Origin of the sequence: Pantoea sp. XY16 (genome assembly GCF_025153065.1) — a bacterium.
Classification (GTDB): domain Bacteria; phylum Pseudomonadota; class Gammaproteobacteria; order Enterobacterales; family Enterobacteriaceae; genus Pantoea; species Pantoea alfalfae.
Window position 1 is genome coordinate 1 of sequence record NZ_JANZNP010000012.1, and the last position, 56,224, is coordinate 56,224.

The 56,224-nt window shown below is 54.1% G+C and carries 53 protein-coding genes, 1 rRNA gene and 1 other RNA gene (1 of these 55 cut by a window edge); 17 read left to right on the forward strand and 38 right to left on the reverse strand.

Annotated features, from left to right (window positions below):
- Positions 1–235 precede the first annotated feature (235 nt).
- Both rrf and N1689_RS16630 read left to right on the forward strand, forming a co-directional pair.
- A 5S ribosomal RNA gene (rrf, locus tag N1689_RS16625) occupies positions 236–351 on the forward strand.
- Positions 352–626: 275 nt separating this feature from the next.
- Complete coding sequence (locus N1689_RS16630; RefSeq protein ID WP_161735812.1) at positions 627–1,916, forward strand: MFS family transporter; 1,290 nt, start codon at positions 627–629, stop codon at positions 1,914–1,916.
- 194 nt (positions 1,917–2,110) lie between these two features.
- Here the strand turns inward: N1689_RS16630 and pssA are convergent, their stop codons facing one another.
- The 4 genes from pssA to trxC form a co-directional block, all read right to left on the reverse strand.
- Positions 2,111–3,466, reverse strand: a complete 1,356-nt coding sequence (pssA, locus tag N1689_RS16640) for a CDP-diacylglycerol--serine O-phosphatidyltransferase (RefSeq protein WP_161735810.1) — start codon at positions 3,464–3,466, stop codon at positions 2,111–2,113.
- A gap of 117 nt (positions 3,467–3,583) precedes the next feature.
- Complete coding sequence (locus N1689_RS16650) at positions 3,584–6,241, reverse strand: bifunctional acetate--CoA ligase family protein/GNAT family N-acetyltransferase (protein ID WP_260059458.1); 2,658 nt, start codon at positions 6,239–6,241, stop codon at positions 3,584–3,586.
- 139 nt (positions 6,242–6,380) lie between these two features.
- Positions 6,381–7,058 carry a tRNA-uridine aminocarboxypropyltransferase gene (locus N1689_RS16655; RefSeq protein WP_222925100.1) on the reverse strand — a complete coding sequence of 226 codons (678 nt, stop codon included), beginning with the start codon at positions 7,056–7,058 and terminating at the stop codon, positions 6,381–6,383.
- Between the two features lie 81 nt (positions 7,059–7,139).
- The gene (gene trxC / locus N1689_RS16660; protein WP_161735804.1) at positions 7,140–7,559 is read right to left on the reverse strand and encodes a thioredoxin TrxC; all 420 of its coding nucleotides are present in this window, start codon (positions 7,557–7,559) and stop codon (positions 7,140–7,142) included.
- 159 nt (positions 7,560–7,718) lie between these two features.
- Here trxC and N1689_RS16665 point away from each other — a divergent pair, with 159 nt between their 5' ends.
- Positions 7,719–8,903: a tRNA/rRNA methyltransferase gene (locus N1689_RS16665; protein WP_161735802.1), complete on the forward strand. Its 1,185-nt coding sequence runs from the start codon at positions 7,719–7,721 to the stop codon at positions 8,901–8,903.
- A gap of 36 nt (positions 8,904–8,939) precedes the next feature.
- On the opposite strand, the gene emrB is transcribed toward N1689_RS16665, so the two are convergent.
- The 9 genes from emrB to N1689_RS16710 form a co-directional block, all read right to left on the reverse strand.
- Positions 8,940–10,481: a multidrug efflux MFS transporter permease subunit EmrB gene (gene emrB, locus N1689_RS16670; RefSeq protein WP_161735801.1), complete on the reverse strand. Its 1,542-nt coding sequence runs from the start codon at positions 10,479–10,481 to the stop codon at positions 8,940–8,942.
- A gap of 16 nt (positions 10,482–10,497) precedes the next feature.
- Positions 10,498–11,670, reverse strand: coding sequence for a multidrug efflux MFS transporter periplasmic adaptor subunit EmrA (gene emrA, locus N1689_RS16675; RefSeq protein ID WP_161735799.1), 1,173 nt, complete (start codon positions 11,668–11,670; stop codon positions 10,498–10,500).
- 150 nt (positions 11,671–11,820) lie between these two features.
- Positions 11,821–12,351 (reverse strand): transcriptional repressor MprA, encoded by a 531-nt coding sequence (mprA, locus tag N1689_RS16680; protein WP_003850381.1) that lies wholly within the window; start codon positions 12,349–12,351, stop codon positions 11,821–11,823.
- A gap of 303 nt (positions 12,352–12,654) precedes the next feature.
- On the reverse strand, positions 12,655–13,842 hold the full coding sequence (locus tag N1689_RS16685; protein WP_260059463.1) for an MFS transporter: 1,188 nt from the start codon (positions 13,840–13,842) through the stop codon (positions 12,655–12,657).
- A 427-nt stretch (positions 13,843–14,269) separates the two neighbouring features.
- The gene (gene nrdF / locus N1689_RS16690) at positions 14,270–15,229 is read right to left on the reverse strand and encodes a class 1b ribonucleoside-diphosphate reductase subunit beta (protein ID WP_222925104.1); all 960 of its coding nucleotides are present in this window, start codon (positions 15,227–15,229) and stop codon (positions 14,270–14,272) included.
- A gap of 8 nt (positions 15,230–15,237) precedes the next feature.
- Positions 15,238–17,376, reverse strand: coding sequence for a class 1b ribonucleoside-diphosphate reductase subunit alpha (gene nrdE, locus N1689_RS16695; RefSeq protein ID WP_222925105.1), 2,139 nt, complete (start codon positions 17,374–17,376; stop codon positions 15,238–15,240).
- Complete coding sequence (gene nrdI, locus N1689_RS16700) at positions 17,346–17,759, reverse strand: class Ib ribonucleoside-diphosphate reductase assembly flavoprotein NrdI (RefSeq protein ID WP_161735791.1); 414 nt, start codon at positions 17,757–17,759, stop codon at positions 17,346–17,348. Before nrdI ends, nrdE begins: the two co-directional genes overlap by 31 nt.
- A 4-nt stretch (positions 17,760–17,763) precedes the next feature.
- Positions 17,764–18,006 carry a glutaredoxin-like protein NrdH gene (gene nrdH / locus N1689_RS16705; RefSeq protein WP_010257769.1) on the reverse strand — a complete coding sequence of 81 codons (243 nt, stop codon included), beginning with the start codon at positions 18,004–18,006 and terminating at the stop codon, positions 17,764–17,766.
- Between the two features lie 297 nt (positions 18,007–18,303).
- On the reverse strand, positions 18,304–18,621 hold the full coding sequence (locus N1689_RS16710) for a DUF883 family protein (RefSeq protein WP_033733577.1): 318 nt from the start codon (positions 18,619–18,621) through the stop codon (positions 18,304–18,306).
- A gap of 153 nt (positions 18,622–18,774) precedes the next feature.
- Here N1689_RS16710 and N1689_RS16715 point away from each other — a divergent pair, with 153 nt between their 5' ends.
- From N1689_RS16715 to N1689_RS16730, 4 genes are all read left to right on the forward strand, one after another.
- A complete protein-coding gene (locus N1689_RS16715) occupies positions 18,775–19,110 on the forward strand; it encodes a DUF2002 family protein (protein WP_003850360.1) in 336 nt (111 codons plus the stop codon).
- 136 nt (positions 19,111–19,246) lie between these two features.
- Complete coding sequence (gene mmuP / locus N1689_RS16720; protein ID WP_161735789.1) at positions 19,247–20,656, forward strand: S-methylmethionine permease; 1,410 nt, start codon at positions 19,247–19,249, stop codon at positions 20,654–20,656.
- Complete coding sequence (gene mmuM / locus N1689_RS16725; protein WP_161735787.1) at positions 20,646–21,581, forward strand: homocysteine S-methyltransferase; 936 nt, start codon at positions 20,646–20,648, stop codon at positions 21,579–21,581. Before mmuP ends, mmuM begins: the two co-directional genes overlap by 11 nt.
- Positions 21,582–21,666: 85 nt before the next feature.
- Positions 21,667–22,086, forward strand: a complete 420-nt coding sequence (locus N1689_RS16730) for a hypothetical protein (RefSeq protein ID WP_010257757.1) — start codon at positions 21,667–21,669, stop codon at positions 22,084–22,086.
- On the opposite strand, the gene speG is transcribed toward N1689_RS16730, so the two are convergent.
- The 6 genes from speG to N1689_RS16760 all read right to left on the reverse strand — a co-directional run bounded on the left by speG (position 22,087) and on the right by N1689_RS16760 (position 27,797).
- Complete coding sequence (speG, locus tag N1689_RS16735; protein ID WP_003850356.1) at positions 22,087–22,632, reverse strand: spermidine N1-acetyltransferase; 546 nt, start codon at positions 22,630–22,632, stop codon at positions 22,087–22,089.
- 200 nt (positions 22,633–22,832) lie between these two features.
- Complete coding sequence (locus N1689_RS16740) at positions 22,833–23,510, reverse strand: ABC transporter ATP-binding protein (RefSeq protein WP_260059473.1); 678 nt, start codon at positions 23,508–23,510, stop codon at positions 22,833–22,835.
- Positions 23,503–24,333: an ABC transporter ATP-binding protein gene (locus N1689_RS16745; RefSeq protein WP_253419697.1), complete on the reverse strand. Its 831-nt coding sequence runs from the start codon at positions 24,331–24,333 to the stop codon at positions 23,503–23,505. The genes N1689_RS16740 and N1689_RS16745 overlap by 8 nt, the downstream gene beginning before the upstream one ends.
- Positions 24,323–25,180, reverse strand: coding sequence for an ABC transporter permease (locus tag N1689_RS16750; protein ID WP_033733571.1), 858 nt, complete (start codon positions 25,178–25,180; stop codon positions 24,323–24,325). Before N1689_RS16750 ends, N1689_RS16745 begins: the two co-directional genes overlap by 11 nt.
- Complete coding sequence (locus N1689_RS16755; protein WP_033733570.1) at positions 25,177–26,229, reverse strand: ABC transporter permease; 1,053 nt, start codon at positions 26,227–26,229, stop codon at positions 25,177–25,179. Before N1689_RS16755 ends, N1689_RS16750 begins: the two co-directional genes overlap by 4 nt.
- On the reverse strand, positions 26,229–27,797 hold the full coding sequence (locus tag N1689_RS16760) for an ABC transporter substrate-binding protein (protein ID WP_161735782.1): 1,569 nt from the start codon (positions 27,795–27,797) through the stop codon (positions 26,229–26,231). Before N1689_RS16760 ends, N1689_RS16755 begins: the two co-directional genes overlap by 1 nt.
- 658 nt (positions 27,798–28,455) lie before the next feature.
- Between N1689_RS16760 and mgtA the strand changes: the two genes are divergently transcribed.
- Together mgtA and mgtU are read left to right on the forward strand one after the other, a co-directional pair.
- The gene (mgtA, locus tag N1689_RS16765) at positions 28,456–31,158 is read left to right on the forward strand and encodes a magnesium-translocating P-type ATPase (RefSeq protein WP_260059478.1); all 2,703 of its coding nucleotides are present in this window, start codon (positions 28,456–28,458) and stop codon (positions 31,156–31,158) included.
- Between the two features lie 10 nt (positions 31,159–31,168).
- Positions 31,169–31,255, forward strand: coding sequence for a magnesium transporter protection protein MgtU (mgtU, locus tag N1689_RS22145; protein ID WP_371876303.1), 87 nt, complete (start codon positions 31,169–31,171; stop codon positions 31,253–31,255).
- A 65-nt stretch (positions 31,256–31,320) separates the two neighbouring features.
- Here the strand turns inward: mgtU and N1689_RS16770 are convergent, their stop codons facing one another.
- From N1689_RS16770 to N1689_RS16780, 3 genes are all read right to left on the reverse strand, one after another.
- Positions 31,321–32,175, reverse strand: a complete 855-nt coding sequence (locus N1689_RS16770; RefSeq protein ID WP_260059480.1) for a PA4780 family RIO1-like protein kinase — start codon at positions 32,173–32,175, stop codon at positions 31,321–31,323.
- 316 nt (positions 32,176–32,491) lie between these two features.
- Positions 32,492–32,980, reverse strand: a complete 489-nt coding sequence (locus tag N1689_RS16775; protein WP_135907825.1) for a cold-shock protein — start codon at positions 32,978–32,980, stop codon at positions 32,492–32,494.
- 196 nt (positions 32,981–33,176) lie between these two features.
- Positions 33,177–33,422 (reverse strand): YmjA family protein, encoded by a 246-nt coding sequence (locus N1689_RS16780; protein WP_161735776.1) that lies wholly within the window; start codon positions 33,420–33,422, stop codon positions 33,177–33,179.
- Between the two features lie 933 nt (positions 33,423–34,355).
- Here N1689_RS16780 and N1689_RS16785 point away from each other — a divergent pair.
- A complete protein-coding gene (locus N1689_RS16785) occupies positions 34,356–35,777 on the forward strand; it encodes a hypothetical protein (RefSeq protein ID WP_260059483.1) in 1,422 nt (473 codons plus the stop codon).
- 517 nt (positions 35,778–36,294) lie between these two features.
- Here N1689_RS16785 and N1689_RS16790 read toward each other — a convergent pair.
- From N1689_RS16790 to N1689_RS16810, 5 genes are read right to left on the reverse strand one after another with little or no spacing between them, the layout of a single operon-like run.
- Positions 36,295–38,625 carry a phage/plasmid primase, P4 family gene (locus tag N1689_RS16790; protein WP_260059486.1) on the reverse strand — a complete coding sequence of 777 codons (2,331 nt, stop codon included), beginning with the start codon at positions 38,623–38,625 and terminating at the stop codon, positions 36,295–36,297.
- A 14-nt stretch (positions 38,626–38,639) separates the two neighbouring features.
- On the reverse strand, positions 38,640–38,963 hold the full coding sequence (locus N1689_RS16795; protein ID WP_207091590.1) for a DUF5375 domain-containing protein: 324 nt from the start codon (positions 38,961–38,963) through the stop codon (positions 38,640–38,642).
- Positions 38,960–39,184, reverse strand: coding sequence for a hypothetical protein (locus N1689_RS16800; protein ID WP_260059491.1), 225 nt, complete (start codon positions 39,182–39,184; stop codon positions 38,960–38,962). The genes N1689_RS16795 and N1689_RS16800 overlap by 4 nt, the downstream gene beginning before the upstream one ends.
- Positions 39,181–39,720: a host cell division inhibitor Icd-like protein gene (locus tag N1689_RS16805; protein WP_260059578.1), complete on the reverse strand. Its 540-nt coding sequence runs from the start codon at positions 39,718–39,720 to the stop codon at positions 39,181–39,183. The genes N1689_RS16800 and N1689_RS16805 overlap by 4 nt, the downstream gene beginning before the upstream one ends.
- 28 nt (positions 39,721–39,748) lie before the next feature.
- Positions 39,749–40,015, reverse strand: coding sequence for an AlpA family transcriptional regulator (locus tag N1689_RS16810; RefSeq protein WP_260059492.1), 267 nt, complete (start codon positions 40,013–40,015; stop codon positions 39,749–39,751).
- 532 nt (positions 40,016–40,547) lie between these two features.
- Between N1689_RS16810 and N1689_RS16815 the strand changes: the two genes are divergently transcribed.
- Positions 40,548–40,823 carry an ogr/Delta-like zinc finger family protein gene (locus N1689_RS16815; protein ID WP_010671763.1) on the forward strand — a complete coding sequence of 92 codons (276 nt, stop codon included), beginning with the start codon at positions 40,548–40,550 and terminating at the stop codon, positions 40,821–40,823.
- Positions 40,824–40,840: 17 nt separating this feature from the next.
- A complete protein-coding gene (locus N1689_RS16820) occupies positions 40,841–41,653 on the forward strand; it encodes a hypothetical protein (RefSeq protein WP_260059494.1) in 813 nt (270 codons plus the stop codon).
- A gap of 449 nt (positions 41,654–42,102) precedes the next feature.
- Here the strand turns inward: N1689_RS16820 and N1689_RS16825 are convergent, their stop codons facing one another.
- The 5 genes from N1689_RS16825 to smpB all read right to left on the reverse strand — a co-directional run bounded on the left by N1689_RS16825 (position 42,103) and on the right by smpB (position 46,128).
- Positions 42,103–42,747, reverse strand: a complete 645-nt coding sequence (locus N1689_RS16825; protein WP_260059496.1) for an MAE_28990/MAE_18760 family HEPN-like nuclease — start codon at positions 42,745–42,747, stop codon at positions 42,103–42,105.
- A complete protein-coding gene (locus N1689_RS16830; protein WP_260059498.1) occupies positions 42,744–43,856 on the reverse strand; it encodes a DUF262 domain-containing protein in 1,113 nt (370 codons plus the stop codon). Before N1689_RS16830 ends, N1689_RS16825 begins: the two co-directional genes overlap by 4 nt.
- Before the next feature lie 8 nt (positions 43,857–43,864).
- A complete protein-coding gene (locus N1689_RS16835) occupies positions 43,865–45,058 on the reverse strand; it encodes an integrase domain-containing protein (protein ID WP_260059499.1) in 1,194 nt (397 codons plus the stop codon).
- A gap of 182 nt (positions 45,059–45,240) precedes the next feature.
- Positions 45,241–45,602, reverse strand: a transfer-messenger RNA (tmRNA) gene (gene ssrA, locus N1689_RS16840).
- Positions 45,603–45,645: 43 nt separating this feature from the next.
- Complete coding sequence (gene smpB, locus N1689_RS16845) at positions 45,646–46,128, reverse strand: SsrA-binding protein SmpB (RefSeq protein ID WP_033733561.1); 483 nt, start codon at positions 46,126–46,128, stop codon at positions 45,646–45,648.
- A gap of 158 nt (positions 46,129–46,286) precedes the next feature.
- Here smpB and N1689_RS16850 point away from each other — a divergent pair, with 158 nt between their 5' ends.
- Positions 46,287–46,721 (forward strand): type II toxin-antitoxin system RatA family toxin, encoded by a 435-nt coding sequence (locus tag N1689_RS16850; protein WP_222925111.1) that lies wholly within the window; start codon positions 46,287–46,289, stop codon positions 46,719–46,721.
- Complete coding sequence (locus N1689_RS16855; RefSeq protein WP_260059501.1) at positions 46,714–47,007, forward strand: RnfH family protein; 294 nt, start codon at positions 46,714–46,716, stop codon at positions 47,005–47,007. The genes N1689_RS16850 and N1689_RS16855 overlap by 8 nt, the downstream gene beginning before the upstream one ends.
- 92 nt (positions 47,008–47,099) lie before the next feature.
- Here N1689_RS16855 and bamE read toward each other — a convergent pair whose 3' ends face one another.
- The 3 genes from bamE to nadK all read right to left on the reverse strand — a co-directional run bounded on the left by bamE (position 47,100) and on the right by nadK (position 50,258).
- Positions 47,100–47,447, reverse strand: a complete 348-nt coding sequence (bamE, locus tag N1689_RS16860) for an outer membrane protein assembly factor BamE (RefSeq protein WP_161735770.1) — start codon at positions 47,445–47,447, stop codon at positions 47,100–47,102.
- Positions 47,448–47,633: 186 nt separating this feature from the next.
- Entirely contained in the window at positions 47,634–49,295 is a 1,662-nt protein-coding gene (recN, locus tag N1689_RS16865; RefSeq protein ID WP_260059504.1) for a DNA repair protein RecN, read from the reverse strand.
- Between the two features lie 84 nt (positions 49,296–49,379).
- On the reverse strand, positions 49,380–50,258 hold the full coding sequence (nadK, locus tag N1689_RS16870; protein ID WP_260059506.1) for an NAD(+) kinase: 879 nt from the start codon (positions 50,256–50,258) through the stop codon (positions 49,380–49,382).
- Between the two features lie 122 nt (positions 50,259–50,380).
- On the opposite strand from nadK, the gene grpE reads away from it, so the two are divergent.
- Positions 50,381–50,962, forward strand: a complete 582-nt coding sequence (grpE, locus tag N1689_RS16875; RefSeq protein ID WP_003848585.1) for a nucleotide exchange factor GrpE — start codon at positions 50,381–50,383, stop codon at positions 50,960–50,962.
- Positions 50,963–51,021: 59 nt separating this feature from the next.
- On the opposite strand, the gene ung is transcribed toward grpE, so the two are convergent.
- Positions 51,022–51,702, reverse strand: a complete 681-nt coding sequence (gene ung, locus N1689_RS16880; RefSeq protein WP_260059509.1) for a uracil-DNA glycosylase — start codon at positions 51,700–51,702, stop codon at positions 51,022–51,024.
- Between the two features lie 242 nt (positions 51,703–51,944).
- Between ung and grcA the strand changes: the two genes are divergently transcribed.
- Positions 51,945–52,328, forward strand: a complete 384-nt coding sequence (gene grcA / locus N1689_RS16885) for an autonomous glycyl radical cofactor GrcA (protein ID WP_013358769.1) — start codon at positions 51,945–51,947, stop codon at positions 52,326–52,328.
- A gap of 217 nt (positions 52,329–52,545) precedes the next feature.
- Here grcA and srmB read toward each other — a convergent pair whose 3' ends face one another.
- Entirely contained in the window at positions 52,546–53,874 is a 1,329-nt protein-coding gene (srmB, locus tag N1689_RS16890) for an ATP-dependent RNA helicase SrmB (protein WP_161736175.1), read from the reverse strand.
- A gap of 165 nt (positions 53,875–54,039) precedes the next feature.
- Between srmB and N1689_RS16895 the strand changes: the two genes are divergently transcribed.
- On the forward strand, positions 54,040–54,789 hold the full coding sequence (locus tag N1689_RS16895; protein ID WP_260059510.1) for a tRNA(1)(Val) (adenine(37)-N(6))-methyltransferase TrmN: 750 nt from the start codon (positions 54,040–54,042) through the stop codon (positions 54,787–54,789).
- Here the strand turns inward: N1689_RS16895 and nadB are convergent.
- Positions 54,774–56,224: the 3' portion of an L-aspartate oxidase gene (gene nadB / locus N1689_RS16900; RefSeq protein ID WP_260059580.1), read on the reverse strand. The gene runs 169 nt beyond the window's last position; 1,451 of the gene's 1,620 nt are visible here — the last part of the coding sequence; the start codon falls outside the window, past its right edge; the stop codon is at positions 54,774–54,776. The two genes, N1689_RS16895 and nadB, sit on opposite strands and share 16 nt — an antisense overlap.

Genomic DNA, 56,224 nt, shown 5'->3' on the forward strand with positions numbered 1-56,224 from the left:
GAGCTAACCGGTACTAATGACCCGTGAGGCTTAACCTTACAACGCCAGAGGCGTTTTTGAGAGACACGATTTTCAGCTTATTCCGGATAAAATTAGCGGAAACGAAAGATTTTGCGGCGTGACAAGGCGCAGAGCGAAGACATCAGCGGGAGCATACTGAGGTATGTGACCGGTGTGGCTGAGCGATGGCAACGCGGTCATGGCGTAAAAGATTCGTTTCGTGCACCAAGATTTGCCTGGCGGCTGTAGCGCGGTGGTCCCACCTGACCCCATGCCGAACTCAGAAGTGAAACGCCGTAGCGCCGATGGTAGTGTGGGGCCTCCCCATGCGAGAGTAGGGAACTGCCAGGCATTAAATAAGTGAAGAAGCCCCGCACGCAGTGCGGGGCTTTTTTACGTCTGAATTTTGCTCTTTTGAGCAGAAACATTGACCACAAACCCACTTTCTGCAACCCTCATCACCTCATATGGTCTTACGGCATCGCCAGCAACCCGCTGATTTTTCGATAATTGGCGATATGGCTCACAATATTCATCTCAGATTACCCCGCCTTTACCTCTGGTAGACTTAAATGCTTTACTCAATCCTTTAAACGCTGTTGATCAGCAAGGAACAGAGGTAAGGCATGACAACAACAAATAATAAAATTCAGCCGGATGATACCAGGAAACGCATCTGGGCTATTGTTGGCGCGTCATCGGGCAACCTGGTCGAGTGGTTCGACTTCTATGTCTATTCATTCTTCTCGCTCTACTTTGCGCACATATTCTTCCCGCAGGGAGATACCACCACGCAGTTGTTGCAGACGGCGGGCGTTTTTGCGGCCGGATTTTTGATGCGTCCGATTGGTGGCTGGCTGTTCGGCTATATCGGTGACAAACATGGCCGAAAAAATTCGATGCTGGTTTCGGTCTGCATGATGTGTTTCGGGTCACTGGTCATCGCCTGCCTGCCGGGTTACGCAACGATCGGCGTGGCGGCTCCCGTCATTCTGCTGCTGGCGCGTATGTTTCAGGGATTATCGGTAGGTGGGGAATATGGGACCAGCGCAACCTACATGAGCGAAGTGGCTTTGGAAGGACGCAAAGGATTCTACGCCTCATTCCAGTATGTCACGCTGATTGGTGGTCAGTTAGCGGCGGTACTGACCGTAGTGGTGCTACAATTCCTGCTTACTGATGCAGAACTGCGCAGCTGGGGCTGGCGAATTCCGTTCTTCCTCGGCGCACTGCTCGCGGTTGTAGCATTGTGGCTACGGCGCTCTCTGGAAGAAACGTCAGACAAGACCAGCCGGGAACATCGCGATGCGGGAAGCGTAATCGGATTGCTGCGCAATCATACCCGTCCTTTCCTGATGGTGCTGGGTTTTACCGCGGGCGGTTCCCTGAGTTTTTACACCTTCACCACCTACATGCAGAAGTATCTGGTTAACACGTCGGGTATGGATCCTAAAACAGCCAGCGGGCTGATGACCGGTGCGCTGCTGGTCTTTATGCTGATTCAGCCAATTATCGGTGCGCTGTCAGATAAAATTGGTCGTCGCACTTCGATGATGATCTTTGGCGCAGCTGCGGCGATCTGTACGGTGCCAATTCTGACCCTGCTGCAAAACGTGCAAAGTCCCGGCGTGGCTTTCCTGTTGATTATGCTGGCCTTGCTGATCACCAGCTTCTACACGGCCATCAGCGGCATTCTTAAAGCCGAAATGTTCCCGCCACAGGTGCGTGCACTGGGTGTCGGGCTCTCCTACGCCGTCGCGAATGCGATCTTCGGGGGTTCGGCAGAGTATGTAGCGTTGCTGATGAAGAAGCAGGGGATCGAGACTACCTTCTTCTGGTATGTCTCTGCGATGGGCGCGGTGGCGTTTCTGGTGTCGCTGTTGCTGCACAAGCGTGGTAAGGGGATTAAGCTTTAAAATAGCTACTGGCTCAGATTCCAGAGAGCAATGCCGCTGGCTGCACCGGCGGCATCCCAGCGAAATCTTTCCAGCTCCAGCCGCTGCCATTCGGGCGGCTGTCATACAGCTCTTTTCCCGCCCCAGAACTTAACGAAACAACAGCACAGCAAGCAGCACACTTCGCATAATGGATGCCTTATTGACCGCAGTGATTAAAGAATCCGGCTGATCAGGCGATCGATACGTATCCGGCGCAGACGGCGAATGAGCTTGCGCACCTTGGCCGGGTAATCAGCAATACTCTCTAGCTCACGGAAATGCGTCACTACCGTCGTGTTCTGCCGGATTAACGTCAATTCCTTCTCACGCTGAGCCGCTAACTCCTGATGAGGATCGTGGATCAGCACGGCATTTTCCAGATCGAGCCGCCAGGCACGTGGATTGAGGTTATTACCGGTAATCAGCTGCCATTCGTCATCAACCCACATTCCTTTAAGGTGATAACTGTTCTCGCCATCCTTCCACAGTCTCACGACCAGCTGATCGGTCGTAACGTAGTAGTGCAAACGGCTCATAAAGCGACGCAGATTGATTTCATACAGGTAAGGCAGCGCGCCTATGATTTTGAACGGCTGATCAGGCGCAATATAGAAGTCATTGGCTGTTTTATCGCCGACGATGATCTCAACCTGCTTTCCCTGGCGCAGAAGATGAATGATATTACGTACCAGCAAGGCGGGCATGTTGAAGTAGGGGGTACAGATAATCAGCTTCTGTTCTGCACACGGCATCAGATGGAAAATGGTTTTATTGAGCAGGCTATGCTTACCCAGACCGACCAGCGGTGTAACTGCCAGTTCATCGTTGCCGGCATTCCCTTCAAACTGATAATTGAAGCCACGCAGATCCTGACGGAACTGGCGCGTCTCATTTTTAATTTCGGGGCTGGAAGGGCGCTCAGCGAAATCGAGCCGGTTAACCGCTTCTGCTGGCTTCAGATTGAGCGTGATCCAGTCATACATGGTATCGGTCAGCTGCGAATTGCGGATAACCTGGTAGCGATCATAACGATACTTGTCATGCTGATGCAGGTAAACATCATTGATGCTGGCGCCGCTGTAGAGCAGCGTATCATCTATGATGAAACCTTTAAGATGGAGTACACCCAGGGCTTCACGGGTATTGACCGGGATACCATAAACCGGGATGGCAATATCGGCATAACGCGTCGCCATTTCGCAATACCAGTCGGCATTGGTTACGCCTCGTGCTGCGCCAATTCGGCCACGCTGCGCACGATGCCAGTCTACCAGAATCGAGATATCCAGCTCCGGTCTCGCCTGCTTCGCATGATAAAGCGCATCCATAACGGCACGCCCGGCGTCATCGTTTTCCAGATAGAGCGCAACGATACAGATGCGGGTCTGCGCTGCCGCAATCTTCTCCAGCAACGTCTGACGAAATTCGGCAGGCGAGTAAAGTGTCGACATATCCGCAACGGATTGTGACAGTTTCGGCAGCTCTGCGAGGTGTTGTTGGTGTTTATTACGTTTAAATTTAGACAACATCACAGTGCACTTCTTCTCTGTTCATTGCATGGCCTTTTGCCATCAAATCAGGGTTATAACCATAAATAATAACATCAACTCCGTCGATTCGAACGTTTTTTACCTTTCTGTACAAGGTTAGTTGATCTCGTTCTGTAAAGACAATTTCAGGCTGACGATACCGTCATCCAGTTGAATATCAACATGAAAATTGAGTTTTCGGGCCAGGGTAATCATGCCGCGGTTATGGGGCATGGTGATACCGTTCAATTGTTGCAAGCCGTGATGTCGGGTGTAGCGGATCATCTTTTCCAGCAGACGACGGCCCATGCCTAACCCTTTCAGGTCAGAACGGACCAGCACTGAAAACTCCGCATCGATGTTATCGGCGTCAGAGATCGCGCGAGTGACACCAATGATCTCATGACGTTCCTGATCCTGACGGACCGCCACAATCGCCATCTCGCGGTCATAATCGATCTGAGTCATATTGGCGAGGTCATCATGCGTGAACTCATTGATCTCACTGAAGTAGCGGTAGTAAAGATCCTCTTTGGTCACCTGGCTGATAAAATCGCGCAATAATGGTTCATCCTCTGGCAGGATTGGACGGAACAGGCAGAATTGCCCATCTTTTAACTCTACCTGTTCTTCCAGATGCTGCGGATAAGGGCGAATGGCCAGCCTTGCTTCGTTATCGCCGTGGAACGGAGCCAGCGTCAGGGTGACATCCAGCAGGGTAAAATCATTGCCTGCCGCCAGCAGCGGATGAATATCCAGTCGCTGGATCTCCGGGCAATCCACTACCAGATCAGAGACCTGCACCAGCAGCTGGCTTAAACCAGAGATATCCAGCGGATTCAGGGCGCTGCGGCTGCGGATTTTTCCGCTCTTAATAGCCTGAATGACCAGATAGCGTGCCAGCGTCATATTCAGTGGGGGCAGGGCAACGGCAGCCTGTTTATCAGCCTGCCATTCCACCCCGCCTTCACCCAGCATAATGATTGGGCCAAACAGTGCATCCTGTTCGACCACGACCCGCAATTCCTGCGCGCCCGCCCGGCTGGCCATGCTCTGAACCAGCAGTCCCTCTATACGCGCCTGCGGCAGCGTCTGCTTTACCCGATCAAAAATGGCTTCGGCGGCATGCTCCACTTCACTGGCATTACGCAGGTAGAGCATCACACCCTGAACCTCTGATTTATGGGCGATATCGGGTGAACGCAGCTTTAGCGCCACCGGATAGCCAATCTGGCCGGCAATGGTTACCGCTGCCGCGCTGTCACTGGCGATCCAGGTTGGCAGCGTGGCCAGCCCATAAGCCTGCAGCACCGGCTGCACTTCGTGAGTATCCAGTGAGGTAATGCCACGCGCCAGCGCCTGTGACAGCAGCTGGTGAGCATGTGCACTATCCTGGTTCAGTGTAGCGGGCAGGGCAGGCGTCTCGCGCAGCTGCTTCTGATTACGTCGGTACTCAACCTGATGCATAAAGGCGGTTACGGTGCCTTCCGGCGTGCGCCAGGTGGGTATACCCGCCTGCGTAAAGGCACGACGTGCAGCCTGTGAAGAGAACTCGCCGCTCCAGTTGGTCAGCAGCGTCACCAGCTTACCGCGCGGGTGGCGGGCCACAGTATCGATCAGATGTGCGGCCGTTTCAGTCGCAGGCGCGACCGCGCTTGGCGCATGAATGATCATTAAGGCATCAAGTTCATGGCTGTCGAGCAGGATCTCTGTGCAGGCAGCGTAGCGCTCAGCGGTGGCGTCATCTTTTAAATCCAGCGGATTACCGCGACCCGCACCGGCAGGCAAAATAGCCTCAAGCTGCTGACGCGTTTCATCGCTGAGCTGCGCCAGTTTCCCATTGCGGGCGTAAAGCTCATCCAGCGCCAGCGCGGCGGGCGCCGCACCATTACTGATGATCATCAGCCTGTCGCCGCGCAGTGGCCGCATATGGCTTAGCGATTCAACAGCGGAGAACAGCTCATGGGTATCCTGTACCCGCAGCAATCCGGCACGCTGAATGGCCGCATCCCAGGCAGCATCCAGACCACTGTGGGTGCCCAGCAGCGCCTGCGCTTCACGGCTGCGACCACTCTTGATCACCAGAATCGGTTTATTACGGGAAGCGCTGCGTGAGGCAGAAACAAAGCGACGTGCGTCACTGAGGTGCTCCAGATAAAGGAGGATGGCACTTGTTTTACCGTCGCGGGCCAGGAAGTCGAGCAGGTCATCAACATCGGTATCCAGGCTGTCACCCAGCGCGATAAACCACGAAAAACCGAGGTTACGCTGCTGCGCCCAGTCGAGAATGGTATTCGATACGGCGGCAGACTGGGAGATAAATGCGATACGGCCTTTCTCTATCGGCACCGGCGAGAAGCTGGCATTGAGACCCTGCCAGGGCGCCAGCAGGCCAAGACTGTTCGGCCCCAGCAGACGTATCTGCCACTGGCTGGCGCAGGCTTTGAGTTCAGCCGACTGGCTGGCAGGTGCAGAGAGAATAATACAGGCCTTGCAACCTTTCTCGCCGAGCTGTTGCAGCAATTCGAGGTTACGTTTTGAGTGGGTGCAGATCACCGCCAGGTCAGGCGCGAAAGGTAAGCTGTCGATGGTGGGCCAGGCGAGTACGCCGCTGACCGCTTTATATTTTGGCGTGACCGGCAGTACAGGCCCGCTAAAACCGCCTGCCAGCAGGTTACGCATCATAAAGTAGCCGGCACGCCCGGGCGTGACCGAGGCACCTATCACCGCAATTGACTTAGGTCGTAACAGCGCTTCCAGTCCGCGTTGGCTCATCTCGCCCTCCAGAGATCGGGATTTGCGTGATTGTAAACGCTTTTTGCTGGCCGCGCTTCCGGGCAGATCGCAGGCTGAACATCCGGATCCTGAAAACTGTCAGAGCAGGCTCACGCCTGCCAGCCGGAGAGGGACACGGTTAAGCCTGTCCGGGGTGATGCGGTTTTCCTGCCAGATAGGCCGCGCGGAACTGATCGAAATGGTGAGATAACGCTTCTGCCGCCTGCCGATCGCCCGCCTGTGCCAGTAGCGCCGCCGCCACTTCAGCGGTGCAATGCTGACCTTCGCCGTGCGCCTCACGCAGCGTATAACGCGAAGGCGTGCTGACATCCAGCGACATTACCGGCAGGGCGTCGAGCCAGGGACTTTTGCGAAACATCTTGCGCGCTTCGGTCCAGGTGCCATCCAGCATAATAAACAGCGGCGGCTTGCCGCTGGCGGGCGGCGTTGTCAGCACTTCGCGACCGGGATCGGCATAGGCGGCCGGGAAGACCACCAGCGGCTGATATTCAGGGTTGCGCACAGCCGCAAGCAGCAGCGGATCCGGCTCGGTGCGTGACCAGCCAAATGCCTGGGTATGCGGCAGAATATCGGCAATCAGACGGCCAGTGTTACTCGGCTTCATTGGCTCGGTATCAAACATCACCAGGCAGAAGCGACTACGGGCAGACTGCGGCACAATCTGATTGCAGAGACAGTTGGCCTCTGGCAGCAGGCAGCCCTGGCAGCGAATGACCCGATTTCCGCGCGCCAGGAAAGGACGGGTGGCGCGGGCCAGGCGTTGGGTGCGCAAGCGCAAAACAGCATTATCAGACATGAGTATTCAGGGCAGGAAAAACGTCAGTGTAATCGAAGCGCAGATGAAAAGGAAAAGGCCAGACTGGCTGGCCGTTGAAGTTTAAAGTGATTCGTCGAGCCATTCGTTAAATGGCGCTTTGGGCATAGCGCCGTTCAGCATGTCGACCCGCTCGCCATTTTTAAACAGCATGATGGTCGGGATACTGCGAATATTGAAACGGGCGCTCAGGGCTGGTTCCGCTTCGGTGTTCACTTTAATAAAGCGGACCTTGCCGCTGCGTTCACTGGCGACATCTTTAAACACTGGCGCAAAATTGACGCAGGGGCTGCACCAGGGCGCCCAGAAATCGATCACCACCGGCAAATCATCCTGCAGATATTTGTCAAAGTTGGCGCTGGTGGCATTCACTACTTCGCCATCGAACAGCTCATTTCCACAGCGACCACATTTCGCCACGTCGGCAAGGCGTTCGTCAGGAACGCGATTGGTTGCCTGACAGGAAGCGCATACCGTATTCATAGGAACCTCTGATGTTGAAAAGTGTCAGTCTGGTAATCGTTGTCCATTATGAAAGGGGGCGGATTTTCGCTCAATCTGGATTGCTCTATAGGTTCAATAGTTGATAGCTAAGCGCCAGCACATCAGGTAATCTGCGCGCTCTAAATGCGGGAGGAAGAGATGAACGACGAATATAAAGGCAAGAGCGGCAAAGTTAAGGTGATGTACGTGCGTGGCGAGGACGATAAAAGCGCGCGCGCGCCGAATCCTCGCACAGGCAAAGGTGGTCACTCTGCTGCCCGCCAGGATGATAATCGTCGTTCATCTGGCCCGCGCACTGAACGCACTCAGGAAGGCGGTCGCTCCGCTGGTCGTCGTAGTGACGACACCGGTCGCAGCAGTTCACCGCGTCGTGATGAAGGCGGACGTGGCGCACCACGCCGTTCAGACGATGGCGCAGGTCGCCGCAACGATCGTGGTGATGACAGCCGTGGCGCTTATGGCAGCAGCGACTCCCCGTGGCGCACCGTGTCACGCGCGCCTTCTGCCGATCGTGCGTCATCGCCTGAGAACGATAAGCCGGATCACGGCGGTATCAGCGGCAAGAGCTTCGTCGATCCTGAGCAGATCCGTCGTCAGCGTAATGAAGAGACCCGCGTCTATGGCGAGAACGCCTGTCAGGCGCTGTTCCAGAGCCGTCCGGAAGCGATTGTTCGCGCCTGGTTCGTGCAGGAAGTTACACCGCGTTTTCGCGAAGCGCTGCGCTGGCTGGCGGCTAACCGCAAAGCCTATCACGTGGTAGAAGATGCTGAGATCACCAAAGCGTCAGGTACTGAGCATCATGGCGGCGTCTGCTTCCTGATCAAAAAGCGTATGGGCATGGCGGTGTCTGAATGGCTGAGCCAGGCGAATACGAAAGATTGCGTACTGGCACTGGAAGATGTCAGCAACCCGCATAACCTCGGCGCGATTATGCGCAGCTGCGCGCACTTTGGCGTAAAAGGTTTGCTGGTCAATGATGCTTCTCTGCTGGAGTCAGGTGCAGCGGTGCGTACTGCAGAAGGCGGCGCTGAGCATGTGCAGGCCATCAGCGGTGCAACCTTCAGCGAAGGTCTGGAAGCGTTTCGTAAAGCGGGTTACACCATCGTGACCACCTCCAGCCATCAGGGCACGCCGCTGGCGCAGGCTCAGCTGCCGGAGAAAATGGTGCTGGTGTTAGGTCAGGAGCGTGAAGGTCTTTCTGACACCGCGTTCAGGCAGGGCGACATGAGCCTGTCAATTGGCGGTACCGGCAACGTGGAAAGCCTCAATGTCTCGGTCGCAACCGGCGTACTGCTCGCCGAATGGTGGCGTCAGAACGCATAAAAAAACGGGCCGAAAGGCCCGTTTTGCTGTGTGACATCAGTGCGCGCCACCGCCACCGCCACCACCGCCTGCGCCAAACGGCGGGCGGGCAAACCAGATCAGCACCAGCAGAATCAAAAAGACCCCCGCCGACGCCCAGAAGATTTCATTCGCTGAAATAATCAGTCCCTGATTGGTAATCTGCTGCGCGATATAAGCTGACGCCTGCTGCTGTGTCATCCCCAGGCTCTCCAGCTGGCTATACATCTGTTGCGAATTGGTGTTGTAAGGGGTAATCGACTCCGTCAGGTAGCTATGATGCATCGACTCGCGATTCGTCCACATGGTGGTGGTAATCGACGTTCCCACTGAGCCGGCAAAGGTACGCATAAAGTTCGACAGGCTGGAGGCAGCCGCCATGCGCTCCGGCGGCAGTCCCGACAGCGTAATGGTGGTCAGCGGCATAAAGAAGCAGGCCACGGCAAAGCCCTGAATAAACTGTGGCCAGGCTGAGGCACCAAAGTCCATCCCCGGTTCAAACGTATAAGCACGCCAGTAAAAGCAGACGGCATACATAATGAAGCTGAACGTAACCAGTCGCCGCATGTCGAGCTTATGGGCGAAGCGACCAATGATCGGCGACAGGATCACCGGCAAAATCCCTACCGGCGCAGACGCCAGCCCTGCCCAGGTTGCGGTATACCCGTAAACCTCCTGCAGCAGCTGCGGCAACAGAACTATTGAGCCGAAGTAGAGCATATAAGCCAGGCTGATCGACAGGCAGCCGATGGTGAAGTTGCGCGACTTAAACAGCGACAGGTCAATGATCGGGTGATCGTCCGTCAGCTCCCACACCAGCAGGACGGACAGCGCAATTACAGCCACGACCCCCAACACGATAATTTCGGACGAGTTAAACCAGTCGAGCTCCTTCCCGCGGTCCAGCATCACCTGCAGACAGCCGATCCCCACGACCAGCAGCACCAGCCCGACCATATCGATCCGCCGGATTTCGGTTTTGGTTTCCCGACCACGCAGGGTTTGCAGCGTCAGTATCACCACTGCCACACCAATCGGCACGTTGATAAAGAAGATCCAGCCCCAGTGATAGTTATCGCTGATCCAGCCGCCCAATATCGGGCCGCAGATCGGTGCCACGATCACCGTCATCGCCCATAGCGACAGTGCAACACTGCGCTTAGCGGGCGGATAGTTGTTGAGCAGCAGGCTTTGCGACAGCGGGATCAATGGACCTGCGACTATCCCCTGAATGACGCGGAAGAAAATCAGCATCTCCAGGCTGTCTGACATGCCACACGCCCAGGAGGCGATAGCAAACAGAATGGTCGACCAGGTAAACAGCTTCACTTCACCGATGCGTTTTGCCAGCCAGCCGGTCAGGGGGATCGAAATCGCATTGGCGACGCCAAACGAGGTGATCACCCAGGTGCCCTGCGAGTTCGACGCTCCCAGGTTACCGGCAATGGTGGGGATAGCCACGTTGGCGATGGTCGAATCCAGCACCTGCATGAACGTCGCCAGCGACAGCGCAATGGTCATCAGGACCAGCGGCATCCCTTCAAGCGGTTTTTGTGCCATTACAGCCTCCGCGTCATCATCCGGCGTTGGCGCGGACGATATCGGTGATCAGCTGATTGACCGGCGTAAGGTCAATCGCCAGAGCATTACTACTGTAAGCGGCCTGCTGACGGGCGCTGGTGGCAAGCGCGCTACCCTCTTTGCTGGTGGTATCGATTTTGACCAGCGTGGAGAGGCCGATGCGCAGTGGATGTCTGGCGATATCGTCCTGATTCAGTTCGATACGGACCGGCAGACGCTGAACCACTTTAATCCAGTTACCAGTGGCGTTCTGTGCTGGCAGCAAAGAGAAGGCGCTGCCGGTGCCCATATCCAGACCCACCACTTTACCCTGATAAACCACTTCGTCACCGTAGATATCGGCGACCACGGTGGCAGGCTGACCAATACGGACACCAGCCAGCTGCGTCTCTTTGAAGTTCGCATCGACCCACAGATTGGTGGCAGGTACGACAGCGAGCAGCGGGGTGCTGGTAGAAATTTGCGAACCGACCTGTACGCTGCGACGGGAGACAAAGCCATCCATCGGGCTGCGGATTTCGGTGCGCTGCAGCGCCAGCCAGGCGTCACGCAGTTCAGCCGCGCTCTGTTGCACGGCAGGCTGATTTTCCAGCGAGGTGTTGAGGATCATCGCCTGATTGGCATTGTATTGCTGAATGGCCACGTCCAGCTGCGCTTTAGCCGTTGCAACGGCGTCACGGGCGTGCTGCAACTCTTCACGGCCAATCAGGTTGGCTGCGCCTAACGGTTCACGGCGTTTCAGGTCCGCCTCTGCCTGTGCCAGTGCGGTCTGCTGCAGCGTGATGCTGGCCTGATACTGTTTGCCATTGATCATCAGCTGATGCGTCTGACGCACGCTGGTAGCCAGAGCCGTCTGGGCTTTTTCAAACGCCTGCTCGGCATCGGTCTTATCAAGTGAAACCAGTACATCGCCTTTTTTGACGAAATCGGTATCTTCAAACCAGACCTTATTCACGCTACCGGAGACCTGTGCCATCACCTGCACCTGATTGCCCGCAACGTAGGCGTCATCAGTCTCCTGAAAATGGCGCAGGACCAGGAACCAGTAGGCGCCCCAGGCAATACCAATCAGCACAAAGATAAGCGCCAGCACAATGAGCACACTTTTGCGCTTTCTTTTCTTACTGGCTGACGGTTGCGGGCTTTGTGCTTCTGCCGTTGCACTCATGACTTTCTCCACGTTTTCCATTTAGTCGGGCAGCAGTAATCCTTTTCTGCCAGCGCCCGAGTCGAAAAAGCCAGCGACTGAGCGCTGGCCAGATTAAAAAGGAAATTAAGATAACGATTTCGACAGGTGATTGTGTCGCACTTGTTGCTATTAGCGGGACAGCGAGGCGATCAGCTGATCTTCATCCATTTTATCAAGACGATTAAGCAACTTACGGGTAATGCCTTCCAGCTGAGACTTCTCATCGACTGACAGCGACGACCAGAGATACTGCAGGCTCTGATGCTGAGGTGGCAGCAGCTGACGCAGGAATTCCATGCCTTTATCGGTCAGATGCAGGTGCAGGCAGCGACGGTCGTGATCGCTTTCGCGACGCTCAATCCAGCCGCGCTTCTCCAGCTCATCAGCAATGCGCGTAGCATTGGTGCGTGAAGAGCCAAGGGCAGAACTGAGCTCAGAGGGCTGAATGCTGTGATTTTCCTGTGCATCCAGCGTAATCAACGCCATAAACAGGGTCTCATTAATACCCTGTGCTTTCAGCATCTTATTGCGGTTGTCCAGCAGTTTACCCTGCATATGCATACAGAGACGCGTCAGAATAATTTCCTGTAACGGAAAATCCTTATGGCGATTGGCACGGATGTTTAGCATCTGCTCAATGGGAGTAAACGAACTTTCCATTAAAAAAAACCTCACTAATTGCAACTTGTATAATAACTATGGTGACAGGCTAAGCGTAGTCACTTTTCAGCAAGTGATCGCTGACAGACTCGCACGCTGCACCATCAAAGGTATTCCAGGCCAGTCCCTGGCCCTGGGTCAAAAACCCGTACGCCCGGCGGCAGCCGCAGTGCCAGGACGTTATCAAAAAGGGGGCAAATTTATTAATATCGCGAGGAAAAATAACTGAAGTGAATAGGTTTGTTACTAACCATAACAAACCTAACCATTTGTGACCAGACCAATGCGTTGTCCGGACAGCCTTCAGTTGATTTTTTCCGGCTCAAAGCGCGATCCCCCTGCCCAAATCAGCAGATTAATCAGCGTCAGTAGCGCGCCAGCTCCACAGACGCCATACCAGCCCCAAAGATGGTAAGCGGTAGCGGAGAGCAGCGAGCCCGCCGCGCCGCCGATAAAGTAGCTGGTCATGTAACCGGCATTCAGACGGTTTCGCGCCTCCGGCATCTGCGCATAAATCACGCTCTGGTTGGTGATATGCACGGCCTGCACCGCCAGATCCAGTAGCAGGATACCGACGATCAGCGGCACAAGCTGCTCCGCACCCCACGCAATGGCGGCCCAGGAGAGCAGCATAAGCAGCAGGCCCAGTCGGGTGGTCAGCTTCGCTTTGCCTTTGTCGGCCAGTGAACCCGCCTGACGTGCGGCCAGCGCACCCGCAGCACCCACTAATCCCAGCAAACCAATCCTGCCCTCAGAAAAATGATAAGGCGCGCCGGAGAGCAGAAATGCCATTGAGGTCCAGAGCAGGCTGAAATTGGCAAAGGAGAGACAGCCGGTCCAGGCGCGTGTGCGGATCACCCGATTGCCTGCATACAGACGAAAGATGGAAGCCAGCAGTTGCGGATAGCTCATGACCATTGACTGCTTTACGCGTGGCAACGATCGCCAAAGCGCCAGCGCCATAACCACCATCAGCAGACTGGCGGTCCAGTAAACCGTGCGCCAGCCGCCGAGCTGCGCCAGGCCACCTGCCACGGTGCGTGCCAGCAGAATCCCCAGCAGCAGACCGCTCATGACCGTCCCAACGATTTTGCCGCGCCGCTCTGGCTCGGCCAGCGTGGCGGCCAGCGGCACCAGAATTTGTGCGGCGACCGAAAACAGGCCGGTCATGATCGTGCCCAGCAGTAAAAAGAGGAACGTGTGCGACAGGGCGATAATTACCATGCCCGCCGCAGCCAGCAGGATCATCGTCACAATCAGGCTGCGTCGTTCAAAGCGATCGCCCAGCGGCACCAGCAACAGAAGACCGCAGGCGTAGCCGAGTTGCGCCGTGGTGACAATAAACCCGGCGAGGCTAACAGAGAGATCAAACTGTTGGGCGATAGTATTAAGCAGTGGCTGAACGTAATAGTTACTGGCTACGCAGAGGCCGGTTGCTACCGACATCAGGACCACTAAAGCAGGCGTCAGACCCTGGCGAGTCGCATTCATAAACAGCATCGGTCGCTAATAATCATTTGAGGTTAATAATAACTCAAAAAACTATTTCACACGCATGTTTATTAACAGGCCATACCAGTCATAACGAGAGGTTTAAACAACGGTAGAGGAGGTGCGCCCTAAGAAGGGGGCAACTTACGGCTCAGGGCTTAACGTCTTCAGAAGTTTAAAGGGATGGGAGCATACGCCTGTAGCAAAGCATAGCGGGCCATGGACAAAAACGCCGGGAGCGTTTTGAACAACTCAACGCGTTGGCCCGGTACGGGCGCACTTCAGGCATGTGGTGCGTAATCGCCCGCGCTGAGCCACGCCTTAGAGGGCATGTTTTGCGCCTTTGCGGAAGGCGTATGCTCCCTGAGCCGGCCTCTTTATCCTCTGTCGCAGGCCATCCTGACAATCAGAATGACCTGCCCGACCATCAGAAATTCCAGTCTTCGTCTTCAGTTTCGACCGCTTTACCCATCACATAGGAGGAGCCTGAGCCGGAGAAGAAGTCGTGGTTCTCGTCAGCGTTGGGTGACAGTGCCGACAGAATGGCCGGATTGACGGCCGTCAGCTCTGCCGGGAAGAGCGCCTCGTAGCCCAGATTCATCAGTGCTTTATTGGCGTTGTAGTGCAGGAAGGTTTTCACTTCGTCCACCCAGCCGACATCGGCGTAGAGCGCCTCGGTGTAAGCCACTTCATTTTCATACAGCGCCAGCAGCAGATCATAGGCGAACTGCTGCAGTTCTTCACGACGCAGATCGTCAGCGCTGGCCAGCGCCTGCTGATATTTATAGCCGATGTAGTAACCGTGCACTGCTTCATCGCGGATAATCAGGCGAATCAGGTCTGCGGTATTGGTCAGCTTACCCCGGCTTGACCAGTACATCGGCAGCCAGAAGCCGGAATAGAACAGAAACGACTCCAGGAAGACGCTGGCGATCTTCTTCTTCAGCGGATCGTCTGCCCGGTAGTGCTCCAGGATGATGCGCGCCTTGTTCTGCAACGGCGCATTCTCTTCGCTCCACTGGTAGGCGGCATCCACATCCTGCGTGTTGCACAGGGTCGAGAAGATCGAACTGTAGGAGCGGGCATGTACCGCTTCCATAAAGCTGATATTCGACAGCACTGCTTCTTCGTGTGGGGTAATCGCATCCTCCATTAGCCCCGGCGCGCCGATCACGTTCTGGATGGTGTCGAGCAGCGTCAGGCCGGTAAAGACCCGGATGGTCAGCTGCTGCTGCTGTTTATCCAGCGTCTGCCAGCCGGGCAGATCGTTGGAGAGCGGCACCTTTTCCGGCAGCCAGAAGTTGCTGGTAAGACGGTTCCACACCTCAAGATCTTTATCATCCTGAATGCGGTTCCAGTTAATGGCCTGAATCTGTTTAAGTTTCATCGTTATTATTACAGGGAGCAGGAAACGCAGCCCTGAACCTCCGTGCCCTGAAGCGCCATCTGACGCAGTCGAATGTAATAGAGCGTTTTGATCCCTTTTTTCCACGCGTAAATCTGCGCTTTGTTGATGTCACGGGTGGTGACGTCATCGCGGAAGAACAGCGTCAGCGACAGTCCCTGATCGACGTGCTGCGTTGCTTCTGCGTAGGTATCAATAATCGCTTCCGGCCCAATCTGATACGCATCCTGATAGAGGTGCAGATTCTCATTGGTCATAAACGGCGCGGGATAGTAGACGCGGCCGGTTTTGCCCTCTTTGCGGATCTCGACAGGGGAGACAATCGGATGGATGCTGGAGGTGGCATGATTGATGTAAGAGATCGAACCGGTCGGCGGGATAGCCTGCAGGTTCTGATTAAACAGCCCGTACTGCATCACCGCATCACGCAGTGCCTGCCAGTCCGCCTGAGTTGGCAGCGTCAGTCCGGCATCGGCAAACAGTTGAGCTACCCGTTCAGTACGCGGCAGCCACTCGCGCTGCAGATACTTATCAAAGTAAACGCCGCTGGCGTAGTCCGAATTCGCAAAGCCGTCGAAGGTCTGCTGATGCTCCTGCGCCAGCTGATTAGAGGTGCGCAGCGCATAGTAAGTGATGCAATAGAAGTAGAGATTGGTGAAGTCCAGCGCTTCCGGCGAACCGTAGGCGATGCCTTCGCGCGCCAGATAGCCGTGCAGGTTCATCTGTCCCAGGCCAATGGCGTGCGAACGGCGGTTGCCTTCGGCAACAGAAGGTACCGAGCCGATCTCGCTCATCATTGACACCGAGGTCAGCGCGCGGACCGCCACATCCACGGTACGCGCCAGATCGCGCGAATCCATGGCGTGCGCAATATTCAGTGAGCCAAGATTACAGGAGATATCTTTGCCGATCCTGCGATAGCTGAGATCGTCGTTGTACTCGCTGGCGCTGTTGACCTGCAGAATCTCCGAGCAGAGGTTGCTCATATTAATGCGACCAGCAATCGGGTTACTGCGGTTCACGCTGTCCTCATACATGATGTAGGGATAGCCCGACTCAAACTGAATCTCGGCCAGCGTCTGGAAGAAGTCACGTGGCTGAATATAGGTTTTGCGGATGCGATCGTCTGCCAGCATCTCGTCATACTTCTCGCTGATGCTGATATCACCAAAGGCCTGGCCGTAGATCCGTTCCACGTCGTAGGGCGAGAACAGCGCCATCGGTTTGTTCTCTTTTGCCAGCTGGAAGGTGATATCGGGGATTACCACGCCTAACGACAACGTTTTGATGCGGATCTTCTCGTCGGCGTTTTCGCGCTTGGTATCCAGAAAGCGGAAGATATCGGGATGGTGCGCATTGAGCCACACCGCGCCAGCGCCCTGACGTGCGCCAAGCTGATTTGCATAGGAGAAGGCATCTTCCAGCATTTTCATCACCGGAATGATGCCCGACGACTGATTTTCGATGCGTTTGATCGGCGCACCGGATTCTCGCAGGTTCGACAACAAAAAGGCGACGCCGCCGCCCCGTTTCGACAGCTGCAGTGCTGAGTTTACGGCACGACCAATCGACTCCATATTGTCTTCGATTCGCAGCAGGAAACAGGAGACCAGCTCACCGCGCTGCTGTTTGCCGCAGTTCAGAAAAGTCGGCGTGGCGGGCTGGAAACGGCCACTGAGAATCTCTTCCAGTAGCGCCCGCGCCAGCGTTTCATCGCCCTGAGCCAGCGTCAGCGCAACCATGCAGGCACGCTGCTCGAAGGTTTCCAGATAGCGTTTGCCGTCAAAGGTCTTCAGCGTATAGCTGGTGTAGTACTTCCAGGCACCAAGAAAGGTTTTGAACTCAAATCCCCAGTTTTCGGCCACCTCATGCAGCGCAAGCAGGAAATCAAAATCGTACTGGTTCAGCATGTCCGCTTCGTAATAGCTCTCTGCCACCAGATAGCGTAAACGCTCAGCGTTGCTGGCGAAGGAAACCGTATTGGGCTGCACATGCTGCAGATAGAACTGCCGTGTCGCTTCGCGATCCTTATCGAACTGGATGCGGCCCTCTGCGTCATAGAGGTTCAGCATGGCATTGAGGGCGTGATAATCGAGCGTCACGCCGTTGAGGGTATCTGTTGTTGCCAAAATTGGGTTACTCCCGCTTTAACTTTCGCAATATCGTCAGGCGTTCCCATCAGCTCGAAGCGGTAGAGGCAGGGCACCTGACATTTTTTTGCAATGATGCTGCCCGCCAGGCAGTAACCGGCACCGAAGTTACGGTTGCCTGCCGCGATCACGCCCCGAATACCGCGTCGGTTCGCCTCATCATTAAGAAACTGAATCACCTGACCGGGTACCGCACCACGACTGCTGCCACCGCCATAGCTGGGCACCACCAGAATATAGGGCTGGTCGATATGCAGGTGCTCGCGGGCATCAAGCGGGATGCGCCGGGCGGGCAGGCCGAGGCGCGTCACAAACCGGTGGGTGTTTTCCGACTGGCTGGAAAAATAGACCAGCGGGAACATACGATTAGCCCCCGACGGCAGAAAGCGTGCGCAGAGTGGCGATCTTGTCCGGACGGAAACCGCTCCAGTGATCGTTATCTGCCATCACCACCGGAACCTGGCGATAACCCAGTGATTTCAGGTTGTCGATCGCCTCCGGCTGGCTGTCGAGATTGATCAGCTGATAAGCGAGACCCTGACGGTCCATCGCATTTTTGGTCGCCGTGCACTGGACACAATTGTCTTTAGTGTAAATAATAATGCGCATGATTCGTATTTCCCTCTGTATGCGGTTCTGATGACCGGAAATAAAGTCGATGCAGCCTGTTGCGGGCTTCATTCGGTCGGACATCGGGTGTCGTACTGATGAGATAAATACTAGATGTAGTGGTTTTGGTGGTCAAGCCCACCATATATAGGGTTTTATGATTTGCATTTGCGCAACAGAGGCAAAGCCAGCAGTAATGCGCCCTGCAGCCTGAAAAAATCTTTTGTAAATGTCGTCGGCCAGAAAAAGGGCAAAAAAAAGCCCCGCACAGGGCAGGGCTCAGGGGATTTTTTATACTTAGCGGCGAGAAGCCAGCAGTATACCGACTACGATACCGAACGCAGCACCGACACCCACACCGTGCCATGGTTTGTCATGCACGTAGGTATCAACCTGCGCACCGGCATCACGCGCAACCTGGGATACACGGTTGCTGCCGCCGTTCAGTTTAGAGCGGGTCTGCTTGAGCAGTTTTTCTGCCTGACTGCGGGCTGAATCCACTTCGTCTTTGGCGTCACTGCCATAAGATTTCAACAGCGCTTCGAGTGAATCGGCCAGCTCATTCACATCCTGATTGATATCAATGTCATCGTTTTTTACAGTGCGATTAAACATTTTTTAGCTCCCTTTGATTTAAAAACGTAATACTAGTGTAGACGACCTTTTGATAAACGAGACGCGGGAGTGTTCTTTAGGGAAAATTCCGAATGCCCACTCTGTCATGCTGATGTAAGGTTGCGAAGCTTTTGAAAGAGGAGAGGATCGAGCATGTATTTACGACCAGATGAGGTAGCGCGCGTACTGGAAAAAGCGGGTTTCGAAGTCGATGAAATTACTCCACGGGCCTATGGCTATCGCCGTGGTGAGAACTACGTTTATGTGAATCGCGAGGCGCGCATGGGGCGCATGGCTTTAGTGATTCACCCGACGCTGAAAGAGAAGAGCCAGCCGTTCGCTGAACCTGCTTCAGAAATGAAGACCTGCGATCACTACACCCAATTCCCTCTCTATCTGGCGGGTGATTCACAGGAACATTACGGCATCCCGCACGGATTCAGTTCCCGCATGGCGCTGGAACGCTATATTCAAAGCGTTTTCGGCTAACGCATCAGGCCCCGCCGCGACGGGGCACTGAACCGCCTGTCCGTCCTCCCTGTTTACCCTGCCGTTGCAATTACCCGCTGTGACGCGTATAAATTTGTCCCTTATAGATGTTTAGACGTCCATACGGATAAAAGTGATGAGCGAACAGCCAACTCCCTCGCAGGAACAATTCAAACGCACCATGAAAGTGCGCCATCTGGTGATGTTATCGCTGGGCGGCGTGATCGGCACCGGCCTCTTTTTTAACACTGGCTATATCATTTCAACCACCGGGGCAGCGGGTACGCTGCTCGCCTATCTGATTGGCGCGCTGGTGGTCTGGCTGGTGATGGTCTGTCTGGGCGAACTTTCCGTGGCGATGCCGGAAACCGGCGCGTTCCACGTCTATGCCGCACGCTATCTCAGCCCGGCAACCGGCTACACCGTGGCCTGGCTCTACTGGCTCACCTGGACCGTCGCCCTCGGTTCCAGCCTGACGGCGGCGGGCTTCTGTATGCAGTACTGGTTCCCGCAGATCCCGGTCTGGATTTGGTGCCTGGTCTTCTGCTGCGCCATCTATCTGCTCAACGTCATCTCCACCCGCTTCTTCGCAGAAGGAGAGTTCTGGTTCTCGCTGATAAAAGTTGTCACGATCGTCGCCTTTATCGTGCTGGGCGGCGCGGCGATGTTTGGCTTTATCCCGATGAAAGATGGCACCCCAGCGCCGGGCCTGAGCAATCTCACCGCGCACGGCTGGCTGCCCAACGGTGTACTGCCGATTCTGATGACCATGGTGGCAGTAAACTTCGCCTTTTCCGGCACCGAGCTGATCGGGATTGCGGCCGGTGAAACTCAGCAGCCGGAGAAAGTGCTGCCGCTGGCGATCCGCACGACGGTGGCCCGACTGATTATTTTCTTTATCGGCACGGTATTTGTGCTGGCGGCGCTGATTCCGATGGATCAGGCGGGGATTGTCAAAAGTCCGTTTGTGCTGGTGTTTGAAAAGATCGGCATCCCTTATGCGGCTGACATTATCAACTTTGTCATTCTGACCGCTATCCTGTCAGCGGCCAACTCTGGCCTCTATGCCTCCGGGCGGATGCTCTGGTCGCTGGCCAACGAAAACACGCTGCCGCGCGCCTTTGCCAGCGTCAACAAGCGCGGCGTGCCCCTGCTGGCCATCACCGTCAGCATGATCGGTGGCTTACTGGCGCTGGTCTCCAGTGTAGTCGCGCCAGACACGGTATTTGTGGCGCTGTCGGCTATCTCTGGTTTCGCGGTCGTCGCGGTCTGGCTTAGCATCTGCGCCTCGCATTTTGTTTTCCGTCGGCGTCATCTTCAGCAGGGCAAATCGCTGGCCGATCTGGGCTACCGCGCGCCGCTCTATCCGCTGACGCCGATCCTGGGCTTTCTGCTCTGCCTGCTGGCCTGTGTCGGGCTGGCGTTTGATCCGACCCAGCGCATCGCGCTGTGGTGTGGCATCCCGTTTGTGCTGTTCTGCTATGCCGCTTACCATCTGACCCACAAATCATCCCCGAAGCCTGAGGAGGCCAAAGATGTCGCATAACCCTGTCGCGCAGGCTTTAACAGAGTCGCCTTTACTGATTCTGGATGGCGCGCTGGCCACCGAACTGGAAGCCCGCGGCTGTCATCTGGCCGATGCGCTCTGGTCAGCGAAAGTGCTGATGGAAAATCCTGAGCTGATCTACCAGGTGCACTACGACTATTTTGTTGCCGGGGCGCGCTGTGCCATCACTGCCAGCTATCAGGCGACGCCGCAGGGCTTTGCCACACGTGGCCTTGATGAGGCGCAGTCACTGGCGTTGATCGCCCAGAGCGTCGAGCTGGCGCGGCGCGCCCGTCAGGATTATCTGGCGGTCCGGCCCGACGCAAAAACGCTGCTGGTGGCGGGATCGGTGGGGCCGTATGGTGCATTCCTGGCGGATGGTTCGGAATATCGCGGCGATTACGCGTTGCCGGAAGCGGAGATGATGGCGTTTCACCGCCCGCGCGTGCAGGCGCTGCTGGCGGCGGGTGCCGATCTGCTGGCCTGTGAAACCCTGCCGTCCTTTGCTGAAGCGCAGGCGCTGGTGAAGCTGCTGGCTGAATTTCCTGAAAGCCGCGCCTGGTTCACGTTTACCCTGCGTGACGCCGGGCACATCAGCGACGGTACGCCGCTGTCAGAGGTGGTGAGCTGGCTGAATCAGCAGCCACAGGTGGTAGCGCTGGGGGTTAACTGTGTGGCACTTGAGAGCGTGACGCCCGCGCTGCACCAGCTGCAGAGGCTGACCGACAAACCGCTGGTGGTCTATCCCAACTCCGGCGAGCAGTATGATGCCAGCAGCAAAACCTGGCATTCAGCGCCATCAGGCTGCACGTTGCATGACAAACTGGCAGAGTGGCAGCAGGCGGGCGCGAAGCTGATTGGCGGCTGCTGTCGCACCTCACCCAACGACATCGCGGCTATCGCCCGCGCTTGTCAACCGCAATAAGCTGGCTGAATCGGGCGATGATAGCCCGATTGAGGTGGAGAGGGCGGTCTACACTCTGATCACTGATCACTCTGTGGACCCCTTCATGAAACAGCGAATTCTGGCCCTGGCCGCCGCGCTGCTGCTTAGCGGCTGTGCCACTATTGTCGGCAATGAAACCCAGCTGGTGCGCATCGACTCTCTGCCGCAGGGCGCGCGCTTTACCGTGCAGGATGAGCGTGGTTATGCGGTGGCGCAGGGTTTCACGCCGCAGACCGTTGAACTGGAAAAATCTACCGGCCGCTACTTCGGCAAAAAGCACTACCTGCTGATGCTGGAAAGCCCGGGCTACGTGCCGGTCACGGTGCCGATCGAGGCACGCGCTAACCTGTGGTATCTGCTGGGCAATATCCCGCTGGGTGGCTTCCCCGGCTGGCTGCTGGTCGATCCCTTCTATGGTGGCATGTACGACCTCAAGCCGGAACATCCGCGTCCCTTTATGAACCCGGTTGGCGCGCGCGGCTGATTACTGCGCGGTCGGCTTCACCATTCCGCCTGGCGTTTTATGGCGTTCCAGATACTGATGCTGGAAAATGCACATGCGGATGGTGTTGCGGTACTCCCCGTTAATGAAAAACTCATGCTTAAGCACGCCTTCGATCTCAAAGCCGAGCTTGGTGTAGATGTGGATCGCTTTTTCGTTTTCCTGATCGACAATCAGGTAGAGCTTATAAAGATTCAGCACCGAGAAGCCGTAATCCATCGCCAGCTTTGCCGCCTGTGTGGCCAGCCCTTTGCCCTGATGGGCCGGATCGATGATGATCTGAAACTCAGCGCGGCGGTGCACATGGTTAATTTCGACCAGTTCCACCAATCCCGCTTTCTGCCCGCTGTGTTCCACTACAAAGCGGCGTTCGGTCTGATCGTGAATGTGTTTGTTGTAGAGATCGGACAACTCCACAAACGCCTCATAAGGCTCCTCGAACCAGTAGCGCATCACGCTGGCGTTGTTATCCAGCTGATGGACAAAGTGCAGATCTTCCCGCTCCAGCGGACGCAGTTTTACCGTCATTACCTGACTCCTTTTTTAAAGAAACTGCCGCGAGTATACCGCATCAGCCTTGTGCTGCGATTTGCGCAGTCGCATACCTGTTCTGGCTTTAGGCGTTATGGCGTGGGAGAAGAGAGGTAACCGCGGGCATAGGGGCGTGTTAAGACAGGCGGGAGAAAGCAATAGCGCCGGACGGCAGATTAACGCCGTCCGGCCTGATTTCAGGCAGAGATCTGTTCGATGATGCGACCCTGCGACATGTGCACGGCGCGATCGCACATATGATCGATCACATCGGGATCGTGGCTCACCAGCACCATGGTCAGGCCATCCTGCTGTTTCAGATCGTTGAGCAGATTAAGGATCTCCGCCTGCACTGACATATCCAGCGCCGACGTCGGCTCATCCAGCAGCAGGATCTTCGGCTGCAGCAGCAGGGCGCGCACGATGGCGACGCGCTGACGCTGACCGCCGGAGAGCTGATGCGGATAGCGATCCGCCAGCGCGGGATCGAGTCCGACGTGACGAAAGCCCTGATCGATACGATCGTTGATATTGTCGCGTTTCAGTAGCTTGAGCGGCTCCGCCAGGGTGCGACGCAGCCGGTGACGTGGATGCAGCGAGGCATAGGGATCCTGAAACACCATCTGCACTTCCTGACGCAGCGCGCCGGTAAAGACTTTGCCCGGCTGAACCTCGTGACCGGCAAGTTGCATCTGGCCCTGCCAGTGTGGATTCAGACCTGCCAGCACCCACAGCAGCGACGACTTACCGCAGCCCGAAGGCCCCACCAGACCAAAACACTCACCAGCATTAACCGCCAGGTTGACCTCGTGCACCACGGTGCGCAGGTCATAACCCTGTTTGTGGGCGACACTTAGATTCTGCAGCTTAATCATAATTTGCCTCCAGCGCAGCGCGATCCAGCACCGGTAAAGCCTGTCCGTGAGTCGCTTTGCCCGGACGGCAGGCCCACAGCGTGCGGGTATAGGGATGGGTGGCGCGCGACAGGTCGGCGGCGGGCAGCGTATCCAGCAATCGGCCTTTGTACATCACCATTACCCGCTCGCAATGTTCTGAAACCTGCTGCAGATCATGGCTAATCAGGAGCAGACCCATGTTGCGCGCTTCCACCAGACCGCGGATCAGCGCCAGCACCTGATCGCGCATGGCATGATCCAGCGCAGAAGTCGGTTCATCGGCGATCAGGAAATCGGGATCGGTAATCAGGGCGATCGCCAGCATCACCCGCTGACCCATGCCGCCAGAGAGCTGATGCGGATACTGCTGCATCAGACGACGCGGATCGGGCAGGCCGACCGCATCCAGCATTTCACACACTTTCTCTTTGCGCTCGGCACGGCTCAGGCGGCGATGCAGGATCAGCGGCTCTTCCACCTGCCAGCCAATGGTGCGCGTCGGGTTAAGGGCATACTTCGGGTCCTGCATCACCATCGCCACGCGGTTACCGCGCAGCTGATTCCAGTGACGCTCACTCAGCCTCAGCGCATTCTCACCGGCGACCTGAAGCTGGCTGGCCTGCAGATGCAGCGCGGGCGAGAGTAAGCCCATCAGGCTGCGGGCGGTCAGTGATTTGCCGGAACCGGACTCACCCACCAGCGCCACGCGCTCGCGACCCACGGAAAAGCTGATGTTATCGACCAGCAGCGCATCATCGCTGCGAATGGTCAGCCCTTCGGCATGGAGCAGATTATTTTGCATGACGGGTATCCAGTCGGTCGCGCAGGCCATCGCCTGTCAGGTTAAAGGCCAGGCTGGCAAACAGAATGGCCGCGCCTGGGGCGGCGGCAACCCACCACTGATCGAAGATCACTTTACTGCCTTCGGCGACCATTGAACCCCATTCCGCCGTCGGCGGCTGAACGCCCATGCCGAGGAAACCAAGACCGGCAGCAGCCAGGATAATCCCGCCCAGGCTCAGCGCGGCGCGGACGACCGCCGTCGGCATACAGAGCGGCAGGATATGACCAAACATCAGGCGAAAGCCCGTAATGCCCTGCATCCGCGCGGCAGCAAGGTAGTCGCTGCGACGCAGCGCCAGAGTCTCGGCACGCGCCTGACGGGCAAACGGCGGCCAGCTGGTCAGCGCCAGTGCCAGCGCACCGTTCATCAGCCCTGGGCCGAGAATCGCCACCAGCGCCAGCGCGATCACCAGGTTCGGCAGCGACAGGAAGATATCGGTAATGCGCATCAGCAGGCGTTCGGTCCAGCCGCCGACGTAACCAGCGGTGATGCCGATCAGCAGCCCTGCCGGAATGGTCAGCACCAGAATCAGCGACACCAGCAGCAGCGTAGGACGTGCGCCGTAAATCACGCGCGACAGCAGATCGCGGCCAAAGCCGTCGGTACCAAACCAGTGCTGCGCCGACGGTGCCAGCAGGCGGCTCGACATGGTCTGCATATTTGGGTCGAACGGCGCAATCAGCGGTGCCAGCAGCGCCATCAGGATAAGAATCGCCACCAGCGTCAGCCCAACGGTTAACGAGGTCACGCGTTGACGGCGACGGCGTGGTCGCAGCGTTTCGAGTTCAGAGAGTTGTTGCGTCATCGGGTTCTCGGATCGGTTAACCAGGTTAAAACATCCGCCAGGGCGTTAATCAGAATAAAGCAGCTACCGATCAACAGGGTGGAGCCCAGAATCGCCGGCACATCGCCGGAGAACAGCGCATTGGTCATGTAGCGACCCACACCCGGCCAGGCAAAGACAGTTTCGGTCAGCACCGAACCTTCCAGCAGCGTGGCGTAGGAGAGGGCGATTACCGTAACCAGCGTGCCCAGCACGTTAGGGAAGATATGGCGCAGCAGGATGCGCACCCGACCCGCGCCTTTAGCACGCGCCAGCACCACATACTCTTTGCTGCTTTCTTCCAGCAGCGCAGCACGCAGCAGGCGGGTAATGCCCGCCATCGCCAGCAGGCCGAGGATTACCACCGGCAGCCAGAGGTGCGCAATCGCATTGCGGAACATTTCCGGTTCACCCGACAGCCAGCTGTCGATCAGGACAAAGCCGGTCTTCGGCTCCAGGGTATAGACCCAGATATCATCCAGCCGTCCCGGTCCGGCGGACCAGTGCAGCACCGCATAAAAGAGCAGCAGACCCAGCAGGCCGAGCCAGAACACCGGCACCGAGTAGCCCAGCAGCGAGATAAAGCGGGCGAGATTATCAATCCAGCTGCCTGGTTTCCAGGCGGCCAGCAGCGCCAGCGTGACGCCGAACACCACTGCGAAGATCATCGCGCAGGTCGCCAGCTCAATGGTGGCGGGGAAGGTGGTCATCAGGTCGCCGCTCACCGACTGATTGGTCAGACGGGAGACACCGAGATCGCCGTGCGCCAGATGTTCGATGTAGCGCCAGAACTGCATCAGCACCGGTTGGTCGAGACCCAGGTCGTGACGCACCTGTTGATAGGTTGCTTCACTGGCATGATCGCCAGCGATCTGCTGCACGGGATCAATCGGCGAGAGATGCGACAGCATAAAGGTGAAGGCGAGCAGGCCAAGCAGCGTGACCAGCAGCGACAACACGCTACCGATCAGCCGTCCGCCACGCTGCCAAAAAAGCCGGGCGAACCCGGCTGAAGGAACAGACTGTGCCATTACTTAGTGACCTGCGAGTAATACACCATGTCAGGGTTGATGCCCTGCACATAGCCTTTCAGGTTGTCGCGCAGGGCAATCAGGTTCTTCGCCTGCATGCCAATCACGTAAGGAGAGCTCTTCATCACGTCACGCTGCATCGCTTCATACAGCGCGATGCGCTTCTTCGGATCGCTCTCCGCCGTGGCCGCAATCACCTGCTTGTTCAGCTCAGGAATATGCCAGTCTGAACGGTAAGCGATGGTTTTGCTGCCATCTTCCGGGTTATATGCAAACGAGGCGGCATTGGTGTTCGGATCGAAGTAGTCGGAACCCCAGGCGTTCAGCGTCGCTTCATATTTATGCGCTTTCACGTTGGTAGAGACTTCGGAACTCAGGCCCGGCACCACTTCCACTTTCACGCCCGCTTTGGCGAAGCTGCCCTGCAGCGCCTGCGCGATATCCAGATAAGGCGGCTGGTTGCTGGTGGAGAGCTTGAAGGTGACGTTGTTCAGGCCCGCTTTCTTCAGAATCGCTTTGGCTTTTTCCGGATCGTAGCTGTATGGCGTGTCGTTGATTGCGCCCAGGAAGCCCTTAGGCAGGAAGCTCTGATGTACGTCGAACTGACCTTTCAGCAACTCATTAGCAATACCTTTGTAGTCCCACAGGTAGCGTGCTGCTTCCCAGAAGGCCGGGTTCTTCATCGTCTCATTCGCGCCGATGTTGAACTGGATGTAGTAGAGTGACGCCATTGGAATCGCTTCCGTCTTCACGCCAGGTTTGCCGTTCAGGGCAGCAATCTGATCGGCACCCAGGTTACGGGCGATATCGGCATCACCCTGTTCCAGCAGCAGACGACGCGCAGCCGGTTCCGGGACGTTTTTTATCAGGATGTTCTTCATTTTTGGCGCGCCCGCCGGTGAGGTCGGGTTGGCGCTGAGCAGCACCACCTGATGCATCACCACTTTACGGATCTGGTACGGACCGCTGCCCGCTGAGTGGGTTGCCAGCCAGGCGTTACCAAAATCGCCGTTCTTCGCGTTTGCCATCGCGGTTTTTTCATCGACGATCGAAGAAACCGGTGCAGAGAGCAGGCTCAGCACGTAGGTCGGGCTGACGTTGGCGGTCCAGCTGATCTGCACATGATTGTCGTCGATCTTCTTCAGGAAGCCATCAACGTTATCTTTGGTCCAGCCGAGCTGCGTCAGGATGAAAGAGGGATCGAGGTTCAGTTTCACCACGCGGCCCAGCGAGAAGATCACATCTTCCGGGCGCAGCGGGTTACCGGTGGAGAATTTCGCATCTTTGCGCAGTTCAAAGGTCAGGCTGCGGTTGTCGCTGCCGGGCTGCCATGAGGTCGCCAGTGTCGGTTTCAGGTCCACCGGATTCTGCGGGTCAGACTGTACCAGACGCTGATAGATGTTCGTAAAGGCCTGAACGCTGGTCAGTTCAAACCCTTTGGCCGGGTCGAAGCTGTCGGCGTCGTCGGTAGATTGAGCAATGACCAGCGTATCTTTTGGTGTTGCGGCTTGGGCTGTGAAGGCGGCAGCCAGCGTCAGCGCCAGCAGGGATGGAATTATAGTTTTCATGAAATTTCCTTGCCTCTGAAAAGTTACGCGAGTTTACGAAAGGGCCGATGCGAAGAATAGTCGAATATGGGCTAATCATATGCCAAAAGGTTATAAGGGCTATCGGGAGGTTATAAGAAGATCGCCACGCTGTTACCGAAGCGGCAACCTGAGCAGAAACAAATCCTCAACGAAATCGTTATTCAATACGTTATTGCTTTACCGAAGCCGGCCTCTCTTTATAATGGCGGCAGATAACTTCTGGAGAATTCAGTTGGACAGTCACCCGAGATTACCCTTTATTCTGGCAAGCTGAATTTCCTCTGCTGCTTGCCAACCGGCGAGCAGCGATCCCCGCTTTAATTAACGATCGCGCTCCTTATTTTTAATCCTGTTATCACCAGGAGTGCGCGTTATGCTGCTGTTTATATTGGCTCTTTTTCCTCCGCCCCGTCTGGCGTAGCCCAGGCTGCGCCCAATCGCTGATATCAGACTTTTAAAACGCCGCGTATAAACGGCGTCAGGTAACCCTGCGTGCGTCATTATTTTTCACGCAGGCGGAATAACCTGACTGTTTCTGAAAGTCACTCCATTAAATAACCCGGCCACGCCAGGTTTTATCCATGCACGTTATTTTCCGTGCAGGACAACTATTGCTTTAAATCAGGGAGATGTCGAAATGAGCGACATGAAACTGGAACAGGTTGCGATCACTTCATCCGGCAACCGTAATGATAAAAAAAGTAAAAAAATGTTTGCTGTGGCGCAGCAGGCAGACCAGCACATTGATATGACGCTGGCGAACCTGCGCAGCCAGCGTCAGGGGCTGAGTCAGGATGAAGCGGCGAAACGACTGGCTTTGTATGGCCGTAATGAAGTGGCGCATGAGAAAGCGCCACCTGCGCTGATTCAGCTGCTGATGGCATTTAATAACCCGTTTATCTACGTATTACTGGTCCTGGCGCTGGTGAGCCTGTTTACCGACTATATTCTGCCGCTGCGCGCCGGTCAGGAGACCGATCTCTCCGGCGTCATCATCATCTTCACCATGGTGATGCTGAGCGGGCTGCTGCGTTTCTGGCAGGAGTTTCGCACCAACCGTGCGGCGCAGGCTCTGAAGTCACTGGTGCGCAGCCAGGTCACCGTGCTGCGCCGTGAGCCGGGCAGCGAAACCGCGCAGCGCCAGGATGTGGATATGAGTGAACTGGTGCCAGGCGATATCATTCTGCTCAGCACTGGCGATCAGGTGCCTGCCGATGTCCGTCTGCTGAGTTCACGTAATCTGTTTATCAGTGAAGCAGTACTGACCGGCGAGTCGCTGCCGGTTGAGAAACAGAGCAGCGATGCGGGTATCGATGCCGAAGGTCAGACCGCCCAGGAGCGGCTGGCATCACCGAATATCTGCCTGATGGGCACCAGCGTGGCCAGTGGCACAGCCAGCGCAGTCGTCGTCGCGACCGGTGGCGAAACCTGGTTTGGTTCACTGGCTTCATCGCTGACCGGAAGCCGTCCGCAGACCGCGTTTGATCGCGGGGTGAACAGCGTCAGCAAGCTGCTGATCCGCTTTATGCTGGTGATGGTCCCGGTGGTGCTGCTGATTAACGGCTTCACCAAAGGGGACTGGATGGATGCCACGCTGTTTGCTTTGGCGGTCGCGGTCGGGTTGACCCCGGAAATGCTGCCGATGATTGTCAGCGCTAACCTGGCTAAGGGCGCGATTGCGATGTCACGTCGCAAAGTGATCGTTAAAAAGCTCAACGCCATTCAGAACCTCGGCGCGATGGATGTGCTCTGCACCGATAAAACCGGCACGCTGACCCAGGACACCATCCTGCTGGCGCATCATCTGGATGCGCGGGGCAACGAAGATGCACAGGTGCTGCTGCTGGCCTGGCTCAACAGCGGCAGCCAGAGTGGCGCGAAAAACCTGATGGATCGCGCCTTACTCTGCGCCGGCGACAAGGTCATTTCACAGTCTCAGCGCAGCCAGTTCCAGCTGATCGATGAGCTTCCGTTTGATTTTACCCGCCGTCGGGTGTCGGTGCTGGTGGAAGATCTGACTCAGCATCGTTCACAACTGATCTGCAAAGGCGCAGTGGAAGAGATGCTGGCAGTGAGCATTGCTGTGCGGCAGGGCGACACGGTGGTCGCACTGGATGCGGCACAGCGTGCGGCGCTGCTGGCGCAGACTGAACACTATCATCAGCAGGGTTATCGCGTGCTGCTGGTGGCAACCCGTGATGGTGAGCTACACGCGCCGCTCAGCGACAGTGATGAGCGCGATCTGATTATCCAGGGAATGCTGACTTTCCGCGATCCACCTAAAGCCAGCGCGGGTAAGGCGATTAAAGCCCTGCGTGACAGCGGTGTGACGGTGAAAGTGCTGACCGGTGACAATCCGCTGGTGACGCTGCGGGTCTGTGCCGATGTCGGGCTGACCGATCCGGCGATGCTGACCGGCGATCAGATTGAGGCGATGAACGATGATGAGCTGGCGCAGGAAGCTGAACGCTGCACCCTGTTTGCTCAGCTGACGCCGCTGCAGAAATCCCGTCTGGTGCGGCTGATGCAGCAGAACGGTCACACCGTCGGGTTCCTGGGCGATGGCATTAATGACGCACCTGCGCTGCGGGCGGCTGATACCGGGATTTCCGTGGACAGCGCGGCGGATGTGGCGAAAGCTTCATCGGACATCATCCTGCTGGAGAAGGATTTACAGGTGCTGAATGAGGGTGTACTCAAAGGACGCGAGACCTTTGGCAACATCATCAAGTATCTCAACATGACCGCCAGCTCCAACTTCGGCAACGTTTTCTCGCTGCTGGTGGCCAGTGCCTTTATTCCGTTTCTGCCGATGCTGTCGATTCATCTGCTGATTCAGAACCTGATGTATGACGTTTCTCAGCTGGCGCTGCCGTGGGACAAGGTTGACCGCGAGTTTCTGAATAAGCCGCGTAAATGGGATGCCGGCAACATCAAGCGCTTCATGCTGTGGATGGGCCCGACGTCATCAATTTTTGACGTCACCACCTTTGCGCTGATGTGGTTCGTTTTCGGCGCTAACCATGCAGGCGTGCAGTCGCTGTTCCAGTCCGGCTGGTTTATCGAGGGGTTACTGTCACAGACGCTGGTGGTGCATATGCTGCGTACCCGGAAGATTCCGTTTATCCAGAGTCGCGCCACCTTACCGGTGATGCTGACCACGCTGGTGGTGATGGCGCTGGGCATCCTGATCCCGTTCTCACCGCTGGGTGCGATGGTCGGACTGGTGCCACTGCCATGGCAATATTTCCCGTGGCTGGTGCTGACGCTGTTCAGCTACTGCCTGGTGGCGCAGGGCATGAAGCGTTTCTACATCCGTCGGTTTGGTCAGTGGTTCTAGGGAGGCGAAGATGAAAAAAGGCAGGCTCGATACGGTTTTTTTCGGCGTGATGATCATCGGCTTAACTCTGATTGCGCTGACGGTCATCGTGCGGTGATGGCGTTGTGATAGAGCGGTAATTGAGAGGCAGCGAGGCAACTCGCTGCCTTTTTATTGATGCAGTTACTCTTCGTCGCGCTCACGGCTGGCGCGCTGGCGCTCATAGTATTCATCTTCTGCTGTGATGATCTCATCCATCAGCGAATCCATATCCACCACGCGCTCCTCTTCCACAAACTTCCCGGTAAGCGGCGTTTCCGGGGTCAGTTTGCCATCTTCGTAAAGTTGCCAGATCTCTTTGGCATAGCGCGTCTTCAACAGCTGCGGAGCGAACTGACCGTAGTAAGAGGTGATGTTGTCCACGTCACGTTCGAACATCGACTCAGCATGATTGTTGGCTGCCGCATCGACCGCCTGTGGCAGGTCGATAATCACCGGCCCCTGATCGTCCAGCAGCACGTTGAACTCGGATAAGTCACCATGGACGATACCGGCACAGAGCATACGCACAATGTTGCGGATCATGGTGTGGAAGTCGGTAATCGCTTCCTCTTCGGAGAGCGTGACGTCGCTGAGGCGCGGCGCGACAGAGCCATTGGCATCGGTCACCAGCTCCATCAATAACACGCCGTCAATGCAGAGATAAGGCTGGGGCACGCGAACACCGGCATTAGCCAGGCGGAACAGGGCGTCCACTTCAGCAGTCTGCCAGGACTCCTCCTGCTGCTTACGGCCAAACTTCGTGCCTTTCTGCATGGCACGGGCGTTACGGCTGTTGCGGGTTTTACGTCCTTCCTGATACTGCACCGCCTGCCTGAAGCTACGCTGGGTCGCTTCTTTATAAACTTTGGCGCACTGCACCTTGCCGCCGCATAGCACGGTATAGACGTCTGCTTCTTTGCCGCTTTTCAGCCGCTGCAGGACATCGTCAATCAGGCCGTCATCGACCAGGGGCTGGATTCTGTTTGGGATTTTCATGCGGCTTTATACCTTATTTCACCCGCTTTTCGTATCACTTTGCGATGATGGAAAACATTGGCAATGACTGAACAAAGTATCTGATTCTACCCTGGAAAGTGGCGTTGTGGGGATGAACCTTGATGCGTTGCGCTTTTGACCTTTGTTTTATCATAAACAACGGATTAGGCGGGAGAGCAGGGCGGTTTTATCTGCCAGAGATTCGCTTTTTCACGTCACAGGGCAGCATCATGTCAGCGAGATGTACCTGAATAGCAGGCGGATGCGGGTATAAAGGCCGAAATCCTGCTCAGAGAATTTCAGCCCGCCTGCGGGATTACTTCAGACCTTTAAGCACTTTAACCGTGCTTTCAATGTCGATCTCATCTTCGGAGAAGATCAGTGTCGTTCCCTGGAACGTGGTGACCGCCAGCTTTTTCAGCGAGCGCATCTCACTGGCGTTCGGGTCAGACTTTGGCCGTATATTATTCAGCAACAGGCCCACTGACAACACTGCGTTCTCTTTGTCGACACCGGCATCGACCGGCACTTCTTCGTTGTAGACCAGATAAGACTTAATCGAGGTGATCTTGAGCCGCTCACCTGCGATATAGATGTATTTGCTGGTCGGCGCGACTTTCACCGCATAGGCGGATAAGCCTTTATTGTTGGTGGTGGGTTCAAATGTCACCGCCGCATCTTTCTTAATCAGATCAGGATTGGCGACTTTAATCACATGAAAATAGCGGTTATCACCGTTTTCATCTTTGATAAAGCCAAAACCTTTATCTTCAAACCAGGTTGTGATCGTTCCGTTCATCGCCATTTTTGCCTGCTTAATCTACTCAGTTTTTTACAGCGCGCAGTGTAAAGCACAATGCCTGCGCAGACTATATAAGTCTGGATGATAATTTTCGACCGGGCAAGAGAATGTATGGGGGGCCAGCGCTGAGGTGAAAGCGCTTTGGGACAGAGAGATTAACCGGCGGACGGCGCAACGCTCGCCTGCCGGTGAGTGTTAGCTACTCGTTGCCCCAGCGGTTCAGGAACTCGGCGATATCATCAATACGCTGCTCATCGATACCCGCTTCGCGCGCCATATCCTGCTGCGACTCTTCACTGATCTCTTCGTTATTCATCAGACGGGTGATCAGCAGCTGGAAGTAATGCGCCAGTGGCGTACGTTCAGCTTCGCTTACCGGCTTAGCGGACTCCGTCGCATACTCATCTGCGACATCATAGTATTTGAGAGAGATTTCGTTATTCATAAGGTGTCCGCAGAGTTGAGAGTAAGTAGCGACCGGATTCTGACCCGGTTTGTGGGGCTATTATTTCGTGTTTGGGTTGAGGCTGTAAAGGGGCTATTTTGGGGGAGTAAGACGAGGCTCTGGAGAGAAATTTTTGGCATTCAGGGTTGAGGATTTTTTAAAAGCGCCGCAAGCAAAATAACAGACACAAAAAAGCCCGCAAGGTTTTCACCTTGCGGGCTCTCAGGACTTCGATGATGGTTCTGGTAACCATCAACCAAGAATTTTGGTGGGCTGGCGGAATCTGAATTTTTTTGGCAATCACCTGTTTTTATGTGGTTTTTTTTAATTCAACTTTTACCGATATACCTAAGCGTATACCAATCGCGCTCATTAAGGCGTTTTTCAGAAAGGCAGCGGGATAGTATTGCAACTATTGTTTAATATGTTTTAGCCGCGAAGCGAGCGACGCCCCACAGCTTGGAAAGGAATGCAGTGTGTTGGCGTAATGGATAGGCAACAGCATTTAGTGACGAAAAGTTCAGTGCCTCCATGAACACCAGAGTTCTGGCAAGGTTGTCGAAAAGCTTAATCACGAAAATTAAAATGTGTTCTGGGGTTAGTCCGCTATCAGCGATAATCGGACTTGGTGATGCTATATTTTTAACATGGATAAGATTAGATTAAAATTTGTTAAAGTTTTAGTTAAATCTGCCGAAAATCCATAGAAAGGAGTTTTTTTTCATTTGCGTGGACGTAATGGAGGCTGTGGCAAAACTATAGGCACGATAGTTAATAAGACCTCCCGCAAGCACTTAATACATTGTTCCATCTATGGAGGCGGACGAAAAATCAAAATGGTTATGTCGTCCTGATCGGTTTCACTGCTTGTTATATAAATTAAGAATATACTTGGTGTTAATATTTTATCCTTTATATGCGGAGATCTAAAATATGAAGTATTTTTCTACTGGGTTTTTTTTGAAGTCAGGAACTAAATCACAGGATGTTATCAATGAATGTATTACATGGATAGCTGGCTCTCCTTACACCACCTTCCCCCCAGCCGTTCTAGATATGAAAAGAGGACTTGAAGCTTTCGAAATTGAGACAGAAAAGGAGAGAATAGAACTAGTTAACTCCTCTGAAAATGACGTTAATATGTCATGTTTTAGATACTCAAAAATAGATGGGCCACATAAATGGGTTACAGATATATCAGCAAATGAGTATGGCAAAGATGGTAGCGTATGGATTAATGTAGAGTCAAACGTTTATGCGCAGCAGGCCGCTTACAAAGCCCCTGAAACAAAAAGGCCATTAATTGTTATGAAGCTTCTTGATAAATTTTCAGGAGGTAAAGATGACTGTTTTACTATAGGGATTGAGCCGGTTGCTCTTGAAAACAATGAAGAATGTTTATCTCACGTTTCTTCGGTTATTAATGCAGAAACTAAGAATAGACTCCCAGTTGTTTATGTAAGTGCTAAGTATTTCTTTAAAGAACACCCTCACATAATTATCCCCTCCAGATTGGCTCGTAAATTAGCTGGTATGGCACATGTGATGATTGAACCAGAATCTACAGCATTTTCACACAAACTCAAGCACCTTGTTTCTTCAAAAAATGCCTACGGGGGCGCTATAGGTATTTACTGGCCAAACGGGCAAGGGATAAATATTTACAGGCGAGGTGAAATGTCAGCAATTGAATTGGAAAATTTGATTTCCGAAGAAATAATAAAAGCAATTACCTCACTTACACCAATGCAACGTAACGGCTGGGCTGAAATACATAATTCAAAAACCAGGAAAGCTATACAAAACTTCAAAGACGAAGGTAGAACTTCTGTAGAACTTATCTCTTTATACGAAGATGAGAATACTTCCTTCAAAGAAGAAGTGAAGGAATTAAATTCTAAAATACAACATCTAGAGTCAAGGATAAGATTTCTCTCAGAAAAAGCTGCTGTGCAGGGGGATTTGACAATAAATGTTGGAGTTGAATATGATCTTTTCCCTGAAGAAATTATGGAAATTATACTTTCGGTGCTAAGAAAATCACTTTCAACAATGCATGAAAAAAGTCGCTTCCATGATGTAATAACATCAGTTATAAATGCTAATCACTCTGATGGTCTAATTGAATCCCATGATAAAGAATTAAAGCAAGCTATGGTAGGCTATCGTTCCATGACTCCAAAACTTCAAGGCATACTTGAGAAGATTGGTTTCTCTATTAATGATGACGGTAAACATTTAAAATTAACTTATAAAGATGATCCGCGCTATACTTATGTTCTTCCTAAAACCGGTAGTGATCGTCGTGGTTCGCTAAACGCGTACTCAGACATTGCTAATATCGTATTTAATTAATCTCTGAGCAGTCACAGTTTAACACTGTGACTGCTACGTAGCTTTTGTTAGAAATAATTAGGATGTTTTTCCGGTCTTAGAATTATCAATAAGGAATAGATTCATCTTACAAATAACAACGTTTGCTCATACGGACTGTATCAGCCGAACAATTTATGTGTTTTTTATTTATGCAACTAACCTTTAACTCCCGCTGTTGGCAAATATCAGACCTTTCATCCTTAATCGGCACTTAATGAAAGATGAGGCGGGCTAGCAACGCGCAGTTTGTTCATAATCGGTCAGGAAGTGCCCGATAATGAGAAAGGTAATCCTTTCAAAACGGTTGACTTAGAATAAAGCGAGTTGCTATCAAAAAAAAGATTTTATGGAAAATCCTTCACACTCTACATCTTTTGTTTTTTTGATTTAAAATCATAAAGTTAGGTGGTGAAGTGTGGGTGAAGTGTGAAGCATATCCTTCACCTCGGGTGTAGAATGGGCGTAAAAAAACCGGCTTCCGCCGGTTCATGTTAGTTCAGGTTTCTGCCGGGTCATCACATTTTGGCAGCCAGTCGGTGTTGCTTTCCTCCGTCAGATCCAGATTGGTCTGGATACCCAGCTTTGTTCGCCGCTTCAGGTAGTTCAGTCCGTATTCCCGCAGGATACCGTCCAGCGACAGCCCGAACATCTTCATGCTGAGCGGGTTCTTGTAACCATTCGCTTCCATGTATGCCAGATAGGCGTGGTACAGGTAACGCTTCGGCTGTGACGGACGAATGCTGGCATTCCCCATATAGAGCGCGTTTGGCTCCGGGGTGGTGAACAGGTAGCCGCAGAAGTCCACCATCGGATCCGCATCGCGCTTTATACGCATCGCCTCATCCGAATTTTGCTGTGACTGAAGTAACGCCCTTGCGTCATGCGGTTGGCTGAACCGCTGCATCAGCTGGCGGACAATAACGGCCAGTTCTGCCCGGATTTTCTCCTTCAGCTTCGGGTCACGCTCGCTGGCCGATACAATTTCCGGGAAGTGCAGAATTACCCGGCGGCGCGACACGCCCCCGCTGCGGTCGGTGAAGCGCATCGGGTTGTTGTTCACAGCCAGAATCACCGCCGGAATGTGGGTTGAGTAGGCGTCGCGGTACTTCGGGTCAACGGACACCGCATCGCCACCGGTGATGGCCTTGATGCCCGCGCCGTCGCCGCTCCATTTTTCCTGGTCGGGCAGGATAATCAGCGAATACCCAATCACCGCCGCGCGTTCGCGCGACGACTCCAGCGTTTCGATGGTCGCGGAGGTGGTGTTGTCCGTTCCGGCCAGCATGGTGGCGATTTCCGCCATGATGCTTTTGCCGCTGCCGCCAGGGCCGGTGACTTCCAGAAACAGCTGCCAGTCGTAGCGGTTCGCCAGCACCATAAACAGCGCGGCCAGAATAATGTCGCGTTTGGCCGGGTCCCGTCCGGCGGCGCGGTCTAGCCACTGCCAGAAGTGCGGCGCATGGTCTGCCAGCGTTTCGCCCTGAACGGGTTTCGTGTAGTCCACCTCGCTGACCGTGCGCAGCCAGAAGTCTTTACTGTGCGGGCTGAAGCCGCCGGTGCGGGTGTCCAGCACGCCGTTACGGAAGCCAATCAGGCGGCGCGCCGGGTCGGCCTGCTGCGGCAGCATCAGCTTCAGCGTGTCCACCACGCCCGAAATCTTGCCCGCCGAGAACGGCGCGCGCAGGCGCTGAAAAAGCTTCGCCACGTCGCGCTCAAACTGCTTCCCGGAAATCACCTTCCACGCGCCGGAACGGTAGCGGGACAGAATTTCCCCGCTGGCGTCCACGGCCAGCGCGCTGCGGTAGTGCTCCGCCACCCGCTCCGCCTTTTCGCTGGCGCTCATGGCCGAAAATTCCGCCTCACTCATCACGTCGAACGGGCTGGCGGCGGGCGGCGTGGCGGCTTCGGCCAGTGCCCGCCGGGTGCTTTCCTCACCGTGCTGCATGAAGGCGTCATTCCAGTCGCCGAACACCGGCGGCAGGGCCACGGCGGCGCGGCTGGCTTCTGCGGCCTGCTTTGCTTTTGCCTGGCCGTCGCCGTTCAGGTCGCGGTCGGCGGCAATTAGCAGCGGCAGCGTGGCGTGCTTTTCACGGGCAAGGCCAGCCAGAGAAAGGAGGTTAACGGACGACAGGGCTATCCACACCTCGTCACCGGTCAGATTATGCACGGTCAGGCCGGTGGCGTAGCCCTCCGTCAGCCAGATGCGCGCTGCCGGTTTACCGGTGCTGAGAACGTGGCACGCGCCTTTTACCTGGCCCCCCTTCAGCGTGCGCTTTTCGCCCGCGGTGTTAATCAGCTGCACGTTCACCAGCTGGCCGCCCATATCGTGCAGGGGAACGACAACATCACCGGCACGATAGACAGTGAGCGCGACTTTCAGCGGCTTTGCCAGCGTCAGGCAGGACTGCTCCGGCCAGCCTTTGCGGGACAGGTAGGCGTTGCCGGTTGTCTGCTGCGCGGTGCTGACCAGCTGCTGTGCCTGCTTTATGGCGGCGGCACGGGCTGCTTCGTTATCTTCGCCTGCGCTGGCGGCAGGCGAGCTGTTCACCGGTGACAGGCTGCCGGTCAGGCCGTTTACCCGTGCGGCGGCTTCGGTCAGGCTCAGTGAGAGTGCTTTTTTCACCAGGTCCATGCCGTCACCGGCACCGCACTGATTACAAATCCACGTGCCGCGTCCCTCCTGGTCGTCAAAGCGGAAGCGGTCGGTTCCGCCGCATACCGGGCAGGAGGTATGGCGGTTCTTTACTACCTTCACGCCCAGCGCATGCAGGATGCGGGGCCACTGGCCCCGCGCGGCCTTTGCCGCGTCTGATACGGTCATTTTCATTATTCTGTTCTCCCTCAGTGCAGCACCGGCGCGTCTTTGAGGCGCCCGCAGAGTTCATCCATCACCACCTGTCCAAGAAAGCTCAGGCATGGAACCGACTTCAGCGGCCCGGCTGCCAGCAGGTCGTCGAGCAGTGCGCAGGCAATTTCCTGACCGCGCAGGCGTCCGTGCTGGCGCAGATAGAAGCCCTCCAGCTCGGTTTCAATGGCGTGCTCAAGACGCGCCAGCGTCAGGCCGGGATAGCGCTTCTGTTCGCGACAGACGGTCAGCCAGGCGCAGGCCACCGCGCGACGCGACAGCGCGGACCGCAGCTCAGTTGAAAGGGTACGCGCGCTCATGGCTTAACCTCCCCGCTCATCCAGCCGTCCTGACAGCGGCTAACAACTCCGTCCAGCTGTTCGGTGATGAGGAAAATCAGCGAGTTCAGCTGCGCCTGCTGTGATGCCGGTGGCTGTTCGTGGCACTCCTGAAGCAGGGTCATGTCGCTGATAAAGCGCCCGGCGTTACGCAGGTGCTCAAGGCGTAGCAGGTCGGCATGGGAAATGGTGGCGTGAGTCATGCGCGCACCTCCTGGACCGGCAGGCGGGCAGCAAGGGACAGTACGTAATGGCGGGCCAGCGTCAGGCGTGCGGCGCGTTCGTCAGTGGCAACGGTGCGGAGCATGTGGATACGCTGCTGGCGCTCGGTACGGCGCACGGCGGCAAAGACGAAAACAAACTGAGGGTATGGGGAATTAAGGACCGTAGCCATAGGGGCAAACTCCTTTGTTAGCTTTTTACAGCTACCACCAGAGTTCCTACGCTCAAGGGTGGCAGCCCGGACGGGGGTAGGAATACCGGCAACAAAGGAAACCGGCCAGCCCGAAGGCTGCCCCGCCCGGGCCACCATTACGCAGACGGCACAGCGGAAACAGAACCGCTGCCCGAAAAATGGGTGCACATGGGCACAGACACAAAAAAAGACGCATGGCGCGTCTGGTGTCGCCTTTGTTTCGCTCGGGTTCCTACGCCCGGCTGCCGATTTTGCGACAGCATAAAGACTGTACCAGGGAATGGCCCCGGCGCGCAAGCCGGGGAGCAAAGGAAAATGCAGCATGACGGAAAATCTCAAGAGTTGGTGAAGATCATGCTGCACGTTCCTGACCGCGTGCGGCGATGCGTGCATTCATCCAGGCGCTGACCTCGCTGGCAAGCCACGCGACGTTCTTGCCGGCAAGCGATACCTGCGCCGGAAAAGCACTGCGGCTAATGAGGTCGTAAATGGTTGAGCGGGACAGGCCGCAGACGTGGATCACTTCTGGCAGGCGCATAAAGCGTTCCTGTACCGGGAATGATACTGGCATGGCAGGGGCCGCCGGGGCGGATGAATGAGCGTTTAAAGTCGTGTGCATGAGCTACCTCTTATGTGTCCGTGAAGCGCCGCACAGGTGTATACGGCATCGGGTAGCTCTTTATTTTGCGAATATTTTTGCCGGTGACAACAACAGAAATCTGTCTGACCGGTCGCACAAAAACCACATAAAGCATGGGTGTACGAGAACAGTACTAAATAGTGCTAAAGAGTACTAAGAAGGTTTTATCCAATAACTTTAAGTTTGCTTCAGCCGGATTTTAAAAACTACTCATTCTAAAGGGAGAATAAGGCCGGAATCCCGGCGATGAACAATGGTGAACAGAGGGTGAAGGATGTTTTTTCAACTATTCACCCTCTAACTTACTGTATTTAATATTTTTTTCTATGTAGTGAAGAATAGTGAAGGATTTATATAAAACTGAAAGCTGATAATAGGCTTCAGTGATACCTTTTCCTGGCTCGCCAGAAGTAAAGCTTTTGTCTGGTCCGTCATACAACGCCATCCGGTAGAAGCCGCTGTGCCAGACCCGGCACAATTGACTTACTGAAACCAGCCGACAGGAAACGAGATGGCACTGAAATGTCCCGAATGTGGTCAGGTGGCCCACACCCGCACCAGCGCTTATGAAGCGCCCTCCGTAAAGCGTACCTGGTACCAGTGCCAGAACCTCGACTGCTCCTGCACCTTCACCGCGCTGGAGAGCGTCGAGAAAATCATCATGAAGCCGCACAGGCCCGCAGCGGCAGAGCCGGAACCGCAGAATGACGTACCGGTTCGTCAGCCGCAGACGCTGGGCCGCTATGGTTCAGCAAGCGCCCGCAAAGACCGCCACGCACAGCCCTGACAGAGAGGAAAAACAGCATGACACAGCAGAACATGACAGAAGAAGAGATGAAGACAATCGCTGAACTCGTTGGCTCGCTCGTAGCAAAAAGCCAGAAACCGCTGCAGGATGCGGGGTGGCTCCTGAAGCTGCCCGAAGCCGACGTTATCAGCCATACAACCGCGCTGGTAAAGAGTCTTCCTGCTGGCTGGCAACCCCGCGTCCAGGACCTCCAGGGTAAAATGCTGGCCTGGCTGGAAGCAAAGCAGGCAGAAGCCGCAGCTGAAGACACCATCAGCGCGTTGCGACAGAGCAGAACCGAAACGGAGCAGGCAAGCCAGGACAACCGGGCGCGCTTTCGTGAACTGCTTGAGCAGAGCGGCGGCACCGTCACGCCGGAGATGAAGGCGCTGCGCGCGGAGTATCTGGAACAGCAGGAAACGGCATCAGACCTTTCCGGGTTGATTGCCGAAAAAGAAAAGCAGTTACCTGCTCTGGCCGACGCCACCGGACGCAAAGCCAATGCCTACGTGTTCTGCCACGAGGGCATCATGGACGAGCGTATCGACACGCTTATTGATGAATTTTTTATCGTCCATGGCGTTGAACTTGGCAGTCTGCTCAGGATGAAGTACAGCCAGTTTGAGCGGAATGGCTCAGTCTATGCGCCGGGCGTTATCGAAGGTGCAAACGATGCAGATACGCTGTATCGAAAATTTGCAGTGAACCTCATTGAAGAGTGGACTCATAAAAAACTGCCGCTGAAATTCCGGGATGACGTCATCAGCCTGACCGGCGCTTACCCGTTCAGAGGGGCCAGAACCGACAGGCGCAAGCGCAAAATTTTCTGAGCCAGAGAGATAACCCCTGACTGATACCCGGCTACACGCCGGGCTTTTTTGTGTCCGCTAATCACCGAAGTGAGCGTGCATGTCTATGCTGCATGAAAACGCATGAGTTTAAGGCACCCCGGAACGGCGGGAAAGACCAGCTGCGGCGCGGCGCGGAGCTACTCATGCAGGCGCATGAAAACCGCTACATGAAGTGCGCAGGCGTGGCGGGGCTACGAGCGCGCGCAGAGGGGGGGTGTGAGTAAGGACCCCATAACTCATAAAATATTCTGTATTAATATGTAAATGTAGATTGTATTTATTAAATGGGAGGTTTTAAAAATAACTATAAATTACTAAAAGAGAAGCCAAAGCTTAGTTAACAGTGCTTAATTGATAAAGGTAAAATTTATTATGTGACACTTTCTTGGTGTTACTAAAAGTTTTGAGGGGAGCAACCCCTCATTATGTTATGCAGCCTTATAACCTTCCGTAATAGTACAGTTTTCTAACATGTTTCTAAATGTCGTCATAAGCCCTAATACCTCTTCCATCATCTCAGCAAAGTCATCGACTTCAATTTGAATTTCTTGCCCATGAGCAATGTGATTTCTCCTGTTAACTAGCTTCTGATCTATCAGTTTCTCTTTAGATTCGAAAGGAACATAGTCTAGGCCAAGGCACCAAAGTATCTCCTTAAGCACAGTAGTAGATAAATTTGATTGTGTGTCTACGACGTTTTTGATGGGGATTCTCGCTCTGCTTTGCTGGTTGCTGAGAATATATTTTGTTACCTCATCGAAAGCGGAGTATTTTTTGGAATCGTGTGCGCTATCAATTCTTCCTTTAACTATAAGAGTAATAAAATTGCTTTTTAATTCGTTAATAGAATGCCTTTGATTTGATACATATTCTAAAAAATAAGTGCCTGTTTTTTTGACAAACCCTTCCCAATGAGCATACATCAGTGCTATACCAGCACGGCATAGCACTTGTTTTTGTAAAAAAGAAGCCTTGTCAGTTTCAATGAGATTCTTCATCTCATTCATTTCACGTAGCCTCCATATGTGATCAGTAGCTATCTTATCTATAAGGTCTTCTTTCGTTTTTATCACTTTTTAAAGACCTCCCTTCCTAAGGGAATTAAATGAGGTAAGCGTCTGGTTGCGGTAATTCCTGATCCAGACCAGTTAGTGAATTCTTGATTCGACCAAAGCCCCGAAATCCTTTCATCAATATTATCGTTATCAGTTCCTTCTGAAATATTGTAAGCTAATCCGTAAGTTACAGCTTCGTATTGTGAAACCAGGAATCCACCTGAGTACTTATTCTTAGCTAAGTTATATCTTTTAAAAGAGTTATCAGCGGTATTGTCTGCAAGTTTAGTGAACGTTTTCCGAAATAAATCTCCCCAATATTGGGAGTCGAAGTTTTTATCAGTGCAAATCACACGCATTTTCTCAGATATAAATATTCCAACATCACCCATGGAGTCAAGTTCTTTGATGTCAATAAGAGAGAATATAATAAATCTTAATACAAGTTCAATATCGTAAGATTCACTAATGGCTCTATCGCTCAATGCTATACATTCAAGGAATTTATCGAATTTAGATAGCTCGGCCAGCCAAAAATAAAAATCTTTATTAAGCATAACTAAAATACAGTTTCTTACTTCTTGCGCGCTTAAAGACGAACCTCCCGTATTGAGTCTTTGAAATAAATCATATTTAGCGGTCTCATCGCTTTCTTTTAAAATAATGCTAACGTTAAGCTTGGAACGCTTTATTGTTAGCCTCATATTTTGACCAATTGAATTAGGATCTTCATCGCCTAAATCAGCAGAGCCTTCCCATTTTTTTCCTTCTAAACTAGGTAAGTATTTCGTTCCAGATAATACGAGAGGAGGAATTGGTTTATTATTCTCATCTTTCAGTTGACCCATAAATTGATATATGGTGGACAACCTTTGCAACCCATCAACAACATCCCATATCCCATCACTTCTTTGGCTGACAAAGATGGGAGGGACAGGAATGCCTAGCAATATTGATTCAATTAGATTAGTCTTTTGACTCTCGGACCACCTGTATATCCTTTGGAATTCAGGATGAATATCAATTTCATTATTCTCATACAAGGATAGCCATTCACCAATAGAAATGGCATAGCCATCGGTACGGATTTCTTTTCTTCTCTCGTTAACTTCTTCATTCAAAGACATAAAATTCCTTAGCTTTTATTTTTTACGAAATTAGCCCACCAATCCATGAGCTCAATACGAGCTTTAAGATATGATGACCTATTATATGCACGCCTCACTTCATTCCTGTCAGTGTGCGCGAGTGCAGCTTCAATCACATCCGCGTTAAAATTATTTTCATTAAGAGCGGTACTTGCAATTGAGCGTAACCCGTGAGCAACTAATTTTCCACCAAAACCGATTCTTTTTAGAGCGGCATTTGCCGTTTGGCTATTCATTGGAAGTTTCGGATTATTTCTGCTTGGAAATACATACTCACGGTGTGAGCTTATAGGCTTCATTACTTCTATAATCAAAATTGCGGGCTGAGATAAAGGAACTACATGCTCTCGCCTGGATTTCATCCGTTCGGCGGGAATTGTCCAAAGCTTTGCATTAAGATCGATTTCTGTCCATCGAGCACCTGAAGCCTCAGCAGGGCGTACGAGCGTAAGCAACTGCCATTCTATTAAACAGCGAGTTGGGACAGAGAGATTCGACATAACTAACGATCGCATAAGCTTTGGCAACTCTTCTGGCCGCAACGTCGGCATATGCTGCTTTTTAGGCTTCTCAAACGCCATTCCAATACCAGACGCCGGGTTAGCATCAATTAGACCAGTATTAACCGCATAGATCATTATCTCACTAATGCGTTGCACCAAACGACGAACGGTTTCAAGAGCGCCTCTAGCCTTAATTGGCTCCAAGGCTTCAACCAACTTACGGGCTTTGATCTCCTGTACTGGAATTTCACCGATGGCAGGAAATACATCTTTCTCAAGAGAACGCCATATATCCTTAGCATAATCCGGTGTAACGCTTGCCTGCTTCAAGGCAAACCAGTTAGCGGCTACGGTCGAGAAAATGCTGTTTAACGCGATCTGCTGCTGTTCTATGGCCTGTTCAGCCTGAGTTTGCGGGTCAATGCCATTAGCGAGTAAGGAGAGGTAATCAGCGCGCAGGCGTCTGGCATCTGCCAATGAAAGGGCAGGAAAGGCACCTAGGCCTATCATGGTGCGCTGCTTTGTCGCTGGCCGCTGATAGCGAAAGCGCCAGAGCTTTTTTCCGGTGGTTTTGACAACCATAAAAAGTCCGTCGCCGTCATGTAGCGTCAAATCTTTATCGATGGCTTTGGATCGAAGAACTTCTGTATTGGTGAGGGGACGTGTAGTCCGTGCCATGTGGTTCTTCCTTGCGTAAATTGGTATACGTATTGGCATACATCTTAGCGTATACCAATACGTATACCAATTATCGCCGGATTTGGCTGGATATCTACGGACTACTACAGACGTAAAAAAGCCCGCGAGGCTGGTTCCAAGCGGGCTTTCAGGACTTACCCGGACGTATCCGGTACATAATGTGGTGGAGCTGGCGGGAGTTGAACCCGCGTCCGAAATTACTACACCGTCGGCACTACATGCTTAGTCAGTTTTTACATTCGCCGGTTAGCTGCGAACAGACACGCCACTAACAGACTAGCCTGATTGGATTTAACGCTTCAACCCCAGGCAAGGTATCCACGCGATCTCTTTTGGGTTTGACTTCTCTTGATCCCCGTCTTAAGAGCGGAAGCTAGGGAGAGAAGGCTCTAAGCAGGTTATTAAGCTGCTAGTGCGTAGTTTTCGTCGTTTGCGACTATTTTTTTGCGGCTTTTTACGAGGCAAACCGCCCCTCGGCATGCTCCTAAGGCTTCACAATCCCGTCGAGTCCAGAATCAGCCCCAGAACTTTAAATACTAGCAACTAACTATCTTAAAATCCAGTGCTTAGCGCGCTGAATTCTTCATGATACGTGCTTTGTCTAATTTCCATTCGCGATCTTTAATGTCATCGCGCTTGTCATGCTCTTTCTTACCGCGTGCAACACCAATCTTCAGTTTGCACCAGGCATTCTTCCAGTACAGCGACAGTGCCACGATGGTGTAACCTTCGCGGTTGACGCGGCCATACAGGGAGTCGAGTTCACGTTGCTTCAGCAGCAGCTTACGGCTGCGCGTGGGGTCACAGACCACGTGACTGGAGGCAACGGCTAAGGGTTGAAAGGTTGAACCGAACAGAAAGGCTTCGCCATCGCGCAGCAGAATATAGCTGTCGCTGATGTTAGCTTTACCAGCACGAAGTGACTTAACTTCCCATCCTTGTAACGACAATCCCGCCTCATACTCCTCTTCGATGAAGTACTCGTGGCGAGCGCGTTTGTTCATGGCAACAGTGGCAGAACCGGGTTTGTGTGCTTTTTTCTTTGTCATAGTGTGGCGTATTTTACATCACTTAGTCGGTTATCGCATCCCCAGTCCAGCGGGGCAGCAGGAAACGGGATATTCTAGCACACCCTCACTCGGGGACATTTTTGTTTAATCGCTGAAAATGCTACTATTCAGCGGTTTTGTGATGAACAGGAACCATTATGGCTCAGATTAGTCGTTCGGCGCTGGTCCCGTTTAGTGCCGGGCAGATGTACAAACTTGTAAATGATGTGGATGCCTATCCGCAATTCCTGCCGGGTTGCACCGGAAGCCGCGTACTGGATGCGTCTGAAAATCAGATGACGGCGTCGGTAGATGTGTCGAAGGCGGGCATCAGCAAAACATTTACTACCCGCAACACCCTTACGGATAACCAGAGCATTCATATGGAACTGGTAGATGGACCGTTCCGCAAGCTGACCGGCGGCTGGACGTTCGTCTCGCTGGGCGATGACGCCTGTAAGGTGGAGTTAAGCCTGGAGTTTGAATTCACCAACATGCTGGTAGAGATGGCCTTTGGACGTATTTTCAAAGAGCTTGCCAACAGCATGGTGCAGGCTTTCACTCAGCGTGCCAAAGAGGTATACAGTGCCTGAGATCTCCGTTGAGGTGGTCTACGCCCTACCTGAAAAACAGTATCAGCTTTACGTGGAAGTGGAGCAGGGCAGCACGGTTGAACAGGCTATCCTGAAATCAGGCCTGCCTGAACTGCGTCGTGAGATTGACCTCGCCAGCAACAAAGTAGGCATCTACAGTCGGCCAGTGAAGCTGGATGATGTGGTTCAGGAGGGCGATCGTATTGAGATCTATCGTCCGCTGATTGCTGATCCAAAAGAGCTGCGTCGTCAGCGCGCAGAGCGAGCGGCAGAAAGCAAAAAATAAGTCGTTATACCGCCAGAATCAGCGGATAGCCGGCATAAAAAAAGGCGCTCAGTGCGCCTTTTGTGCTGTCTTTAAAACGGTCTGTCGTGAAATCAGTCGTTGTTCTTTGACAGATTCTGCTTGTTATCGATATTGGTCAGAACACCGTTGCCATCAAAGGTCAGCGTCAGCGTCTGCTGCTTCACGCGCTCATGACCTGGCTCCTGACGGAAAACGTAATACCAGACGTTGCTGCCAAACGGATCTTTCATCATCGGCGTACCGAGCGTGTAAGCCACCTGCTGCTGTGTCATACCGGTATGGATCTTGGCCACATCGTTGGCAACCAGATAATTACCCTGGTTGATATCAGGACGATAGACCACGCGCTCTAAGGTGGAACATCCGGCGGTCATCATCAACATTACCACTGCCGCGGCAGTCAGCGTTTTACAGCGCATCTATACATTCCTTTTCCGGGGCCAAACGCCTTTAACAGGCGGCTTTCTTGCCATCAAAATCTGAACTCTGCCTGCGGCAGGCTTTATTACTCTGGCGACATAAGTGCCGATGATAATAAACCTTTTCGCCGTTGGAAACCTCTACAGAGCAAGCATATGACCACGGTGGGTTAAAAAAGTGCGCCGCTATGCGGCTAAAAGTTCTTTTGCGTTGGCCAGGGTATTGCGTGTCACCTCGCTGCCGCCCAGCAGTCGCGCCAGTTCCTGCAGACGCGCACGCTTATCCAGCGGCTGCATATGGGTTTCGGTCATCGCGCCATCGGTCTCTTTGCTGACATAGAAGTGCTGATGACCACAACCGGCAACCTGCGGCAGGTGGGTGACACACATGACCTGGGTCGATTCACCCAGTTGACGGAGCAGTTTACCGACGACGGCGGCGGTCGGGCCGCTGATTCCGACATCCACTTCATCGAAAATCATCGCCGGCGTTTCCATTTTCTTCGCGGTGATCACCTGAATCGCCAGCGCGATACGTGACAGTTCACCGCCCGAAGCGACTTTGCCTAACGGCTGCAGTGGCTGACCTGGGTTCGTCGTCACCTGGAAGTCAACGCGGCTCGCGCCATCTGCCGTCAGTTGATCCGGATTAAAGTTCAGGGCGATTTTAAACTGGCCATGGGGCATTGAAAGCAGATGCATACTCTGGGTAATCAGCTGCTGCAGTTCATCGGCAAAGTGGCTGCGCTGCTGATGCAGCTGCTCTGCGCTTTGCAGTGCCGCCTGATAATGTTCACCCACCAGCGATTGCAGGCTTTCCTGGTCGCTTTCGTGCTGTGACAGCAACTCGGCTTCTGCCAGCAACTGCTGATGCAGTTCAGGCAGACCTTCTGGCGTGACGTGATGCTTACGTGCCAGCGCAATCTGGCGGGAAATACGCTTCTCAAGTTCGTACAGTCGATTGGGGTCCAGGTCAAGGCTGTCGCAGTAGTGACGCAGTTCGTCGCTGGCTTCGCTCAGCTGAATCGCCGCCTCCTCCAGCAGGTTATGAACGCCGTTCAGCTTCTCATCCAGCGAGGTCAGTTCTGAAATCATCTCACGCGCGGTGTAGAGCAGGCTGTTGAGATTATTGTCATCGCTGTCTGCTAACAGCTGCAGCGCCTGCTGGCTGGTCGACAGCAGCTGTCCGCTGTTGGCAAGGCGCTTGTACTCTTCGTCAATCTGCTCGTATTCGCCCTGCTGCGGCGCAAACTCGTTCAGCTCTTTGAGCTGATACTGCAATAGCTCGCGACGTGATTCGCGCTCCTGCGCCTGCTGCTGATGCAGCGCCAGGGTGCGACAGCTCTGGTGCCAGGTCTGATAACTGGCGCGCATTTGCTGCAGGAGATCGTCGTGACCGGCATAGGCATCCAGCAGATGCTTCTGATGATCGGGTTTGAGCAAAAGCTGATGGGCATGCTGACCGTGGATCTGGATAAGCAGCTGGCCCAGATCGCGCAGCTGAGAGAGCGGCACCGCTGTGCCATTGATAAAGCCGCGGGAACGACCGTCAGCGCTGATGACCCGACGCAGCAGACACTCGTTGCCGTCGTCGAGTTGATTATCCATCAGCCAGCGCTGAGCAGAAGGGGAGGACTTAAGCTGGAAGCGGGCGCAAAGGTCAGCCCGGCTGGCACCCTGACGCACCATGTCAGCATCGGCACGGCCGCCCAGACATAATCCCAGCGCATCAATCGCGATGGACTTACCGGCACCGGTTTCACCAGTGATTGCAGTCATGCCGCGTTGGAAATCAATGTCGAGCTCACGAACGATAGCGAAATTACTGATGGTCAGTTGGGCCAGCATAGGTTCACCTGTACGAATAAACACATATGGTTTTTCATACAGTATAAACTGGTTTTTTATCCAGTAAAGAGAAGAGGCCGGTTTTCAGAACAATTTTTTTGACCAGCCTAGCTTTGAACTCAGCGTATTGAAATAGCTGTAATTTTTAGGATGAATTAAATCAAGATGACCGGCACTGCGTCGAATCAGTACATCTTCACCTTCCTGAATAGGCAGCGCAATCTGGCTGTCACAGCTGATTTCCAGGTCGCTGCGACGTGAAGAAAAGCGCAGACGGATGGTACTGCTGCTGTTGATGACCAGTGGACGCGCTGACAGCGTATGCGGGAACATCGGTACCAGCACAATGGCTTCGAGTGACGGCGTCAGAATCGGACCACCCGCAGAGAGGGAATAGGCAGTAGAGCCGGTGGGTGTTGAGATAATCAGCCCATCAGAGCGCTGGGAAAAGGCGAACACTTCATCAATGTAGACTTCAAATTCGATCATGTGCGCGACTTTACCGGGATGCAGCACCACTTCGTTGATGGCAGAGCCAATACGCGGTGAGCAGTCAGATTTGCACACCTGCGCTTCCAGCAGAAAGCGGCTCTCGACGAAATAGTTGCCCTGAAGGACCTCATCCAGCTGTTGCTGCGCATTGTCCGGGTCAAGATCGGTGAGAAAACCGAGATTACCGCGATTAATGCCAATCACTTTAATATCATAGCGCGCCAGCACCCGCGCAGCGCCCAGCATATTACCATCACCGCCCACAACGACTGCTAAATCAGCCTGCGCACCAATCTCCGCCAGCGTGCCGGTCTGCACGTCGTGAAGCGACAGCTCCTGGGCAATCTGCTTCTCAACGATCACCTGATAACCTTTGGCCGTCAGCCAGCGCCAGAGCATCTCATGCGTGGTTAGCGCGGTGGGATGGCGCGGATGACCCAAGATACCAATGCAGTTAAAGTGTTTGTTCATCTGGTCGGTGTTCCTTATAAGCCAAAACGGCAAGGCAATGTGATAGGTTCCCTTGAATCCGTCATACCAATCCCCATAATAAGCCAACCAGCGAAATGAATGTGCAAAACGCGGAGAAATTCATGAGTAGTAAAGAACAGAACACCCCAAACGAGCAAGTCTCAGACGAAATTCAGCAGGATCAGCAGCAACCTCAGGAAGCGGAGACAGCAGCAGAGGTGGATCCGCGTGATGAGCGTATTGCTCAGCTCGAAGCTGAATTAGCGCAGTCGCAGACCGGTGTACGCGATGCCCAACTGCGTGCGCAGGCTGAGGTTGAGAACATTCGTCGTCGTGCCGAGATGGACGTTGAGAAGGCGCACAAGTTTGCGCTGGAGAAGTTTGCCAATGAACTGCTTCCGGTCATCGACAGCCTGGAACGTGCGCTGGAAGTGGCCAATAAAGAGGACCCACAGCTGGCATCCATGATCGAAGGGATTGAACTGACGCTCAAAGGCTTGCTCGGTGCCGTGCGTAAGTTCGGTGTTGAAGTGGTCGGCGAAACCGGCGTGCCATTCAACCCTGAAGTCCATCAGGCGATGTCGATGATGGAGTCTGAAGAATTTGAACCTAACCATGTCATGCTGGTGATGCAGCGTGGCTATACGCTGAATGGTCGCCTGCTGCGCCCGGCGATGGTTGCGGTTTCTAAAGCTAAAAGCTGATTCAACGCCTGAATCCTGTTACACGGCCGCGCACTGACGCGGCCGTGTGCGATCTGGCGCTATGCAGGTAAGACCGGCGTCCAGTCCACCGGATTTTTACCGGCAGCGCTCAGCAATTCATTGGTCGCTGAGAAGTGTTTGCTGCCGAAAAATCCACGATGTGCAGAAAGCGGCGAGGGATGGGGCGCCTGCAGCACATGATGGCGCTTGCGATCAATAATGCTGCCTTTCTTCTGCGCATGTGAGCCCCACAGCAGGAAAATCACCCCTTCACAGTGCTGGTTAATCGCCGCAATGACGTTGTCCGTAAAGGTCTCCCAGCCAAAACGAGCATGGGAATGAGCTTTACCCGCCTCGACCGTTAACACCGTGTTCAGCAACATCACCCCCTGTTTTGCCCAGCTCTCAAGAAAGCCGTGATCGGGTTTCCGGAAGCCGGGAATATCCTGCATCAGTTCTTTGTAGATATTCTGCAGTGACGGAGGCACCTGAACGCCCGGCAACACTGAGAAGGCGAGTCCATGCGCCTGATTCGGCCCGTGATAGGGATCCTGCCCCAGAATCACGACGCTGACGTCACCGAGTTTCGTCAGGCGAAACGCATTGAACACATCTTTCTGCGGCGGATAGACGGTTACACCCGCGGCGCGTTCATCGGCGACCTGCTTCAGCGTCTCAATAAAATAGGGTTTCTCTTTCTCTTCAGCCAGCACGTCGTGCCAGGTCAGCTTTTCAGCCATGTTTAACTCCCTTAACGTTAGTGGAGTAAGCTTAGCCGTTCCTGCCGCTGACCTGAAGGCAAAAATAATTTGAAAAATACAAATTATTTTTAACTGGCAGGCATTTTGAGATCAATGGTTTAGCGAAAAAGTGCGCCGAATGGCTGATTAATATTGATACAAGTCAAGGCTGTTGCGAATGAACGATGGTATACCGGGGCCTCAAATTTGATTTATTCACGTATTATCCGGGAGACGCAATCATGATCACTGGTATCCAGATCACTCAAACTAACAATTCTCAACTTCTGAACTCCTTCTGGCTGCTGGATGAAGAGAAAGCTGAAGCGCGTTGCCTGTGTGCAAAAGCAGGCTATGAAGAAGATCAGGTTGTCGCCATCAGCGAACTGGGCGAGTTCGCTTACCGTGAAGTGCCGGTTGAAATTAAACCGCAGGTGCGCGTTGAAGGCGGACAGCATCTGAACGTCAACGTTCTGCGTCGTGAAACGCTGGAAGATGCGGTTAAACATCCTGAAAACTACCCACAGCTGACTATTCGTGTTTCAGGCTATGCCGTACGTTTTAACTCGTTGACGCCTGAGCAGCAGCGCGATGTAATCACCCGTACATTTACAGAAAGTCTGTAAACCGCCTGAATTATCGGGTGCTGCCAATTAGCGCAAAGCGCACACAGCAATTTTTATTAGTATTGTTAAAGAGATAAGCAGTTAACTACAGGGCATGCGAATGCCAGTGTTGTCAGGAAAACGTACTGGCAGAAAAAACACTCTTAAAAGGCCGTAACTGACTATCAGATAAAAAAAATCGCCTCCTGAGAGGCGATTTTTTTATGCGTATGATGTTTTATTCCGCATTCTCGTTAGCTGGCGTAGTGCCGCTTGCCTTGCGGCGTTTGCCGACATTTTTGGCATCACGATGGCGTTTTTTCACTCGCGGTTTTTCCGTTTCGCTGGCTTTCTTCTCTGCACGCTTCGCCAGCACCTTTTTCGACGGTTTACCCGTAGTTTTAGCATTTGGCGCACGCGTTTCAGGGCGCAGCTCATCAATCACGCGCGCTTTGATCGGTTCGTTCACATAGCGGGTGATTTTGCCCAGCAGAACGAAGTCGTGCGCTTCGACCAATGAAATGGCGATGCCTTTACGGCCCGCACGACCGGTACGACCGATGCGGTGCAGATAGGTATCGGCGGTACGCGGCATGTCATAGTTGAAGACATGGCTGACATCTTCAACATCGATACCACGCGCGGCGATATCCGTCGCAACCAGCACGTTAACGCGTCCTTCACTCAGACGCTTAATCGCTTCGTTACGCTTGGCCTGAACCATTTCGCCTTCAAGATAGCTGCTACGAATCCCCGCTTCGTGCAGCCAGCTCACCAGTTCATGCAGACGTTCACGCTTACGCACAAACACGATGCTGCGCGTCACATCCGGCTGCTTCAGCAGATGAATCAGTAATTTGGTTTTATGCTGCAGATCATCAGCGCGGTAGTACCACTGCTGGATCTTTTTGCGCTCGCGACGGCTCGGATCCGCTTCCAGCTCAACCGGTTCGTTAAGCAGACGCTCGGCGAAGTCACGGATATTGTCGCCTTCCAGCGTGGCGGAAAACAGCATGGTTTGCTTGCGCCAGCGCGTTTCAGCCGCGATGGTTTCGATATCCTGAGCAAAGCCCATATCAAGCATGCGGTCCGCTTCATCCAGTATCAGGGTTTCTACGGCGCGGCAGTCAAAGTTCTCTTCTTTGATGTACTGCAACAGACGGCCGGTGGTCGCGACCACAATGTCCTGATTTTCGCTGAAAACTTCGGCATGGTTCATATAAGCCACGCCGCCGGTGATCGTGGCGATGTCCAGATGCGTATGTTTCGCCAGCTCACGCGCATGATCGGCAACCTGCATCGCCAGTTCACGGGTCGGGGTCACAATCAGGATGCGTGGCGGCCCCGATTTCTTGCGCGGAAAATCAAGCAGGTGCTGCAGCGCCGGTAACAGATACGCGGCGGTTTTCCCGGTTCCTGTAGGTGCCGAACCCAGAACGTCACGGCCCTCCAGCGCGGGCGGAATTGCAGCGGCCTGGATCACTGTTGGGCGCGTAAAGCCTTTTTCCTGCAACGCTTGTAGCAGGCTTTCGTCGAGTTCGAGTTCGGAAAATGTGGTTACTGTCATGGTCTACCTCAGTTTGGGGCGCTGATTATAGACAGATCAGACTGAATCTTCATCTGTTAATCCGTTTCCGCTGCGCCTGGGATTGTCTGCTGCGTGAATTCCCACTGTTGTCACGTTACACTCACGCGCTGCCGTGCGGCAGGAAAAAAACGATGGTAGTGACGAATGATGCAGGATAAGCCGCGTGAACGGCCTCAGTTAAACAAGAACGGTTTTACCTTTAAACAATTTTTTGTTGCCCACGATCGCTGTGCGATGAAAGTGGGCACCGATGCCATTCTGCTTGGTGCCTGGGCACCGGTCGCCGGAGTGAGACGCATTCTGGATATTGGCAGTGGCAGCGGATTAATCGCGCTGATGCTTGCGCAGCGCACGCCGTCACAGATTCAAATCGATGCGGTGGAGTTAGAACCTGAAGCCGCACAGCAGGCGCAGGAGAATGTGCAGCAGTCACCGTGGCCTGAACGTATTCAGGTTCATCAGCAGGATATCGCCAGCTGGGCTGAACAGTGTGATAAACGTTATTCACTGATTGTCAGCAATCCCCCTTATTTCGCGCCGGGCGTAGCCTGCTCTACCGTGGCTCGGGACAACGCACGTGCAACGGCCTCGCTCGATCATCAGACGCTGTTACGCAGTTCAGCCTTATTAATTGAAGAAGAGGGGATGTTCTGCGTGGTGCTGCCCATCGATATTGGGCAGACGTTTATCACCCTGGCGCAGGCCGATGGCTGGTATCTGCGTTTCCGGCTGGACGTGGCGGAATATGCTCATCGTCCGCCGCGCCGCGTCGTGCTGGGGCTGTCGCCGCAGGCCGGTGAAACGCTGCTGGAGCGTCTCGCAATCCGCGCACCAGACACCCGTTATTCTGATGAGTGGTGTAGCCTGACGCAGGACTTTTACCTCTTCATGTAACCTCGCGGGGTCAGAATAGTTGGCAGCGCTTCTGGCAGTAAGTCAGGATAGTCACGGATATAGTGCAGGCCGCGACTTTCTTTACGCTCCAGCGCGCAGCGCACCATCAGGTCAGCGACCTGCACCAGATTCCGCAGCTCCAGCAGATTATTGGAGAGGCGGAAATGGCGGTAATATTCATCGATCTCCTGCTGAAGCAGGTTGATGCGACGCAACGCCCGTTCCAGCCGCCGGGTAGTGCGGACGATTCCCATATAATCCCACATGAACAGACGCAACTCATGCCAGTTATGCTGGATCACGACGCGTTCATCGGCGTCATCAACCTGACTCTCATCCCATGCGGGGAGTGCAGTGACGGCTTCAATGCCGGGCAGGGTACGCATCAACTCCTCTGACGCGGACCAGCCATACACCAGACACTCCAGCAGCGAATTGGAGGCCATGCGGTTAGCGCCATGCAGGCCGGTATAACTCACCTCACCAATGGCATACAGGCCACTGACGTCGGTCTGACCGTGCTGATCGACGACGACGCCACCGCAGGTGTAGTGCGCGGCGGGTACAATCGGGATCGGCTCTTTGGTCAGGTCAAAGCCAAAGGTCAGCAATTTCTCATAGATCATCGGGAAGTGTGCGCGCACAAACTCTTCAGGCTGGTGGCTGATATCCAGATACATACAGTCAACGCCCAGCCGTTTCATCTCATGGTCGATAGCCCGGGCAACAATATCGCGCGGGGCCAGTTCGGCGCGCTCATCGAAATCGGGCATAAAACGGCTACCATCGGGACGTAACAGCCAGGCACCTTCTCCGCGTAACGCTTCGGTTAACAGGAAATTCTGCGCCTGCGGATGAAACAGGCAGGTCGGATGGAACTGGTTAAATTCCAGATTGGCCACCCGGCAGCCCGCGCGCCACGCCATCGCTATGCCATCACCGGAAGCAATGTCAGGGTTAGTGGTATATTGATAGACTTTGGCGGCACCGCCGGTTGCAACGACGACGGCCCGCGCCCGACAGGTTTCGACCTGCTCGCGATTACGGTTCCAGATCCACGCACCCACCACCCGGCGTGGGCCAGGCAGGCCGATTTTATCTGAAAGAATCAGATCGACCGCATTAGTCCGTTCCAGAATCCGGATGTTAGGGTGGCTTAATGCCTGGCTCACCAGCGTGGTTTCCACCGCATGGCCGGTGGCGTCAGCGCTGTGCAGAATGCGGCGATGACTGTGGCCGCCTTCGCGAGTCAGGTGATAGCGCATGTCACCCGCCGCCTGCGGATCGAGATCAAAGGCAACGCCGTTGTCGATCAGCCACTGCACGCAATGCCGGGCATTACTGGCAATAAACGACACGGCCTCACGATCGCATAATCCTGCGCCGGCAATCAGCGTATCTTCGATATGCGACTCGATGCTGTCCGTCTCATCAA

What these genes read in the sequence shown, in the direction of transcription:
- N1689_RS16630 (WP_161735812.1), top strand. Translation starts at nt 627, where the DNA reads ATGACAACAACAAATAATAAAATTCAGCCGGATGATACCAGGAAACGC.
- pssA (WP_161735810.1), bottom strand. Translation starts at nt 3,466, where the DNA reads ATGTTGTCTAAATTTAAACGTAATAAACACCAACAACACCTCGCAGAG.
- N1689_RS16650 (WP_260059458.1), bottom strand. Translation starts at nt 6,241, where the DNA reads ATGAGCCAACGCGGACTGGAAGCGCTGTTACGACCTAAGTCAATTGCG.
- N1689_RS16655 (WP_222925100.1), bottom strand. Translation starts at nt 7,058, where the DNA reads ATGTCTGATAATGCTGTTTTGCGCTTGCGCACCCAACGCCTGGCCCGC.
- trxC (WP_161735804.1), bottom strand. Translation starts at nt 7,559, where the DNA reads ATGAATACGGTATGCGCTTCCTGTCAGGCAACCAATCGCGTTCCTGAC.
- N1689_RS16665 (WP_161735802.1), top strand. Translation starts at nt 7,719, where the DNA reads ATGAACGACGAATATAAAGGCAAGAGCGGCAAAGTTAAGGTGATGTAC.
- emrB (WP_161735801.1), bottom strand. Translation starts at nt 10,481, where the DNA reads ATGGCACAAAAACCGCTTGAAGGGATGCCGCTGGTCCTGATGACCATT.
- emrA (WP_161735799.1), bottom strand. Translation starts at nt 11,670, where the DNA reads ATGAGTGCAACGGCAGAAGCACAAAGCCCGCAACCGTCAGCCAGTAAG.
- mprA (WP_003850381.1), bottom strand. Translation starts at nt 12,351, where the DNA reads ATGGAAAGTTCGTTTACTCCCATTGAGCAGATGCTAAACATCCGTGCC.
- N1689_RS16685 (WP_260059463.1), bottom strand. Translation starts at nt 13,842, where the DNA reads ATGAATGCGACTCGCCAGGGTCTGACGCCTGCTTTAGTGGTCCTGATG.
- nrdF (WP_222925104.1), bottom strand. Translation starts at nt 15,229, where the DNA reads ATGAAACTTAAACAGATTCAGGCCATTAACTGGAACCGCATTCAGGAT.
- nrdI (WP_161735791.1), bottom strand. Translation starts at nt 17,759, where the DNA reads ATGTTCCCGCTGGTCTATTTTTCCAGCCAGTCGGAAAACACCCACCGG.
- nrdH (WP_010257769.1), bottom strand. Translation starts at nt 18,006, where the DNA reads ATGCGCATTATTATTTACACTAAAGACAATTGTGTCCAGTGCACGGCG.
- N1689_RS16710 (WP_033733577.1), bottom strand. Translation starts at nt 18,621, where the DNA reads ATGTTTAATCGCACTGTAAAAAACGATGACATTGATATCAATCAGGAT.
- N1689_RS16715 (WP_003850360.1), top strand. Translation starts at nt 18,775, where the DNA reads ATGTATTTACGACCAGATGAGGTAGCGCGCGTACTGGAAAAAGCGGGT.
- mmuP (WP_161735789.1), top strand. Translation starts at nt 19,247, where the DNA reads ATGAGCGAACAGCCAACTCCCTCGCAGGAACAATTCAAACGCACCATG.
- mmuM (WP_161735787.1), top strand. Translation starts at nt 20,646, where the DNA reads ATGTCGCATAACCCTGTCGCGCAGGCTTTAACAGAGTCGCCTTTACTG.
- N1689_RS16730 (WP_010257757.1), top strand. Translation starts at nt 21,667, where the DNA reads ATGAAACAGCGAATTCTGGCCCTGGCCGCCGCGCTGCTGCTTAGCGGC.
- speG (WP_003850356.1), bottom strand. Translation starts at nt 22,632, where the DNA reads ATGACGGTAAAACTGCGTCCGCTGGAGCGGGAAGATCTGCACTTTGTC.
- N1689_RS16740 (WP_260059473.1), bottom strand. Translation starts at nt 23,510, where the DNA reads ATGATTAAGCTGCAGAATCTAAGTGTCGCCCACAAACAGGGTTATGAC.
- N1689_RS16745 (WP_253419697.1), bottom strand. Translation starts at nt 24,333, where the DNA reads ATGCAAAATAATCTGCTCCATGCCGAAGGGCTGACCATTCGCAGCGAT.
- N1689_RS16750 (WP_033733571.1), bottom strand. Translation starts at nt 25,180, where the DNA reads ATGACGCAACAACTCTCTGAACTCGAAACGCTGCGACCACGCCGTCGC.
- N1689_RS16755 (WP_033733570.1), bottom strand. Translation starts at nt 26,229, where the DNA reads ATGGCACAGTCTGTTCCTTCAGCCGGGTTCGCCCGGCTTTTTTGGCAG.
- N1689_RS16760 (WP_161735782.1), bottom strand. Translation starts at nt 27,797, where the DNA reads ATGAAAACTATAATTCCATCCCTGCTGGCGCTGACGCTGGCTGCCGCC.
- mgtA (WP_260059478.1), top strand. Translation starts at nt 28,456, where the DNA reads ATGAGCGACATGAAACTGGAACAGGTTGCGATCACTTCATCCGGCAAC.
- mgtU (WP_371876303.1), top strand. Translation starts at nt 31,169, where the DNA reads ATGAAAAAAGGCAGGCTCGATACGGTTTTTTTCGGCGTGATGATCATC.
- N1689_RS16770 (WP_260059480.1), bottom strand. Translation starts at nt 32,175, where the DNA reads ATGAAAATCCCAAACAGAATCCAGCCCCTGGTCGATGACGGCCTGATT.
- N1689_RS16775 (WP_135907825.1), bottom strand. Translation starts at nt 32,980, where the DNA reads ATGGCGATGAACGGAACGATCACAACCTGGTTTGAAGATAAAGGTTTT.
- N1689_RS16780 (WP_161735776.1), bottom strand. Translation starts at nt 33,422, where the DNA reads ATGAATAACGAAATCTCTCTCAAATACTATGATGTCGCAGATGAGTAT.
- N1689_RS16785 (WP_260059483.1), top strand. Translation starts at nt 34,356, where the DNA reads ATGAAGTATTTTTCTACTGGGTTTTTTTTGAAGTCAGGAACTAAATCA.
- N1689_RS16790 (WP_260059486.1), bottom strand. Translation starts at nt 38,625, where the DNA reads ATGAAAATGACCGTATCAGACGCGGCAAAGGCCGCGCGGGGCCAGTGG.
- N1689_RS16795 (WP_207091590.1), bottom strand. Translation starts at nt 38,963, where the DNA reads ATGAGCGCGCGTACCCTTTCAACTGAGCTGCGGTCCGCGCTGTCGCGT.
- N1689_RS16800 (WP_260059491.1), bottom strand. Translation starts at nt 39,184, where the DNA reads ATGACTCACGCCACCATTTCCCATGCCGACCTGCTACGCCTTGAGCAC.
- N1689_RS16805 (WP_260059578.1), bottom strand. Translation starts at nt 39,720, where the DNA reads ATGCTGCATTTTCCTTTGCTCCCCGGCTTGCGCGCCGGGGCCATTCCC.
- N1689_RS16810 (WP_260059492.1), bottom strand. Translation starts at nt 40,015, where the DNA reads ATGCACACGACTTTAAACGCTCATTCATCCGCCCCGGCGGCCCCTGCC.
- N1689_RS16815 (WP_010671763.1), top strand. Translation starts at nt 40,548, where the DNA reads ATGGCACTGAAATGTCCCGAATGTGGTCAGGTGGCCCACACCCGCACC.
- N1689_RS16820 (WP_260059494.1), top strand. Translation starts at nt 40,841, where the DNA reads ATGACACAGCAGAACATGACAGAAGAAGAGATGAAGACAATCGCTGAA.
- N1689_RS16830 (WP_260059498.1), bottom strand. Translation starts at nt 43,856, where the DNA reads ATGTCTTTGAATGAAGAAGTTAACGAGAGAAGAAAAGAAATCCGTACC.
- N1689_RS16835 (WP_260059499.1), bottom strand. Translation starts at nt 45,058, where the DNA reads ATGGCACGGACTACACGTCCCCTCACCAATACAGAAGTTCTTCGATCC.
- smpB (WP_033733561.1), bottom strand. Translation starts at nt 46,128, where the DNA reads ATGACAAAGAAAAAAGCACACAAACCCGGTTCTGCCACTGTTGCCATG.
- N1689_RS16850 (WP_222925111.1), top strand. Translation starts at nt 46,287, where the DNA reads ATGGCTCAGATTAGTCGTTCGGCGCTGGTCCCGTTTAGTGCCGGGCAG.
- bamE (WP_161735770.1), bottom strand. Translation starts at nt 47,447, where the DNA reads ATGCGCTGTAAAACGCTGACTGCCGCGGCAGTGGTAATGTTGATGATG.
- recN (WP_260059504.1), bottom strand. Translation starts at nt 49,295, where the DNA reads ATGCTGGCCCAACTGACCATCAGTAATTTCGCTATCGTTCGTGAGCTC.
- nadK (WP_260059506.1), bottom strand. Translation starts at nt 50,258, where the DNA reads ATGAACAAACACTTTAACTGCATTGGTATCTTGGGTCATCCGCGCCAT.
- grpE (WP_003848585.1), top strand. Translation starts at nt 50,381, where the DNA reads ATGAGTAGTAAAGAACAGAACACCCCAAACGAGCAAGTCTCAGACGAA.
- ung (WP_260059509.1), bottom strand. Translation starts at nt 51,702, where the DNA reads ATGGCTGAAAAGCTGACCTGGCACGACGTGCTGGCTGAAGAGAAAGAG.
- grcA (WP_013358769.1), top strand. Translation starts at nt 51,945, where the DNA reads ATGATCACTGGTATCCAGATCACTCAAACTAACAATTCTCAACTTCTG.
- srmB (WP_161736175.1), bottom strand. Translation starts at nt 53,874, where the DNA reads ATGACAGTAACCACATTTTCCGAACTCGAACTCGACGAAAGCCTGCTA.
- N1689_RS16895 (WP_260059510.1), top strand. Translation starts at nt 54,040, where the DNA reads ATGATGCAGGATAAGCCGCGTGAACGGCCTCAGTTAAACAAGAACGGT.